Raw genomic sequence first — 57,671 nt, 5'->3', positions numbered from 1 at the left:
CGCACGTTCTATGTGGTATTCGCACATAGAGTAGCATGGCATTCGACGCCGGGCCAGACAAGCGAATTCTCGGAGCGCGGGTCGGCGGGCTTCGCCGTCGAGCGGTCGAAGCGATCCGGAGCGGTCGTGGCTCTCGTGTTGGCGAGGGACATCGGCTTGCAGTACACCGAGATGCAGAGGTTCGACGACCCGATGACGCTGGCCGGTTGGGGCGAGCGATTGCAGACCTCCGAATCGCCCGTCTGAAGCGGGTTTACGTCCCGACGCCGCCGGATTGACGCGATCTCGACTCCCAGGTTAGCGTGGCGACTTCGGCCCCGAGGTGCGGCGGCCTGATCGGCGTAGGGTATCGTGAAACTGGAGGATGTGTTGATGTTGCAGTCTTTGATTTGCGCCTCGGCCTTGATCCTTGCCGGAGCCGCGTCGGGGGAGAAGGACGCGGATTTCATCCCGTTGTTCGACGGGAAGGACCTCTCGCAGTGGATCATCCCCGAGGGGGACAACGGCCACTGGAAGATCCTCGACGGCGTGATCGACTACGACGCCAGGAGCGAGGCCCCCGGCAAGAATAAGAACCTCGTCAGCAAGCGGGAATTCGGGGACTTCGTCCTGAAGATCGACTGGCGGCTCAAGGAGACGCCTTACGAGAACCCGAGGATCCCTTATATCTTGCCCGACGGGACCCACGCGCGAGGCGTCAACGGCAAGCCGCTCACGCTCAGGCTGCCGGACAGCGACTCGGGGGTCTACCTCCGCGACGTGAACGGCAAGAGCCAGATCAATATGTGGTGCTGGCCGATCGGATCCGGCGAGGTCTACGGCTACCGCATGGACAAGAGCATGCCGGCCAAGGTCCGGGCGGGCGTCACCCCCAAGACCCAGGCGGACAAGCCGGTCGGCGAGTGGAACGAGTTCGAGATCACGCTCGTGGGGGATCGCCTCACCGTGGTCCTGAACGGGACGACCGTGATCGAGGACGCACAGCTTCCCGGCATCCCGCAGCGCGGGCCCCTCTCCTTGCAGCATCACGGCGGCTTCAAGGACGGCAAGTACACCGGGCCCCCCAGCCTCGTCCAATTCCGGAATATCCGGATCAAAACCCTCAACGAGACCTCGGCCGGCAAGCCCGCGGAAGGGATTTTCCTCGACGGCAAGAGGGCTCGCTGAGAAACCTTCCCGTAAACCTGTCTTTTCCTTAAAGACGGGAAACCGGTTCCTGACGCCGTCACCATCGGCAACCCCTCAAAGGATGTCGCCGTCTGGTCCCCCAGAGACCCGCTTTCAAGAATAAAACAGATTTCGGGAGAGATGCCAAGCTCGACGGCGCCGACGACCGTTTCCGAACCGCCTCTCACCGCCTATAACTGGAAGAGAGACTCAGCCGATCATGTCAGGCGATAAGGAGGCGACGGATGCGGCGGAGACACCAACTCGCGTGCGGGCTCGCCGGCCTGTTCTGGCTCGCGAGCCTGGCCTCGGCCCCGGCCGCCGAGGTGGACCCCTCCATCGAACGGGGACGGGTTGCCTTGACCCTGACCGGCCACCTGAAGCCCGGCTGGGACGCGGCGACTTATCGACGTGTCAGCCAGCTCTGGGGCGAACGTGCCCCGACGCCCGATTCCTCCGCTGAGGATTATGCCAAGGCGTTTAATCAGAGATACGGCCTCCACCCCGCCCCCTACCCCAACGACGGCCTCCCGATGGGCCTCAGGCGCGGGAACGGCCCCGACGGTTCGAAGGTCGGCCTCCAGATCGACTGCATGGTCTGCCACGGGGGGGCGATCGGCGGGACGAGCTACGTCGGACTCGGAAACTCGACCCTCGACCTGACCGCACTCCTGAACGAACTGACCAGGGTCGAAGGGCGACGACTTCCGCCGAGCCTCTTCGTCTTGAACTCGACCCGAGGGACGGTCAACGCCGGGATGATCTCGGCGGTCCTCCTCGCGCTTCGTAACTCGGACCTTTCCCAGAGGACCTTCCCCCTGATCCTGGGAGCACGCCTCCCCGAACTCGACGTCCCGCCCTGGTGGCGGCTGGCCCGCAAGACGACCATGTACTATGACGGCCGGACCGATGCCCGATCCGTCCGCACGAACATGCAATTCCTCCTGGGAGAGAAGTCCCTCCAGCAGTTCCGCGAGCTCGAGCCGACCTTCCGTGACATCCAGGCCTACCTCAAGAGCCTGACTCCCCCGAAGTATCCGTTCCCGATCGATCCGGCCAGGTCCGCCCGCGGGAAGGCCGTTTTCGAGGACCACTGTACGAAGTGTCACGGGACTTACGGACCCGACGGGGTCTACCCGAATAAGATCGTCGAGCTGAAGGTCATCGGGACCGACCCCGCGCGGGCCTTCGGACTCTCCGACCGACTGGTCGCCCACTACAACACCACCTGGTTCGCCGAAGATCATCCCTCGGACCAGAAGATGGTCGGATATCAGGCCCCTCCCCTCGACGGGATCTGGGCGACGGCCCCGTTCCTTCACAACGGGTCCGTCCCGACCCTCGCCGCGCTCCTGAAGTCCCCCGAACGTCCCTCGAAATTCCGGCGTCCCCCGTCGACCGACTTCGAATACTACGACCCCGTTCGCGTCGGTTGGAAGGCCGAGGAGATCTCGGGATCACCCCCCTCCCCTCTCCCGCCTTCCGAAGCGCGATACCTCTATGATTCCCGTCGCTACGGCCTTGGTAACGGCGGTCACACCTTCGGCGACGCGCTCGAGGACGACGAACGCCTCGATCTCATCGAGTACCTCAAGACCCTCTAAACGAGGTTCTCCTGGGTCAACTCCAAGCCCGAAGCGCAAGCGAGTGAATCTCTTCGATTACTCATGAAGAGATTCACTCGCTTGCGCTTCGGTCTTGTATCGATGAAAGGCAACTCGAACGTTAACCGCAAGATGCCCGTGAAACCCGGTTTGCTTTTGAAACCGGGTTCCGAGCCGGCCGGGTCAGGGAGTCTTGTGCTGGTCGACCTCGGGCGAGGTCGTCTTCTGGAGCCGCTCGGCAACCTTGCCAGCCTCGCGGAAGGCGCGGATGACGTTCCCGCCGAGGATCTTGGGGATGTCGGTGTCCGAGTAGCCCCGACGGATCAACTCCTCGGTCAGGAGCGGGTAGCACGACACGTCCTCGAGGCCGACGGGCCAAGAGGTGATGCCGTCGAAGTCGGAGCCGATGCCGACGTGGTCGATCCCGGCGACTTTGACGATGTGGTCGATGTGATCGACGAGGTCCGGGATGGTCCCGCGCGGGGATTTGTTGAGCTTCGCCCACTCCTCGTAGGCCTTCTTGTAGTCGTCCGGATTCGGGAACTTCTCCTTGAGGGCCTTCTCCTCGACCGCGAGCCTTGGCGATTCGTGCTTGATGAACTCGGTGTAGAAGTTCACCATGACGACGCCGCCGTTCCTCGGCAGTTCCTTGAGGATGTTGTCCGGGACGTTGCGGGGGCTCGGGGTGATCGCGAACGCGCTCGAGTGGCTGGCGATGACCGGGGCCTGGGAGATCCGCAGCACGTCTTCCATCGTCTCGGGCGAGACGTGCGAGATGTCGACGAACATGCCGAGTCGGTTCATCTCGCGGACGACGCGCTCGCCGAACGGCGAGAGGCCGTGGTTGTCATGAGTGCCGAAGGCGGCGTCGACCCAGTCGAGCGACTTGTTGTGCGTCAGGGTCATGTATCGCGCACCCAGGCGATGGAACGCGCGGAGCTGGGCGAGGTTGTTCTCGATCGCCACGCCCCCTTCGATCCCGACCAGAGACGCGATTTTGCCCGCCTTGACGATCCTCTCGACGTCGTCGGCCGTGTTGGCGAACTCGAGGTCGTTGGGGTAGCGCTCGACCATCCGATGGACGAGGTCGATCTGCTCGGTGACCGTTTGGGCCGGGTTGGGGTGCTCGCTCGGGATGAAGACCGACCAGAACTGCGCCTTGAGGCCCCCCTGGCGGATTCGGGGGATGTCGGTCTGGCCGCTCTTCATCCTCTGGCTGATGTCAAACTTCTCGAATTTGACGTCGCCGTGCTCGCGCATCATCCAGGGGAGGTCGTTGTGGCCGTCGAAGAGGATCGAGGCGTCGTGGACCCGTCGGGCCCGTTCCGAGACCTCGGGAGGCGCCCCGACGGCGGTCGTCGCGGCGGAAAGGCAGCCGAACGCGATCGCGACCAGCCGTCGGCATTTCCCAACCATTGTTCAGTTCCTTACGTCACAGATCGTTCCCGGGTCGAATCGCCCGGATCAATTCGGGGTGACGACCATTCTGAGTCCGAAATCCCGGGGCGGCAAGGGGTGGGGCCGCCGAACGAGGCGTCGGGGCGTGTCGACTCGTCGAGGCGATTCGGGGGCTTTCGGCTGTCGACCGTGAGATCTTCACGCTCAGTGGCGCAGACCTACCGGGAAGCCTGTCCCGCCAGTCCCGAGGACGCTCCTCGTCCGTCGTAGATCATCCCGACGGGTCAGGTACCATCCGAAAAAGCGCGAGACGTCTGGCAGGATCACGTTCGGTTCGATACAATTTTCCTCCTGTCGCCGGCTTCTTTCGGTCGGCTGAAGTTCTCTTGAGAAGACCGTGAGGTGTTCCGTGCCGTTCCGACCCCGCAAGAAGGCGAAGCGTCAGGCGAAGTACCACCGCTGCAAGCGTTGCGGTGGGCAGGTCCGCCGCGACATCGCGCGCTGCAAGAAGTGCTCCGAGAGTCAGTAATTCCTCGCGAGCCGAAGGAATTCGAACGCCCACGCGAAACGCCCCGGTATTGGCCGGGGCGTTTCGCGTGGGCGTTCTGCGTTGTTGATCCAACTCGTCCGGCCACCGTCCTCAATCCAGGGGGCGAGGACCGGCGACCGCTCCGAGTACGGAGGCTCGGTTGAGGACCCGGATCGTCAGGTCGCTCTCCACACGGACCTGGCACGAGAGCCGGATGTCGGGCCCGAAGCTCGCTTCGCGGACGAGTCGGGCTTGCTCGAGTTCCTCCAACGGCCCTGCGTCTCCCGAGACGACCTGGACCCGGCACGTGGTGCAGCGGGCGTTTCCGCCGCACTTGTGCATGATGTCGACCCCGGCGTCCTCGATGGCGAGAACCAGTTTCGTCCCCGACGGGACGTCGAACGTCTTTTCTTCTTCGATCGTGACTTGAGGCATGTTGCAAAAGCTCCGGTATCGCGTTTCGATCGCGGGGATCGATTAGCCTAATGGCCGACGCGAAACTCGGCAAGCGGCGACAACATCGGGCGGTCGGGTGAGGTCGGCTCATTCCACCCGGAGTCCGGTCCGGGGCGGGCTGAAAGAGGAACGCCCGGCCACTCGTCGTGGGACGAATGCCGGGCGTATTACATCCGAGGGACGCGTGCCAACGAACTGTCCGCTGGGTCGCTCAGACCGACTCGACCTTCACGCTCCGCTGGTCGCGTTCGGCGCGGGCGTGGTGCCAGATCAGGTCCATGACAACCTTCGGATCCTCGACACCGGCCAGGTAGTAGGTCGGCATGTCGTGGTCGGAGGAGACGACGACCACCGTCCCAAGGGAAAGCCACCGGTCCAGGAACGATTGACGAGTAAACACGTCTTTGACGCGGAGCAACTCCATCATGTCACGCCGGCGCCTCGTGAAGCCGGTGGAGACGAAGAGCCGACGGGTCGTCAGCCGATAGGAGTGGCCATATCGGGCGACCAGGATCCGGTAGCCCATCGAGAGCCAAAACCCGGCCAGGACGACGCCCGCGATCGCCGTCAGCGGCCCAATCCGACCGTCGCTGAATCCCCAGGTGTAGGCGGCCAGGGCCACCCAGCCGACACCTAGGGCGGAGAGGATGGCAAGCCTCCCCAGGAAATTCCTCATCGCATAGCAACCTTCCCAAACAACCTCCTCGCCCTCGATGCCGATTCCTTCGACCGGATCCGTCGATGCGCCAGGGACCGCCCCTTTCTGGTCGTCGTGCAAGGCGATCGCGGAATCCTGGGTGGTTCCGGTGAAGGTGGGAGGCCCAGTGAAGTTCGTGATGACTTGGGAAGTGGTCATGGTCGGGGTGATTTCGTTCGTGGCCATAAGTGACATCTCCCAATGGGTTGGGTCCCAGGAAGGCCCGGGTATCCCGGTCATTCGTCGGTCGCCGAACCTGATGGGCTACTCATTCCGCAAATCTCGGACCAAACACGATGGGCTGTCGGAGCCGTGCCTCAGGCTGCATGCGCGTGTGAGGACATGCGCGGAGACTGAGGGTTGATGGTCGCTTATGCCGGGGCGAATGAACTCGAGGATTGGGCCGGAATTGGGCGTCCTCGACGACATGCGGAGCTCGATCGAGAGGCCTCTCGAAAAAAAAGGTCCAGAAGCAGGGGATGACTTGAACTGGCCCAGGTGACGCTTTAGAGTACACCTAAGATATCAAAAAGGGATCGACCTCCTGGGTTTTCCAGGGTGTTCGGTTTCAGCATATCCGGTGAATGGTGCGAGCCGCCCGACACGATGCGAGGTGTCGGGCTAACCCCCTCGCCCTTCGCTCTACACCTGAGAGGGGGGTACGGTGAATTACCGGTCGGTGTTCTCCAAGGTCATGGCCCCGTTGATCCTCGGGGTTGCGTGCCTTTCGTTCTCGGGCTGCGGCGATTCCGAATCCGAGGATACCGCCGCGACGGAAGAGCCCAACGTGGGGCCGGGCGGCCCTGCGGGGGGCAAGGTGGATCCGAAGCAATTCAGCAAGGTCACCAAGACCGGCGGTGCTTCCTCGTCGAAGTCGTCAGCCGGCAAGTGATCGTTTCAAAGAAACGGTGGAGGCCATTCCCCCCTTCGAAGTTAGGTGTCGACCCGAAAACCCTCGCCAGGGCCTGAACTCAAGTCGATTGCCGTCGGAGCCCAGGACCCTGTTGCTCGACCCTGCGGCGTAGTCTTCCTGGTTCGCGTCATCACTGCGGAATTTGGGGAGGAATCCGGCATGCGTCACGTTCGATCTCGGGCATTCACGCTGATCGAGTTACTGGTCGTGATCGCGATCATCGGAGTCCTGGTTGCACTCTTACTCCCGGCGGTCCAGGCGGCCCGCGACGCGGCCCGCCGATCCAGTTGTTCCAACAACCTGAAACAACTCGGCCTGGCCGTTCACAACTACGAACAGATCAATCAGTGCCTGCCGGCCTCGTCGCTCTACCCCTGCCCCGCGGTGGCCCCGGGCACCGGGAGCCAACTCTGCTGGGGATTCGGCGTCTCCCCCCTCGTCGCCCTGCTCCAGTTCATCGAACAAGGGACGATCTACAACGCCTATAACGCCGGATTGGGCGTTTACGGGTCGTATCCCCCGAGCACTTCGGGTCCGATCACCTGGTGGGCCAACACGTCCGTCTTCAACATGCAAGTGAACCTCTTCCTCTGCCCGGCCGACTCCCCTCGCCAGCTCAAGCAACCGATCACCAATTACGTGGCGAACATCGGCGGTCCATTCATCATGTATGGATATAGCGGCCCGTTCGTCCCCACCAATGGCGCCACGATCGACAACGGGAATGGGACGTACACGGCGCTGAATTACCCGAACTCCCAGACCACCGCGACCGTCGGCTTCGCCTCGATCACGGACGGGACGAGCAACACGGCGCTCTGGAGCGAAGGGGTTTCGGGGACGAACAGCCAGGTGATCGCGGGCACGGGACAGGTCGCGGAGATGCGCGGGTTCTTCAACACGAACTTCACCAACAACCCCAACACGCTTTTCCGCACCGAGACGCAGGTGTATCAGTTCCTCGCGGCCTGCCGATCGCTGGCATCGGGCACGCTCGCCTCGGCGGCGGACGGGAGCGGGACCGGCTCGCGAGGTCTGAGCTGGCAGATCTCCTTCCCGTACTACGCCAACTTCGGCATGTATAACCACGTGGGCGGGCCGAACTCACGGCAATGTGCCTGCGCCCCGACCGACGCGGTCGGCCTCGACATCTTCGGAAGCTCGAGCGCCACGAGTCTGCACCCGGGAGGAGTGAACGTCGGCATGTGCGACGGATCTGTCAAATTCGTCCGTGAACAAATTAGCCTTCGGACCTGGTGGGCGCTGGGGACCCGGAGCGGGAACGAGGCGATCGACGGCAACAAGCTTTGAGCTCGTCTCGTTTCGGATGAAACTTCGGGGCTAATGGTTCGAGGGTCGCTGGGGATCGTCGCCAGGCTCCCCACCGTCTCCCCCATCTCATGACAACCCGACCCCGCCGCGACTCGACAACTCGTCGAGTGCGGGCCGGGGTCGTGTTCTGCGCCGGCCGTTCCGAGCCTTGTTCGGATCGCGCCCGGCGTCGGGTGCCGAGTCCTCGAGATCCCGGATCCGGATCCTGACCGACATCCGGGAGCACTTCCGGCGGATCTCGGCTCAGTGCTTGGCTTTTCATGACCGATCGGCCATACTATCGCCCGCATCCGACGGTACCGTTCGTACCGATCGGGGTTCGTCGTTTTCCCATCGAAAAGTTGGGGGGGACCATGGTCGGTCAGACGCAACGGATCGACAAGCTCAGGGAACTGGCACGGAATCTCTGGTGGACCTGGCAGCCGAACGTGATCAGCTTGTTCCGCGAGCTCGATCCGCAACTCTGGCGCGAGCTCGACCACAATCCGGTCGAAGTCCTCAAGCGACTCCCCGCCGACGTCCTGTCGCGTCGCGCGGCCGAGATGGCGCTCGATTCCCGGATCGATTACGCGTTCCGCAGGCTCTCGGAATATCTCAAGAACACCGACTCCTGGGGCTCGATCTACGCGGCCAGCCTGCGGTCGAGGCCGGTCGCCTACTTCTCGGCGGAGTTCGGGCTCCACGAGAGTTTGCCGATCTACTCCGGCGGCCTCGGCGTCCTCGCGGGCGACCACCTGAAGAGCGCCAGCGACCTCGGGATCCCGCTCATCGGGATCGGTCTTTTATATGATCAGGGTTATTTCCGCCAGTCGCTCGACGCCGAGGGCTGGCAGAAGGAAGATTATCTCAACGCCGACCCTGACCTCCTCCCGATCGAGAAGGTCGAGGGGCCCGACGGCAAGCCGCTCCAGATCGCGGTCGAGACCAACAACGGCGTGTTGCACGCGAGGGTCTGGCGCGTCGAGGTCGGCCGGACGACGCTCCTGCTGCTCGACTCCAACGTGTCGGAGAACACCGAGAGCGACCGCGCCTTGACGGCCCGCCTGTACGGCGGCGACGCCCGAATCCGGATCCGTCAGGAGCTGCTCCTGGGCGTGGGCGGGGTCCGTGCCCTGCACGCCCTGGGGATCCATCCCTCCGTCCTCCACCTGAACGAAGGCCACAGCGCCTTCGCGGGGCTCGAGCTGATCCGGTCGCAGATGGAGTCGAACGCCATGCCGTTCGGCGAAGCCGTCCGGGACGTCTCGCAGATGACGGTCTTCACGACCCATACGCCGGTCGCGGCGGGTCACGACCGCTTCTGGGCGGCCCTCGTCGAGGAGAATCTCGGCAAGATCCGCGAGGGTCTTCACCTCTCGTACGATGATTTCATGGGGCTGGGCCGGGTCTTCCCCAGCGACACCAACGAGCCGTTCTGCATGACGGTGTTGGCCCTGAAGCTCTCGAGGCACGCGAACGGCGTGAGCGCCCTGCACGGGCTCGTCTCGAGGCGGATGTGGCAACCGCTCTACCCGAACCGGACCGAAGAAGCCGTCCCGATCGGGCACATCACCAACGGCGTCCACGTGCCGAGCTGGGTTGCGCCTCAGATGCACCTCCTCTTCGACCGCCACCTCGGGCCCGACTGGCGGAAGAAGATGCGCCACGCCGACGCCTGGGAAGGGATCGAATCGGTCGAGGACGCCGAGCTCTGGGAAACCCAGCAGGTCCTCAAAGCCCGCCTGATCGACTTCGTCCGTCGTCGGCTCGTGGCCCAGGCCCGCCGCCGCAACGAAGGCGACGCCGCGATCCAGCGTGCCCAGTCCGTGCTCGACCTGAACGCCCTGACGATCGGGTTCGCCCGTCGGTTCGCCACGTATAAGCGAGCCGGCCTGGTGCTCCAGGACGTCGAGCGGATCGCCGAGATGATCAACTCGAGCGATCGCCCGATCCAGTTCATCTTCGCGGGCAAGGCCCACCCCGAGGACCAACTGGGCAAGGAGCTGATCCAGAACATCGTCAGGCTGACGAAGCAGGATTCGCTCGCCCATCGCCTCGTCTTCGTCGAAGACTACGACATGAACGTCGCCCGGCAGCTCGTGCAGGGGGTCGACGTTTGGTTGAACAACCCGAGGCGGCCGCAAGAGGCGAGCGGCACGTCGGGTGAGAAGGCCCTCCTGAACGGGGCGCTCAACTTCTCGATCCTCGACGGGTGGTGGGCCGAGGCGTACAACGGGACGAACGGCTTCGCGATCGGCATCGGCCAGACGCACTCCGCCCCCTCGGTGCAGGACGAGCGCGATCACAAGGCCTTGGTCGAGACGTTGACGACCCAGGTCATCCCCCTCTTCTACACCCGAGATTCGACCGGCCTCCCCCGAGGCTGGACGACCCGGCAGAAGAACGCCCTGCGCTCGTTGGGCTGGCGGTTCAACGCCGACCGAATGGTCATGGACTACGTCCAGAACTGCTACCTGCCGGCGGCCGGCGGCGTATCCTGCGCCATGCCGCAGTCCTGAACCCGGCCCAAGACGGGCCGGATCGCGTGCCTTTGAAACGTTCAGGATGTCGGCGCGACGGTTGATCGCGGCCGGTTTGTTCTGCTAACGTTTGAGAGGCACTTCGATACGGTTCCGTCTCCTCAGGGCTTGGGCATGATCGGCGAAAATCTCGGCTCGTTCCGGATCGAGGCCGTCCTCGGCACCGGGGCTATGGGCGTCGTCTACAAGGCGGTCAGCGATACGACCGGTCGCCCCGCCGCGGTGAAAGTTATCAGCGGCGAGGCGAACCCTCGGGGCAAGACCTACGAGCGATTCCGCCGCGAGGCCGAGATCCTCCAGCAATTCCGCCACCCGAATATCGTCCGGTTCCTGGCCCTGGGACGCTACCAGGGCACCTCTTACTTCGCGATGGAATACGTCGCGGGGGACACCCTCGAGCAGGTGCTCCGCGACCAGGGGGCTCTCCCCTGGAACGAGGTCGTCGACCTCGGGATCCAGATCTGCGAGGCCCTCCACTACGCGCACGAACATGGCGTGGTCCATCGCGACCTGAAGCCCTCGAACCTGATGCTCTCGCAGAAGGGTCAGATCAAGCTGACCGACTTCGGGATCGCCAAGGACCTCGACGCGACCGCCCTGACCGCCACCGGCCGGACCCTCGGCACGGCCGCCTACATGGCCCCCGAGCAGATCCGCGGCACGCCCGCGGTCAGCCACAAGACCGACCTGTACGCCCTCGGGGTCGTCCTCTACCAGATGCTCACCGGTCGACCCGCGTTCGAAGGGACCTCGGCCGTCGTCCTGATGCATTGCCACTTGAACCAGCCGGCACCCCGCCCCAGCGCGAAGCTGTCGGAGATCCCCGTCGCCCTGGACAAGCTGATCGTCCAGCTCATGGCGAAGGACCCGACCGATCGCCCTTGGGATGCCGCGGCCGTCGCCGTCTCCCTAACGGAGATTCGCGAGAAGGCGAGTCGGGGCGAGACGCTGGCCATGGTCTGGCCGGGAGGTGCCGTCCCCCCTGGAGAAACGATCGCGACGGGCCTCGAGACGACCAGGACCACGCCCTCAAAGAAGAAGAAGGGGAAGGCCAACCACAGGTTCTTCGAGGTCCCCGATCGCTCGAAAGTCGAGCTGATCCTTCTCCTCATCGGGCTCGTTTCGATCGGCGGATTCCTCGGCTATATGCTCTGGCCCCCGAGCGAGGAATACCTCTTCCGCCAGGCCGAGGTCCTGATGGAGAAGGACAAGCTCCACGACTGGATCACCGCTCGCGAGAAATACCTCGACCCGCTCGACCACCGCTTCGAAACCAATCCCTATCGCAAGACCACGAAGGGTTGGCGCGACCGGATCGCCCTGACCGAGGCCGGTACACGCGCCGAGATCCTCGAAGGGCATCTGACGCGCCTGAACAAGCCGAACGGTCGTGCCGAGGAGATGTATCGCGCCTTCTTCGAGTTGGCCGACAAGTCTTCGCGAGAGTTCGACGACGAGTCGGCCGTCCACCACTGGAGGGAGCTGGCCGAGAAGTTGGAAGGTGCCCCCGAGGATCGGGGATGGATGCTGCTCGCGCAGAAACGTGCCGCCGACCTCTCGCGATCGATCGAACAACGCGGACAACTCGTCCGCGAGTTGCTCGCCAGCGCGGCGAAGGCCGACCAAACGAACCATCCGCTCGAGGCGGCACGGATTCGCCAGACCGTCCTTGAAAAATATAAAAAATATACCGACATGGTTTCGGTTTTCGAGGAAGCGGGGCTGTCGTTGAATCCGCCCGACTCCCAGGTCCCCGGGCGCGAACCCGCGCCGTCCCCCGCGCCCAAACCGGAAGGCTCGAACGCGACACCGAGCGTGGAATCCAAAACATCGACGGGCACGAAGCCTCGCGATTGACGCTAAATTCCAGGGGCTTCGGCCGCGTCTCCGACTTTTCGAGGGCCGCGGGTGGGTCTCTCGTTCTTGATGAGTGGAATCTCGCGTTCTCGCTCGTTTCGGCCCATCCCGAAGCGTTCCCGGCCGTTTCGGAGCCGGTGATTCGTGTGGTTTGCACCTCGCGAGAGCCTCGGCTGTCGTCGCCGTGAAGGCATGGAGTCGCGGGATGACATTCATAGACGTTGAAGAATTGAAGAAGAGTGTTCGTTAGGCCGAAGAAATTGGGCGAAATCGTCCGTGCGTGGGTTAAAGCGATTGACGAGAGGTTCAACGTCGGTTAATCTCTTACTCACCTATCAAAACTCGAGACGGGTGTGTCTACTCGTCTCACAATCCCCAAGCATTTGGCCATACACGGCCCCGAGGATGGAGATGCCTCAGTCCCGCGTCCGCTTTATCGGCAGCAGGGAACTTCACCGCGATCTTCCCAAAGTCCTGGACTCGCTGGAAAATCCCGACGCCCGCTTCGTCCTGACGATCCACAGCAAGCCGAAGGCTGTGCTGATCGGCGCCGAGGCGTTCCTCAAGTTGCTACGCGGCTACAGCACGGACGATCGTCTGCTCGCACTCCAGTTGGGTGCTTTGGTCCAAGGCCTCGAGTCCTCGAACAGCCCGGAAGAGACGTCGGACGCCGAAGTGGTTCGGGAAGAACTCGTCGGTGTTTGATTGGCGATACGACATGTCTTGATGTGCGAACCGGCGTCCCGGGACGATCTCGAGTGGCGCCGGTACTCGGCCTTTCCCCCTTCGAAGGCCGGTCTCCCCGTCCGGAACGCGAACACTCTCGAAGATCGATCCCGAGGCCCGTCCGGACCTCCGGGTCGGTCTTTTCTTTTGGATGTTCCTCGCTTATCTCCACCGAGCTCTCACTGCGCGGGGATTTGACCCCATTAAGGACACAAAGAAGAGGAGCCGAGAGAACCCATCCTCTACGGGCCTGCTTCGAGGGTCCTTTGAGCCTTTGTGGTGAAGCCTTCCTTTCGGCAAGGCCTCGGCGGTGTTCGCCGAGGAATCATTTTTTGTCGGCCCTACCGATCCAGCCTGCCCGTTCGCTCGTCCGTCGTAGAATCGTGAAACGAAGGGCGCCAGGACGGCCGTCGAACTGGCCGATAATCCCAGGACGGAACCGACGGCCCATTGCGTCGAGATGCCTCCGTCTTGGTAGAATCATCCTGATCGAAAGTTCAGCGGATTCGGCCTCAAAGGGCCGGCCGCCGAATCGCCCGCCGAGGTGACCGATGTCGAACCAGCCGTTCGCCCATCTCCATTGCCACAGCCACTACAGCCTGCTGGACGGGGCGAGCAAGGTGCCGGCGCTCGTCGCCCGCGCCAAAAGCCTGGGCATGGACTCCCTGGCGATCACCGACCACGGCAACCTCTACGGTGCCGTCGAGTTCCTCCGCGAAGCCAAGGCGGCCCACTTCAAGCCGATCATCGGGCTGGAAGCTTACGTCGCGCCTCGGCACCGCACCGAGCGTGCGATGGGGGGCTCGTCGGGTCATGATTACGCCTTCCACCTCACCCTGCTGGCGAGGAATGGCGAGGGCGTGCGCAACTTGATGCGGCTCTCATCCGCCTCGTTCCTCGAAGGCTTCTACTACAAGCCTCGGATCGACAAAGAAATCCTCGAGCGGCACTCCGAGGGGCTGATCTGCCTCTCCGGTTGCGCCTCCGCCGAGATCTCGGATTACATCCTCCACGGCAAGACCGCCGAGGCCGAGAAACTCTGCGCCTGGTATCAGCGCGTCTTCGGCGAAGAGAACTTCTACGTCGAGATCCAGGACAACGGGGTCCAGATCCAACGCGACTGTGCGGCGGGCGCCCTCGATATCGCGAAACGGATGGGGCTGCCGGTCGTCGCCACCAGCGACGCCCACTACCTGACGCAGGAAGACTCGCAGGCACACGACATCCTGCTTTGCATCAACACCGGGAAGACGGTCGATGACGCGAACCGGATGAAGTTCGAGAACGACCAGTTCCACGTCCGCAGCCCGCAGGAGATGTACGCCGCGATGCCCGGCCACGAGGAGGCGCTCGCCACCTCGGTCCGGATCGCCGAGCTCGTCGAGGAGAACTACAAGAGCCTCAACCTGGGGAAGCGGCAGTTCCCGTCGTTCCAGCCTCCCGGCGAGAAGACCCCCGAAGACTACCTCGGCGAGCTCTGCCAGCAAGGGATGATGGATCGATACGGCGAGAACCCTCCGGCCGAGGCCGTCCAGCGCCTCGAGCACGAGCTGGGCATCATCAACCGGATGGGCTTCGCCTCGTATTTCCTCATCGTCTGGGATTTCGTCCGCTTCGCCCGAGAGGCCGGGATCGCCAACTCGGCGAGAGGCTCGGCCTGCGGAGCCCTCGTCAGCTATCTCCTCTACCTGAGCCACGTCGATCCACTCAAGTATGATTTGCTGTTCGAGCGATTCCTCGACCCGAACCGCTCCGAGGCGCCCGATATCGACATCGACCTCTGCAAAGAGCGTCGCTACGAGGTCATCGAGTACGTCCGGCGGAAGTACGGAGCGGCGAACGTCGCCCAGATCGGCACGTTCGGGACGATGGCCGCCAAGGCCGCGCTCAAGGACGTCGGCCGGGCCCTGAACATCCCGCTCTCGCGGGTCGATCAGGTGACGAAGCTCATCCCGACGCGACTCAACATCACCCTCGACGAGGCCATCAAGGAAGAGCCGGCACTGAAGCGCCTCGCCGACGAGGATCCGGAGATCGAACGGCTCCTCGACTTCGCCAGGAGGCTCGAGGGCACGGCCCGCAACGTCGGTACGCACGCCGCAGGGGTGGTCATCGCCGACCGCCCTCTCTGCGACATGGTCCCGCTCCAGCGGCTCCCGAATAAGGACAAGGATAAGGAGGTTGTCAGCACCCAGTGGGAAATGGGTGACGTCGAGAAGGCCGGCCTCCTCAAGATGGACTTCCTCGGCCTCCGGAACCTGACGAGCCTCGCCGCGGCCACCAAGCTCCTCGAGCGGAAGCTCGGCCATCCGTTCGACCTCTTCGGCCTTCCTCTCGACGACGAGGCGACCTACAAACTCCTCCAGCGCGGCGACGCCAAAGGGGTCTTCCAGCTAGACGGTGCGGGGATCCGCGACCTCCTCGTCAAGATGAAGCCCGACCGCTTCGCGGACCTCATCGCCATCCTGGCGCTCTACCGTCCCGGCCCGCTCAACGGCGGTATGGTCGACGAATATGTCGACGTCAAGCACGGGCGCAAGGAACCGAGCTACCCGCACCCGGTCATGAAGGAAGTCCTGGAAGAGACCTATGGCGTCATGGTCTACCAGGAACAGGTCATGCGGATCCTCAACCGGCTCGGGGGGATCGAGCTCTCCAAAGCGTATGCCTGCATCAAGGCGATCTCCAAGAAGAAGATGGAGACCATCGCGGAAGGCCGGTTGCAATTCGTCCAAGGAGCCGTCGAGCGAGGGCTCGACAAGAACCAGGCCGACAAGATCTTCGCGCTCATCGAGTTCTTCGGCGGCTACGGCTTCAATAAGTCTCACACGACCGCCTACGCGCTCGTGGCCTACCAGACGGCGTACCTCAAGGCCCACCACCCCACGGAGTTCATGGCGGCCCTCCTCTCCTCCGAGATGGACGGGGCCGAGCGCGAGAAGTATTTCGTCGAACACATCGACGATTGCCGCAAGATGGGCGTGGAGGTCGTCCCCCCGAACATCAATGAAGGCGATGCCACCTTCAAGGTCGCCGCCGAAGGGCGGATCCACTTCGGCCTCGGCGCGATCAAAGGGGTGGGCCAGAAAGCCATCGACGCGATCGTTTCGGCCCGTGACCAGGGCAAGCCGTTCACCGGACTCGACGACCTCTTCGAACGGGTTTCCCTCAGCGTCGTCGGCCAGGCCTGCGTCGAAGCCCTGATCAAAGCCGGGGCCTTCGATGCCCTCGGGGGGCGGCGGAGCCAGTGGCTCGCCGTCCTGCCCAGGGCCGCACAGGCCGGCCAGGCGGTCCAGGAGGACCGCAAACGTGGCCAACGAAGTCTGTTCGACGCGTTTGCCGACGCCCCCGCCAACGGAAACGGCGCCGGCCAGGCGACCGGTAACAGTAACGGCAATGGGAACGGCAGCGGCAAGCCGACCCTGCTCGCGAGCCTGCCCGACATCCCCGAACTCCCCGACGTCGAGCGGCTCGCCGAAGAGAAGAAGGTCCTCGGCTTCTACATGTCGAGCCACCCTCTTACCCGACATGCCTCGCTGTTGCAGGCCCTGGCCACGCACAAAGTCTCGGATCTCGGCACCGTCCCGGAAAAGTCCGAGGTCGTCCTCGGAGGGATGATCACCGGAGTGCAGGTGAAGAACGTGCAGAAGAGCCGGTCCGGATTGACTCGGATGGCCAAACTCACGTTTGAAGACCTGACCGGATCGGTCCCTTCGATGCTGTGGCCCGAGGAATTCGCCAAGTCGGAAGAGCTGGTCAAGAATGACCTCATCTGCTTCATCCGTGGGACGCTCGATCGCCGCCGAGACCCGGCCGAGCTGATCATCTCGCGGATCATCCCGCTCGAGCGAGGGCCGGCTGAGCTCTCGCGAGGCGTGGTGATCACGCTCCGCAAGGGCGTCACCGAGGAGGAGCAGATGCAGCGCCTGCTCCGACAGGTCCGGATCCGCCCCGGCAACCTCGACGTCTACTTCGAGATCCTCGGCCTAAACGGGTTCCGACGCGCGATCTACAAGGCGGGCTCCGCGCACAAGATCCGCCACGACGACCGCCTCTTCTCGGACCTCGAAGCCGCCGTCGGCTCGGGCAATGTCCGGCTCCTCGGCCAGCGAGGTGCCACCGCCCGGGTCGAGGTGGCCGCTCCCGCCGCGGTCAAGGCGGGCGCCGAGATTGACGGCGAGCCCGGATACACCGAGGCGCCCTCCGACGATCAGGACGACTGATCGCCGCGACCCCATCGAGTGGTCGGGCGGGCGGTTGACGACGATTCGGCCGCCCCGATACGATCGTCGCGCAGCCCGCGGCGATCGGTTCGTCTCGGGAGATGCTCGTCTTTAAAGAGCGAACCGATCTCGATGGATGACCTGCGAGGAGGGGAGGCACCCGCCTCCTCGTCCCAAAAGGGTGGAGAAGCTCCGGAGACCACGCGCACGACTTGGGCCCGGAATCCTTGGTGGTTGGCCGTCCCCCTGGTCCTGATCGTCGCGCTTGCGTTCTGGCCCGTCCTGGACAACGGCTTCGTCCGTTGGGACGACGACGAGAACTTCTTCGAGAACGTCGAGTACCGCGGGCTGGGTTTGTCCCAGATCGGCTGGGCCTGGTCGACGTTCTTGCTGGGCGTCTATCAACCCTTCGCCTGGTTGATCCTCGAAGCCGAATACGTCGTGTGGGGGCTCGACCCGCGGGGTTACCACGCGACCAGCCTCGTCATGCACGCGGCCAACGGGGTTGTCCTCTACTGGTTGATCGTCGCCCTACTCGACCGCGCCCGCTCCGTCGCCGACCGTGAACCGCGATGGGCCGTCCACCTCGGGGCCGCCCTCGGCGCCTTGCAATTCGCGATCCATCCGCTGCGGGTCGAGGTCGTCGCCTGGGCCTCCTGCCAGCCTTACCTCCCATGCGTCTTTTTCGCGATGCTCAGCCTCCTCGCCTACCTGAGGGCCAGCCGCCCGGACACGATCCATCGATGGCGGGACCTGGCGACCTCTTGCCTCTTGTTCGCCTCGGCGCTTCTCTGCAAGGCGGTCGCGGTCAGCCTGCCCTTCGTCCTGGTCGTACTCGACGTGTACCCGCTCCGACGCCTCGGGCCGGGACGTTGGTTCGGGGATAAAGAATTCGAGGTCTGGAAGGAGAAGGTCCCCTACCTTGCACTTTCGACGACATTCATGGTCGTCGCGGTGCTGGCCAAGCGCTCGAACCAGTCGCTTCGCTCGGTCGCGGATTATGGAGTGTTCGCCCGCCTCGCGCAGTCGTGTTACGGGATCTGGTTCTATCTCGTGAAGACACTCCTGCCGGTCGACCTGGTCGCGTACTATCCGCTGCCCAAGCCCGAGACGTTCGCGACTCTGCCATACGTCCTGGGCATGTTGGCGACGGTTGGCGTTTCCGCGGTGTTCTTCTCCGTTCGACGCCGATGGCCGGGGTGGCTTGCGGCCTGGGTCGTCTACCTGGTCGTGCTCGCCCCGAACATGGGGATCGTCCAGATCGGGAATCAGGTCGCGGCCGATCGCTATAGCTACGCCGCCTCGATCGCGTGGGCCGTCCTGCTGGCCTGCGGACTGTCCCGCCTCGCGCGAAGGGTCAAGGCGCGACCGAGCCTGACTCCGATCGTGTGCGTTGCGGGCCTACTCCTGTCGGCCACGCTGGGCTTCCTTACCTGGCAGCAATGCTCCACCTGGCGGACCACGGAGTCACTCTGGCTCCAGGTCCTGGAGCACGGGGATCGCCGCAACGCGGCCGTGCATTTCAACCTCGGGGCGGATCTGGCCCGTCGTGGAAAGTATGCCGAGGCCATGAAGCGGTACGCCGAGGCGCTGCGCCTCGATCCTCGATCGCCGGATGCCCATAATCTGATGGGAGCGGCGCTGGATCATGAAGGGAGGGGGGCCGAGGCCTACGCGTCCTATCTCAAGGCCATTCGGCTCGACCCCGAATACCCCGACGCCGAGAACAACGTGGGTTCCGCCCTGGCCCGCCAGGGCCGTCGCCGCGAGGCCATCATCCATTTCGCCGCCGCGGTCCGCCTCAAGCCGATCTTCCCGCTCGCCCGGCGCAATCTGGGACTCGCCCTGTCTCGGGAAGGAAGACTCCGTGAGGCGATCCCTCATCTCGCCGAGGCCGCCCGGCTCGCCCCGGACGACGTCGAGGCCTGGCATTCGCTCGGCGTCTCCCTGGCCAGATCGGATCGGTTCGGCGAGGCGAGAGACGCCCTTTCCCAGGCCGTTCGCCTCAGTCCTTCCTCCGCCCCGCTTAGGATCAACCTGGGGATGAGCCTCGAGAGCCTCGACCGTCTCGACGAGGCCATCGGCCAGTACGTCGAGGCCGTACGCCTCGACCCAGTTCGTATCGAGACCCATCTTCTCCTGGGAGAAGCCCTCGCCCGTCGAGGACGCATCGATTCGGCGGCGTCCGAATTCTCCGAGGTCCTGCGCATCGAACCCGAGAATGTCGAAGCGCGGCGGCTACTCGAGAAACTTCCTCGCAACAAAACAAATTGATGTCAAAGTGCGGGTTGAATTCCCAGTCACCCGCTCGACCTCGAATCGAATTCGTCACTTGGCTTGCCGATTCGTCGATCGCGGCGTGACGTTGACGGGATTGAGGCCGGGGTCGCCCGTTAATGGATTGGCAACAAGACTTTCACGAAACATTCATTAGGGGCTGGCGGTGTCGCCGTATATAGTTCAACTCCACGGGCGAGCTGCGCCCCAAAGACTCACCCGCCCGCTAGGGTTGCGAGGTCCTTCCGGGGAGGGTGATTTAATAGAGAGTCGCCCTACTACTCCGTGTTTCGGGGGTTTGTGACGGGCGAAAGTGGGCCGGCTCCGGATTTTTTCCCGAGCTCTTGCGAAGATTAATGTTAATAAGATAGAACTTGTCGATAAATATCATCTTCATAGATTATTAACTTGTAATCTTTTCCGCCCTCCCTATACTGGGTAAGACGAGTCGGGTTCTCGCGGGTCGGGCCGATCGCCGGGCATGGCTCCCGCGGTCCGATATTCGCAGGGCGGCTGGATGATGGGCCTCGTTGAATTGTCCTCTTGTTCAGTACGCCGGACGTCGGTCCAACCTCGGCGATTTGTGACCTCTGAGAGATCCCTGATGCGTCTCCGATTCGTGCCTCGCTTGCCCGCCTCCTGGACGAACTTTTGTTGGTCGATCGGCGCGATGACGGTGCTGTCCCTCGCGCTCCCGGGATGCGGTTCGGGCGAAGGCAGTCTCCCCAAGCTGGAGGGTGAGACCCAGCCCGTGAAGGGCAAGATCCTGCTGAGTGATGGCAAACCCTTGGTCGGTGCGACCGTCCACTTCATCCCGACTCAGGAGAAGGGGGCGGGGGCCCGCGGGACGACGGGCGCCGACGGCGGCTTCGAGTTGACCACGAGAGAGCCTGGTGACGGTGCGTTGGCGGGCGACTACAAAGTGCGGCTCGACCCCCCTCCGGCTCCCTCGGGCGTGAAGAAGATCCCCCCTCCTCCCTTCCCGGTCGCTTATACCGACGAAGACCTCACGGACCTGACCGCAACGGTCAATCCCGGTGCCAATGACCTCCGGCCCATCCAGCTCCAAAACAAAGTCAAGACAGCCCAACGACACCGCACTCGATGATCGTTGGGGGGTCGCACTGCCGCGACGTCGCCGAGTATTGATGACAACATTCCGTGTTCACACCTCGGCGACGACTCCGGACGGGCTCGACGACGCGAACAACCCCTCCCTGACGGGGGTTTGATGAGATTCTCAGGAGAACGCACGACGTGGTGCGTGTCGGGATGCCCGGGCGATCGAATTCGGAGTGTTTCTCCGAGATTGCCGGGATTCGGAATGGTATTTCTCTTGTTGTGAAAGGTTTTTCAGATGAAGGTTTCGATGCCCGGAACTCGGGGGCGAATCGCGGGATTCACCCTCATCGAACTGCTCGTGGTGATCGCGATCATCGCGGTCCTCATCGCGCTGCTCCTCCCCGCCGTCCAGGCTGCTCGCGAGGCCGCTCGCCGCACGCAGTGCGTCAACAACCTCAAGCAGCTCGGCCTGGGTCTTTACAACTACGAAAACAGCAACGGCGCCTTCCCCCCCGGTGGTGAGTCGACCAACTTCACCACGACCCCCGCCTCGCCCACGACCCAGTTCGTCGACGGCGGCTGGAGCACCCTCGCCCGCCTTCTCCCCTACATGGAAGGCACGGCCTCGTTCAACGCCATGAACTTCGCCACGGCGTACAACGAAGCCTCCGGCATGAACTACACCGGTGCGTCGACCGTGATGCGGGTCTTCATCTGCCCCTCGTCGAACCGTAGCGGCACCGATCGCGATTCGATCGACCCGAATGATCCCATCACCACCACCTACGGCCGTGGCTACGGCTATGGTGATTACGGCCCGACCGTCTACACCGACATCAACCCGCTCGGCGTGGCCACGACCGCGAACAGCGCGGTCCCCTACCGCCTCAAGGCCTCCCGTGCGAACGGCCTCCTGAAGCAGGGCAAGACGACCGTCGCCGAAGCGACCGACGGCACCAGCAACACGATCGCGATCGGCGAAGACGCCGGCCGTGACGAGACCTACCTGAGTCCGTACACCGAGATCGACACCGTTGCCGGTGGCGACACTCGTGGTTCAGGCCCCGCGGGTGGTGCGACCGCCGCCCGCCGCTACTGGCGCTGGGCCGAGCCCGACGCCGGCTATGGCGTCTCCGGTGCCCCCAACAACAAGTATCGCCCCTCCCACGAAGTTACCCCCTGGCAGGCCTCGACCGGCTCGGGCTCGGGTGCCCTGGCGACCGCCGGCAACAACGCCGGTGCGAACGACGAGCTCTTCTCGTTCCACCCCGGTGGCGTGAACGTCCTCTTCGGCGACGGCAGCGTCCGCTTCCTCAAGGACACGATCAACGTCGTGACCCTCCGCAACCTCGTCACCCCGAACGGTGGCGAAGTCGTCTCGGCGGACTCGTTCTAATCCGCCGAACGACCTGAGCTTCTACGAACTTGGCGGCCCGGGGACTCTCGAAGGTTCCCGGGCCGCTTCGCATTTCGAACTGGCGATCGCGCTCGTATCTCGACGAATGATCAACGGGCAAGATTTCCCGTGAAGAATCTCGGGGATCGGGTTAAATTATCGAGGGGCCTCTCGCCTGACGGGTCCGCTGCTCCGCGACGAGGGAGGAACTTGGCCATGCAGGTCAGTTGTCCGGTCCGCGTTTTCGCGATGGTGGTAGGGGCGACGCTCGGGCTCCCGAGTGCTTGGACCTGGGCGGGCTCGCCCGAGCCGACCTGGACGGCCGAGCAACGGCAGCACTGGTCGTTCGTCCCGCCGAAGCGGCCGGATAATCCCGTCGTGAAACGAGTTGATTGGGTCAAGAACCCGATCGACGGTTTCATCCTCGCCGATCTCGAATCCTTCGGGCTGGAACCAGCCGCGGAAGCCGCCAAGGCGGTACTGATTCGACGCCTCTCGTTCGACCTGACGGGAGTCCCTCCGACTCCCGAAGAGGTCGACGCCTTCCTCGCCGATTCGGCCGATGACGCCTATGAGCGCCTTGTCGACCGCCTCCTCGCGAGCCCCCGATACGGCGAGCGCTGGGCGAGGAGTTGGCTCGACCTGGCCCGATTCGCCGAGAGCGACGGGTTCAAAAGCGATGTGACCCGCCCGAATGCCTGGCGCTATCGCGACTGGGTGATCCGGGCCTTCAACAGCGACCTGCCCTATGACCAGTTCGTGAAGCAGCAATTGGCCGGCGACGAGCTGGCGCCGAACGACGCCAGGGCCTTCATCGCGACCGGTTTCAATCGCAACTGGCCGTTCGAGGACAACAACAAGGTCCCCGGCATGTCCCGGCAACTGATGCTCGAGGACATGACCGACACGACGGCCTCGGTCTTCCTCGGCCTCACGGTGGCGTGCGCCCGATGCCACGACCACAAGTACGACGCGATCAGCCAGAAGGACTATTACCGGTTCCAGGCTCTGTTCGCGGCGAGTGTACCGAAGGACGACATGTCGCTCCTCGGCCCCTTCGAGCAGTCGCTCAACGCCGCCGTCGAGGCCGAACACCTCGCTCGGGCCGATGTCCTGCGGGGCGAACGGGAGACGATCGAGAAGTCTTACCGGACCTCCCTCGTCAATGAGAAGCTCGCTGCACTCCCGGCAGAAGTCCGGAAGGCGTATGAGACCGACCCCGAGGCCCGCACGGCGCTCCAGGAAGATCTCCTGATCCGTTACGCGAAGGACATGAAGGTCGCCCCCGAGGCCATCGAGAAGGCGATGACTTCTGACGATCGGCGAGCCTGGTCGGCGTGCGGTCGGGTCATGGAGCAACTCGCCAAGTTCGCGCCCAAGTCTCCCGACCGGGCCAGCGGCATGACCGACACCGGTCGAAACGCTCCCCCCGTCTACCTGCTGAACAAGGGAAACTTTGCCAGCCCCGGTGACGAGGTCGGTCCGGGATTTCCGTCGGTGCTCGGGCCAACGTCCTTGGGTGATGTCGCCCTCGCCTCTTCCCCGACGTCTGGGAGGCGCGCGGCCCTGGCGGAATGGCTCACGCGGCCCGATCATCCGCTGACCGCTCGCGTGATGGTCAACCGCGTCTGGCAGAACCATTTCGGGCGAGGGATCGTCGCCACCCCGAGCGACTTCGGGACCCAGGGGACCGAACCGACTCATCCGGAACTGCTCGACTGGTTGGCCACCGAGTTCGTTGCGAAAGGATGGAGCCTCAAGGCGATTCATCGCCTGATGGTGACGAGCGCCACCTACCGCCAGTCGAGCGTCGCCGCGGAGAAGACCCTGGCCGAAGATCCGGACAACACCCTATTCAGTCGGATGTCGCGACGCCGGCTCGAGGGGGAAGCGGTCCGAGACTCCCTCCTCGCCGTCTCCGGCCAGCTCGAGCCTCGCGTCGGTGGCCCGAGCGTATTCCCCGACCTGCCCCCCGGCGTCGAGACCCGAGGCGGCTGGAACCGTTCCGCTTCGGCCGGCGATCGGAACCGTCGGAGCGTTTATGTGTTCGTCCGACGTAACCTCAAATATCCCCTCTTCGATGCGTTCGACGCCCCCGACTCGAACGTGACCTGCCCCGAGCGGAACGTCTCGGTCAACGCCCCCCAGGCCCTGATGCTCCTCAACTCGGGGCTGATCGTCGATCAGGCTCGACACCTGGCCGGTCGGATCCTCGCGAACTCGGCCGACCGCTCCGACCTTGCGACCCTCGTCAAGGATTCGTATCGCCTGGCGTTCAGCAGACTCCCCGACGAGTCCGAGACGAAGCGCGGCGTCGCTTTCCTGGAAGACGAGCCGGCACTCCTCAGCTCCCGAGCCGAGGGCTCCGGTGCGCTGGACATGCCGATCCCCGCGCCGGACGACTACGACCCGGTGCAGGCCGCGGCCCTGGTCGACTACTGCCATGCGCTCCTGAATCTCAACGAATTCGTCTTTGTCGATTGATCCGTCGCTCGCGGCGACGTCCTTGGGGGGCCGCAACGATGAGCTCGAGTCATGTGGAATGGGTCCGCACGCGTCGAGAGTTTCTCGCGAAGGCGGGCCTCGGGTTCGGCGGCCTGGCCCTCTCGGCGATGCTCGCCGACGATGCGCTGATCGGCCGAGCGGCGGCGGAGGCCCCTTTGGTCGACCCGCTTCGGCCCCTGGCACCCCGCGTCGGGCATTTCGCGGCGAAGGCCAAACGCTGCATCTTCCTGTTCATGGAGGGGGGGCCGAGCCACATCGACCTCTTCGACCCCAAGCCCGAGCTGACGAGGCGGCATGGGGAAACCCTCCCCGCGAGCTTCGGCAAGGTGTTTACGCCGATGGGGGTCGGCGGGAATACCTTGCTGGGGAGCCGGCGCAAGTTCGCCCAGCACGGCGAGAGCGGGATGTGGGTCTCCGACTGGTATCCGCACGTCGCCAAGGTCGTCGACGACATCGCCCTGATCCGCTCCTGCTGGGCCGACGGGGTGAATCATGTCGGTAGCGTCTGCCAGATGAACACGGGGAGCATCCTGGCGGGGCGACCCAGCCTCGGGGCGTGGGTGACTTACGGGCTCGGGACGATCAACCAGGACCTGCCGGCGTTCGTCGTCATGAGCGACGCCGCGGAGCCGATCGGCGGGCCGAAGAATTGGGGGAACGCCTGGCTCCCCGCGACCTTCCAGGGAACTCCGTTCCGCAAAGACGGGGCGCCGATCTTACACCTCGCCCCCCCCGGATCCATCACCGACCGCCAGCAACGCGCCAAGCTCGACCTGATCGCCGACCTGGACCGTCACCACTCGGAAGCGAGGGCCGACGACACGAGGCTCTCGGCTCGGATCGCCTCGTATGAGCTCGCCTACCGGATGCAGGCCGAGGCTCCCGAGGCCATCGACCTCTCTTCCGAGACCCCCGAGACGAAGTCGCTCTACGGGTTCGATGACAAACGTTGCCGGGACTTCGGCGCGATGTGCCTTCGCGCCCGACGCTTAGTCGAGCGAGGCGTGCGCTTCGTGCAGATCTACTGCGGGTCGGGGAGCCAGTGGGATGCTCACCGCGACCTCGAGGGGAATCACGGGCGGCTGTGTGCCCGGAGCGACCAACCGGTCGCGGCCCTGATCACCGACCTGAAACGGCGAGGCCTGCTCGACGATACGCTGGTGATCTGGGGAGGAGAATTCGGCCGGACGCCGATGAGCGAGAAGAGCGATGGGCGAGACCACAACCCTTACGGATTCAGCATGTTCATGGCGGGCGGCGGCGTCAAAGGGGGCTTGACCCTCGGCACGACCGACGAGTTCGGCCTGAGGGCCATCGAGGATCGCGTGCACGTCCACGACCTGCACGCCACGATCCTCCACATCCTCGGCCTCGACCACCTCAAGCTGACGTTCCTCCGCGAGGGACGCGAGGAACGCCTGACGGTCAACGGAGGTAAGGTCGTCCGGTCCCTCCTCGCCTGAGGATGTGAGTCGAGTTGGACCGCGCGTCGAAGCCGCGAGGCGCGACGTCTGACAGGCCCGAAACGCCAGCGAGTGAATCGGCTCCAAGAGATTGAAGGCGATTCACTCGCTCGCGCTTTCAGGTTCATCGTCGTACGCTGGACTGTTCCGCGGCGACCTTGGCAATTCTCGACGGCGAGTTCAGGTAGCACGTCAAGGACGCACCCGCGGCCGCGTTCTTCGGCTCGGGGAGTCGCAGGCCTCGGCGGACGGTCCGCTCCGGCTGGCCCGGTTCTCGGATCGTGATCTTGAACGCGCACTCACGATCGAGGCTGTCGGTGCGGACATTCTCCAGCACCAGTTCTTGCTCGCCGGTCGAGGTGACGTGTCGGGTTTCCGGCCGGAATTCGCAGCCGTCGTGGGCCGGCTTGATCTCGACGTCGCAACCACGCCCACCTGGGGTCAATCCGGCGACCTTCAGGATGACATGGACTTTATAACCCACGGGCTTCTCGGCGGCGGAGGCCGAGCAAACGAGGGCCGTCGCGGTTCCCACGGCCAGTGCCAAAGCGGCCATCCGTGACCTGCCTTGCATCGGTTCGACTCCTTTGATTCGGTCGGGGTCCCTCCAGAACCGGTGCATTTTCGACGTTGCTGGGACGGGCGGAAAGGTAACCGGGCTCGATGTTCCACGCAAGGTCAGATCACTCCACTCGCCCGGCGCAGTTTCTCCTTTCGTAATGATCGGCGATCGGGCCCCCGAACTTTGAAAACCGGCTCCCGAAGATCGAAATCAATTTCGGCCGAAGGGCGGGAGGAGTCGGCTGAGGGAGGGGGATTGGAATTCAATCTCGCCACGGATTGAACGCGGATGAAACACGGACAAGATGATGAATAAAAAAATAAATTTACGTAAATTTAATATGCGGCGATTTTCGTGATCTGTTGATTGTGTTTTTATAATATTGGTTCGATCGATTTGTTGCGGAGAAGTCAAGTCGGTGTGAGCGAACCTACAAAAGCGGACTAAACCGAAAAACGTTCGACGGCCGACTCGTTCCAGGCGACGCCGGATCCGACCACGTTTTCGACGGTGGCCATCCCATCCTTGACGACCAGGGAAGATTCAAGGATCGGGTTCCACCAGTCGGCGTATTCGAGCCAGTGGGCGGTCGGCGTCGCGCAGAGGAGCTGCGCGCTGATCTCGGGGAAGATGTGGCTCGAGACTCGGAGCTCGTTCGCCTGGGCGAGTGCCGAGGCACGGAGCCAGCCGGTCACGCCGCCGATCTTCATCACGTCGGGCATGATGAGGTCCGACGCCTGGGCCTCGATGGCATGCCGGACGTCGAGCGTCCCCCACCAGTTTTCGCCGCACTGGATCGGGGTCTTTATGGCGCGGGCGATCCTGGCATGGCCGGCGTAGTCGTGGGCGAGCGTGGGTTCCTCGACCCAAGTGAGGCCCTCGTCGTCCAGCACCCGGAGCCGTGCCTCGGCCTCGACGGGCGAGAGGCACTGGTTGTAGTCGACCATGATCGCGACGTGGTCGCCGACTGCGTGACGGATCGCCCGGATGACCGCGACGTCCTCCTGCACCGAGGGGTAGCCGATCTTGGCTTTCACGCCCGTGAAACCGCGTTCGACCCATTCCGCTGCGGCCTTCGCGGAGCCCTCGGGCCCGTCATATCCGACCGCCCCGTAAGCTGGGATCGGCTTCTCGAGGCCGCCGAGCAAACGGACGAGCGAGGTGTTTTGTCGGCGAGCGAGCGCATCCCAGACGGCCATGTCGATAGCCGAGAGCGCGATGCCGACGAGTCCCTGAGAGCCGAGCAGGCGGAACTTTCGGGAGAGCTTCTGCTCGAGCTCGAGCGGGGCCAGCGGCTCCCCTCGAATGAGGTCTTCGAGGTTCCGAATGAGGTCGGCGGTGGGCTTGAGCGCCGCCGGGGTGTAAGTGAAGACCATGCTGTGACCGACGAAACCGTCATCGACGACCACGTCGGTCAAAATCAGCGGCGACTCCGAGACCACGCCGCCGGCCGTCCGGTGCGGGTGGGACATCGGGACGCGAACCGCCCGCACGTTCAGGCCTCGGATCGTGGACATGAGGGTTCCTCTCCGACCCGAGGGGCCGTCAGATCGTTCGACCACCGTCTGCGACCAGGATTTGCCCGGTCATCAAGGTGGTCTCGCAGGCGAGGAAAAGCGTCACGTCGGCGATGTCCTCGGCGGTCGCGGGTCGTTTCAGGGGGGTCGCTTTCATCGCCTCATCGATCATGTCCTGATGGTCCGCCAGCCAGCGCGTCTGGACGGGGCCCGGGGCGACGGCGTTGACACGGACGGCCGGTGCGAACGCCTTGGCCAGGCTCTTGGTCAGCGTGATGACCGCGCCCTTGCTCGCCGCGTAGGCGATCGAGCTGCCGGAGCCCGCAACCCCCGCGACCGACGCGATGTTGACGATATTGCCCGAGCGCGCCGTGAGGTGCGGCATCGCGGCCCGACTCACGAAGAACGTCCCTTTCAAATTCACATTCAAGATGTCGTCCCAGACTTGCTCCGTGAGCCCATCGAGGTCGATATGGGGGACGAAATACGTCGTCGCCGCGTTGTTGACGACGACGTCCAGGCCGCCGAATTCCTCGACGGTCCGCGCGACCATCGCCTTGACCGCCGAGTCCTCGCCCACATTTGCCTGTTGGAGGAGGACCTTGGCACCTCGTTGGCGCACGCCATCGGCGGTCTCCTCGGCCTCGGCCGCCGACCTCGAATAGTTGACCGTCACGGCGTATCCCCGCTCCGCGAATCGCCAGGCCACCGCCCGCCCGATGCCCGTCGCCGAACCCGTGACTAGCGCGACTCGAAGCTGACTCATGCCCCTAGGCTCCTTTTGTAGAAAATATGAAAACGTGAAAAAATCACTTTGTTTGCTTTTTATGGATTTTCTGGGATAGCCGGTCTGATCATCCGAGCGGTGTCAACCCTTCCGAGCGGATGACCTGGGCGGTCGCTTTTGCGAAAGCCACGGTCGCCCGGGAGCGGCTCGCGGTCTTGCCCCAAAGTAGTCCGACGCCGAGCTTCGTCTTCGATCCTTCGACCGCGATCGGCCGAAGTCCGGGTTGGCCGCGCCCGAGCACCGCCAGCGGCAAGAAAGCGACTCCGATGCCTTGTCTGATTGCCGCGAGGATCGCCTCGACCGTGTCCAACTCGACCGAGCACTTCGGCTCAACCTTCACGAGGTCGAGCGCCTCGTCGGTGTACCACCGCAGCCACGACCCTTTCCGCGGCACCAGGATCAATGACTCCCGAGTCAGTTCGGACAGCCGGACGCTCGGCTTGTCGGCGAGAGGATGTCCGTCCGGGACGATGACCACGAAATCCGTGCTGAGGAGGAGCTCGAACTCCACCCCCGGGGTCCTCGGCGGGTCGAGGCCGATGCCGAGGTCGAGGTCACCGCTCTTGAGCGACGCCTCCATGTCCAGTTGCCAGAGGCGGTCGACCCTGATTCCGATCCCGGGGTGGGCCCGGGTGAAGTGCGAGACCACCCGGGGGACGAGGAGGTGGTCCAGGACCTGCACGACCCCGACCGCGACCTGGCCACGGCTCAGGTTGTCGAGATCGGCGATGGCCGGGATGGCATCGTCGAGGACGCGGATCGCCCGAGAGGCGTGATCTCGCAGGACATTCCCCGCCATCGTCAGCCGGACGCCCCGTCCCGACCGTTCGATCAGCGGGACGCCGACGCGCAGTTCCAGCTCCTTGATGTGGCGGGACAGGTTGGATTGCGACATGTGCATTTTCTTGGCAGCAAGGGTGAAGCTCTCCAGCTCGGCGACGGCCAAGAAGCAGCGAAGGTTGCGGATTTCCATTGTCAGATAATACCGACGAGGGCGAGTTCGATTCCTCGGCCGCCGCTCCTGATTCGACGGCAGGTGCGGGGGCCGGACCAAACCCCTATGAAGGAGGAATTCTCGAAGAATGAATCGAGAATATTGAAATCGTTGATTTGTATTGCTGTTTCTGTGTCATCGGTTGCCGAGATCGGTCATCTCGTCGATGACGCTGCAAGAATAGGCCCTCATCGACATTTTCGATGACCGCGATCGAGGAGTCGCACGATGAAACCCTGGAATCTTGGAGCACTTATTCCGATAATGATACCGAAGCTCACCCCGCATCGAAATAAGTACGCGACATCGATTCACGTTGAAGTCTTCGCGTCTCCGTCGGGGCGTCAACGCGGCGGGTTAAAGTCCTAGGTTGTGGAGGATGGATCCGATGGGTGCACGGAGGGCATCGCTCAGGTATTCCTCCGCACGCCCGTGGGCATCGATCGCCGTCTCGGTGATCGTCACGGGCTGCGTCAATTCGCCATCCAGCCTGCGTGAGTCCATCTCGCGGTCGTTTGAACCTGAAAAAGCGGTGACATCAGGAGAGGCTCCCGCTCGAGTCGGCGGTCCGATGAAGGACCCGATGGTGACGCGAACGGCAAGGACGCGAGATCCCGAAGAGCGCCAGGCAAAACCGGACCCTGCGAGCCTTGATCTGCCGCCGGCCCTCGAAGGGACCTCGCTGAAAGCGAGTGTGACTCGTCACGAGCCGCCCCGTGCCAGTCTGCCCACCAGCCCGGATGATTCCGAGCTCGACGCCGTCCTCGCGGCGGGGCGTCCACTGGGTTTGCCGGAGGCGATCGGCCTGGCGTTCCGCTTGCAGCCAAGGCTCCGCGCCCATCTAGAGACCATCGCCCAGGCGCGGGGCCGTCGGCAGATCGTCGCCTCCACGTTCCTGCCGACGGCGGGGGTGGCCGGCAGTGCCGGCGGTTACGAAGTCAGTGCCGGCGGAATACCGGTCTCGACGGGGCTCAAAGCCCCGCCCGGCTTCACGTTCCTGCCGTCCACGGGCGTCCTTCCGGTCGGCTTCCACGTCGCTTCCGGATACGAGCTCGTCGACTTCAAGCTCCAGTGGCTGATCACCGACTTCGGCCGTCGCCTGGGCCTGCATGAGCAGGCCAGGCTCGCGGTCGACGTCGCCCAACTCCAGACCGACCGCGCCTTCCAGACGGTCTCCAACGAGGTGTCCGTCGCCTATTATGACGTCCTGAAGGCCCAGGCCCTCCGCACGACGGCCCAGGATTCCATCCGGCGTGCCGAGGAACAACTGGTCGACGCCAAGAAGCTGGAAGGCGAAGGGGTCGTCGAGCGAGAGACGGTACTCAGGGCCGAGGTCTTCCGTTCCGAGTCCCGCCAGCTACTGCATGCGGCCGTCGAGGCGGAATTCGTGGCCATGGCGGCGCTGAACCTGGCCATCGGCCTGAAATGCGGAGAACCGATCCGCGTGGCCGAGACCGGCGCCCTACCACCGTTCCACCTGACGCTGGGCGACTGCCTCGAGGCCGCGATCCGGGAGCGGCGGGAATTTCAGGTGGCGAAGAAGACGGTGGAGATCTCCCAGGCCGGGACCCGGATTGCCAAGGCCCAGTTCGCCCCCAAGGTGATGGGCGGTGGCAACCTGATCGACATCCGGCAGAACAGCAACTCGGGACACGGGGATGTCGCGATCGGGTTCATCCGCGTCGAGTGGGAGCTCTTCGAGGGCGGCCGACGCATCGTCGAGCGCCAGGTGGCCGACTCCCGCCTCCGCGAGGCCATGGCCCAGGCCGAGTCCATTGCCGACACCATCGCCTTCCAGGTCAACGAGGCGTATCGGCGGATGGACGCCGCCCGCCTCGGGATCGAGGACGCCCGGCCGGCGATCTCGCAGGCGGGCGAGAATCTCCGACTCGTCCAGCTCAGGGCGAAGGAGGGGAACGCCATCCCGACGGAGATTACGGACGCACAGGCCTCGCTGACCCGGGCCGAGCAGAATTATCAGAATTCTCAGTACGCCTACCTGACGGCGATCGCCAGGCTGGAGTACGCCATGGGGAAGACTCCGACCCCGGCGACCCTGGCCTTCGGCGGTCCTTAACCGAACGAGCGTGAGTGCCATGTCTGAGCCAGCCAGTCCGGCCGTCGACACGACTAAGACGACTCAAGTCCAGGGTGCCGTGGCTCCTTTGATGGGCGATACCCCGGCCGGGCGTGCGAGAGCTCGACTCGTTCGAATGGGAATTGTGCTCGCCTTGGTCGGTGCAGCCGCCCTGGCATTCCCGGCGGCCTGGAGCGGGGCGAGCTACCGTCGTACCCACTCGCTCACTGATGATGCCTTCGTCGAGGCTCACATCATCAACATCGCACCGCAGATGGTTGCCGGGCGCATCGTCAGGTTCTTTGTCGACGAGAACGACCACGTCGAGGCTGGCCAGGTGCTCGCCGAGATCGATCCGACTCCCTACAGCGACAAGGTCGTATTGGCCCGCGCGAAGCTGGAGGCGGCACGGGCGGAGGTCGTCCGCGAGAACGCGGGGCTGGAACGAGCGCGCAAGGAGGTGCCGATCCAGGTCGAGCTCGCACGGCGTACGCTCGAGGCCGCGACCATCGACCGAGGGAAGGCCGAGGAGGGTCTGAAGCTGACCCGGGACGGGGTGGAGAAGGACATCGAGGAGGCCCGCGCGGGCGTCAAGGCGGCGCGGGCCAGCCTCACGCTCGCCGAGCAAGAATTCGGACGATTCTCGAGGCTGGCCCAGCAAGGAGCCAGTACCCAGGAACGCCAGCAACAGACGACGCAGTCCCGCGACGCGGCCCAGGCCCAGGTCGAGCTCGCCGAGGCCAAGCTGGCCAAGGCGCTCGTCTCTCGGACGCAAGTCGACATCGCTCGCCAATCACTCGACGCGGCCCAGTCGGGCACCGCGAAAGCTTCCAAAGGTGTCGATCTCTCGCAGGTCGGCTACGACCAGATCCACGAGTTGGAATTGCTGATCCGGGTGAAGGAGCTGACCGTTGAGGAGGCCGTGAGATCCCTGGAGGCCGCCGAGCACGAGCTGGAATACACCCGGGTGCGGGCACCATCGGCGGGCGTCGTCGTCAAGCGATACCGGCACCTCGGGGACTTCGCCCCGGCGGGCGCGACGATCCTGAGCCTCTACGACCCCGAGTTTCTCTACGTGGAGGCCAACCTGGAGGAGACCCGCCTGCCCGGGGTCGCGCCGGGCAACCCGGTCCGGATCGTGATCGACGCCTTCGATAGGCCGTTCTCCGGTCGTGTGGTGTGGATCAACAAGTCGACGGGGGCGCAGTTCGCGCTCTTGCCGCGCAACGTCGTCTCGGGGGAGTTCACTCGCGTGGTCCAACGCGTCCCCGTCCGCATCCAGGTCGACCGGGACGATCGCTGGCCGATGCTCCGCGCCGGCCTCTCGGCAAGAGTGGCCATCGCCCACGGCAAGGGAGATCCCACCTGGGCGGCCTCGGCCTCCCGGGCCATGGCCGGGTTCGAGGCCCGCTACAACCGCGTGGGCAGGACGTCGCCCCCGAAGGAGCCGCTCCCCTCGGCGGCCGTCGGAGGGTCGCAGAAACCGTGACCTCGAACCCTGCCCCGTCGAACCTCGCATCGCCTTCCCCTCCGGCTCCCCTGGGCCGGGGCCATGTCCGTGCGGCTGCCGCGATTTTCCTCGTGCTGATCACGGTCTACCAGACGCTGGTCTTGACCGCGGTGACCGATGACGTCATCCGCAAGGCGATCGAAGCCGAAGAGTATGACATGATCTGGGCCGACGTGGCCTGGGGCGTCGGGATCATCTATAGCCTGTTCGGGGCCTTCTGGCTCGCGGGCCGGGTCGGGGCGAGGACCGCCCTCGCCTGCGGCCTGGCGTTCTTCGCCGCGGGCAACCTCCTCTGCGGTGCGGCCGTGGGACTCCCGGGGTTCATCGTCGCTCGGTTCGTGGAGGGGATCGGCAAGGGACTCACGATCGCCATCGGCCGGGCGACTCTCTACAAGCAGTTCGAAGCGCGGCTGCTCATCGCCATCGGTTTCTACGGCGTCTGTGCCTACGCCACCAGGCCATTGACACCACTGGTTACGGCTTATGTCAACGAGTGGGCCTCCTGGCGGTGGATCTTCTGGATGAACGTGCCCGTGGCCCTGGCGGGGCTCGTCGCGGTGTTGCGGTACCTCAAGCGCGACCGACCGCCCAGGCCCGTGCAGGTGCCGGTCGATTGGTTGGCCGTCTCGACCTTCGTCGGTTGGGTCGTCTGCCTGCTCTTCGCCTTTAAGTGGTATCGCAAGTGGGGCGGGTGGACGTCGAACGAGTTTGCCGTGGTCGCGATCCTTTGCGCGATCCTCCCCGTCGCGCTGGCGGCCTGGCTAGGCTCGAGATTCAGCCCGGACGAGAACCTCCGGCGTCTGCTTCGCAGCCGGGTCTACGTCTTGGCCATGATGGTCCGGCTCCTCCTGCTCCTCAACCTAGGCGCAGTGCTGGCGATCATCGGCCAGTATCTGACTGAACTTCGAGGCTACCCACGCGTGACCGCGGGATGGGTGCTGGCCCCCCCCGGACTGGCGATGGCCGCTACGACGCTGCTAACGACGGTTTTCCACCGCCGGCCTCTGCGCCACGTCTGGCTGCTCGTCGGCGTGATCGGGTCCTCGGCCTGTCTCTGGTGGCTCTCCTCCCTCGACAACTTCACGGCCAAGGAGCACACGGCCTTCGTGCTGGCGTGCTGGGGAGGTTGCATTGGCCTGTTCCCGCCCGTGTTCCTCTGCGATGAGGTGGAAGGCATTAGCCCGAAGGACATGCTCTATGCAGGATCGCTGGCCGCGGTCGCCCTCGTCGTCCCTCTTCTGATCCTGCCGACGATGACGGGCACGGCCATCAAGGCCTGGTCCGACCGGGCGCTCGACGTCTACCGGGCCAACTTGAGCGAGGGGAGGCCCGCTGTGGCGGAGGCCGCCGCCCGCGTCTCCGATTATTATCGCCAGCGGGGTCTCTCGGGGGCGGAGCTTCAGCAGGAGACATCGACCGTCCTAGGCACCTTCGCCGCAGCAGAGAGCGTTGCCATCGGCTTCCGCCAGGGGATCCGCTTCCTCAGCCTGGTCGTCCTGGGATTGGGCCTGGCCGTCGCGGTTGCCCTGGCGATTGCGGGCCGCGGTTTGCGTGCTCCGCCCGGCGCGGGCTATCGGTAATCACCCTCCCCGGCCCTGCCTAATCCCGGACACACTTACGCCTTCGCCATTGGCGGCAGTGGGGACGATCAGTAGTTGGGGAGGCTCGGGTCGACGTCCTTAATCCACGCGAGGATCCCGCCGGTCATGTTGCGGAGGCGGGTGAAGCCGGCTTCGCGCATCAAGGTGATCGCCTTGGCGCTCCGGGCCCCGCTCTTGCAATGCACGATCATCGGGATCGATCGATCGAGCTCGCCGAGTCGGGCCGGGAGCTCAGGGAGTGGGATCAAAGTCGTGCCGGGTATCCGGCAGATCGCGATCTCTTCGGGGTTGCGGACGTCGAGGATGAAGGGTCGATCGCCGCGGTCGAGGAGGGCTTTCAACTCCTTTGCGGAGATCGTGTCGCCCTCGGGAGCCGTCTCGGCCGGGGCATGGGCTCCGGGGACACCGCAGAACTCCTGGTAGTCGATCAAAGCGGTGATCGTCGGGTTCGGCCCGCAGATCGGGCACTTCGGGTTCTTGCGGACGGTCATCTCGCGGAACGACATGTCGAGGGCGTCGTACAGCAGCAGGCGGCCCGTCAGGGGACGGCCCGAGCCGAGCAGGAGCTTGACGGTCTCGGTCGCCTGGACGACGCCGATCAGGCCGGGCAGGATCCCGAGCACGCCCCCCTCGGCACAGCTCGGGACCAGGTCCGGCGGCGGAGGGACCGGGTAGAGGCACCGGTAACAGGGCCCATGCGGCGGGAAGAAGACCGAGGCCTGGCCGTCGAACCGGAAGATCGACCCGTAGACGTTGGGCTTGCCGAGCAGGACGCAGGCGTCGTTGACGAGGTAGCGGGTGGGGAAGTTGTCGGTCCCGTCCACGATGACGTCGTAGTCGGCGAAGAGTCCCAGCGCATTACTGCTGTCGAGCGGTTGCTCGTGCCGGATGACATTCAGCTCCGGGTTGATCGCCTGGAGCTTCTCCTGGGCGCTCGTCACCTTCGGCCGGCCGACGTCGGCCGTGAAGTGGATGATCTGGCGCTGGAGGTTCGAGACGTCGACGACGTCGAAATCGACGAGCCCGATGGTCCCGACGCCGGCGGCGGCGAGGTAGAGGGACAGCGGAGAGCCAAGGCCTCCGGTGCCGATGCAGAGCACCTTCGAGGCCTTGAGCCGCTTCTGCCCCTCCATCGCCACCTCGGGCATGATGAGGTGGCGGGCGTAGCGCTGGATTTCGGCCGAGGAGAGGGGAGATGTCTCGCCACGCCCCCCCAGGAGGTCAATCGCTGGTGTGTTCATTCGAGGATGGCATCATTTCGGGGAGGCGGGCGACTCGGATCGAGGGCCGGGACCGGCCTCAGCGCGGCCGATAACGGCCGACGATGAGGCTGGCGTTATGGCCGCCGAAGCCGAAGCTGTTGGACATCACGTGGTCGACGCGGGCTTCGCGAGCGACGTTGGGGATATAGTCGAGGTCGCAGCCCTCGTCGGGATGCTCGAGGTTGATGGTGGGCGGAAGGACGTCGGTGTGGATCGCCAAGGTCGAGGCGATCAACTCGACCCCGCCGGAGGCACCGAGGAGGTGCCCGAGCTCGCTCTTGGTGCTCGAGACCTTCAGTTCCTTGGCGTAAGGGCCGAAGACCGACTTCATCGCGATCGTCTCGGCGAGGTCGCCGAGGCCGGTGCTGGTCCCGTGCGCATTGATGTAATCGATGCGTTCGGGGGCCAACTGGGCGTCGGCGAGGCAGAGGGACATGGCTCGGGCCGCCCCTCGACCTTCCTCGTCGGGTGCGGTGATGTGCGAGCCATCGGCCGACATCCCGTATCCGAGCATCTCGGCGTAGATGCGAGCCCCGCGAGCGAGGGCGACTTCTTCGGCTTCGAGGATCAAGATCCCCGCCCCTTCGGAGAGGACGAAACCGTCGCGGTCGCGGTCAAATGGGCGGCTGGCGCGGGTTGGATCGTCATTCCGGGTCGACAGGGCCCGCATGGACGCAAACCCGCCGAGGCCCATGTGCGTGATCGCGGCCTCGCTGCCGCCCGTGATCATCACGTCGGCGTGGCCGAACTGGATGGCCTTGAAGGCGTCGCCGATGGCGTTGGCCGCCGAGGCGCAGGCCGTCGCGATCGCGGTGTTCGGGCCGCGGAGGCCCCAACGGATCGAGACCTGCCCACTGGCGGCGTTGACCATCAGCTTCGGGATCGTGAACGGGCTGATCCGCGACGGACCCTTCGCGATCATGGTCGCGTGTTGGGTCTCGAACTCGTTGAGCCCACCGATCCCCGACCCGATGATCACCCCGCAGCTATGCGGTTGATACTTCGAAAAATCGATACCCGAGTCGGCGACCGCCGAGATGCTGGCGGCCATGGCGAACTGGGCGAAACGGTCGAGGTGGCGTGCTTCCTTGGCGCCGAAACGCGCGACGGGATCCCAGTCGCGCACCTGGCCGCCGAAGTGCACCTTGAAGTCGGTCGTGTCGAAGAGGGTCAACGGCCCGACGCCGCTCCGGCCTTCGCAAAGCGACGACCAGAACCCGTCCAGCGTGTCGCCCAGCGCCGTAACCACCCCCATGCCGGTGATGACGACTCGGCGTGGCATACCCATTTTACTTACTGTGTTCCTCGATGTACTGGATCGCCTGGCCGACGGTCTGGATCTTCTCCGCTTCCTCGTCGGGGATCGTGATGTCGAACTCTTCCTCGAACTCCATCACCAACTCGACGGTGTCGAGGGAGTCGGCACCCAGGTCGTTGACGAACGAGGTTTCGCGGGTCACCTGGTCCTTGGCGACGCCCATTTGCTCGCTCACGATTTCGATCACGCGTTCTTCCACGGACACGGGCGAATCTCCTGATCGTATTCTCGAATTCGAGTCAAGGCCGGCCCTCACACCGTGTCGTAACGGTTCGGGATCCGGCAATGAGGGTCGTTCGTCGGCATGGCACTGAAAAAATCCTCGGCCGAGCCACCGGAAGCCGAGCCACAGCCGGCGCCACGAGGATGTCCCCAACCTTATCGGTCAAACCGCGTCACGACGTCAATCCCAAGGGAGAGAGTGAGCCGTAAGACGTCCGAAGCTAACAACCCCCGACTCAAATGTCCACGGAGTCGTCGAAAGCGAGGACTCACCTCCGACACGCCTTCGACAACTCGGGGCCCCATCGACCCCACGCTCAGGCCGTCATCCCGCCGTCGACCGCGATCACCTGACCGGTCAGATAGCTGGCCCCGGGGCCAGCCAGGTAGCAGACGAGGTCGGCGATGTCCTCGGGATTGCCGAGTCGCCGGACCGGGACGCGCTCCTTGACCTCGGTCTTGATCTTCTCGGGCAGGACGTCCGTCATGTCCGTGGTGATGAATCCCGGGGCGACCGCGTTGACCGTGATGTTTCGCGGGGCGAGTTCCCGGGCGATCGTCCGGGTGAATCCGATGACCCCCGCCTTGCTCGCGGAGTAGTTGGCCTGACCGGGGTTACCCACCAGACCGGAGACGCTGCTCACGTTGATGATGCGGCCGTAACGGCCTCGCATCATAATGGCGCCAACGGCCTTTGAGAAGAGAAACGTCCCTTTCAGGTTGGTGTCGATGACCTCCTGCCAGGCGTCTTCTTCCATCCGCAGCATCAGGCCGTCTCGGGTCACGCCGGCATTATTCACCAAGACATGAATCTTGGAGAATTTCGCTTCGACTTCTTCGACGACTCGATTGACGTCGGCCGAGTCCGCCACGTTGGCGGCGAACCCTTCCGCGACACCGCCGGCATCCCGGATTGCCTGGAGCGTTCCCTCAAGCCCCTGCAACGTCCTCGCGACGCCCGCGACGGTCGCCCCACATGCGGCTAGCCGGATCGCGATCGCCCGTCCGATCCCCCGCGAGGCACCGGTGACGAGTGCCACCTGGCCGTTGAGGTCGACTCGACATCCCTGCACCGTTTCGCCGCTGGCCATGTTCGGAACATCCTCCGCTGCGGGGGGCTCGTTTCGCCGGAATCTTCATCCGGGATGGGGGTTGGACTGGTTATAATCCCCGCTGACTTGGCCGTTCAACCCCAAATCAAGAATGCGCGAAGGGCTTGCCATGCTCCGGAGGCTGGCCGTCGGGACGCCCCCCTGGTTTCAACAAGTGAGCAAAATTCGGTGGACGTCGATTTCACCGGGGCCGACGCTCAGCGGGCCGGCACGCTCGTGCACGGTGTTTTGCGGTCGACCCGCTTCAAGAGGCCGGTCAAGACCCGCCCGGGGCCGATCTCGTAAAAGGTATCGAAGCCATCGGCGAGCATCCGGCGCATCGAGTCTTCCCAGCGGACTTCGCCGACCACCTGCGCGATGAGGGTCCGGCGGATATCATCCGCCTCGGAATGCGGCGAGGCGTCGACGTTCGAGTAGACCGGGACCTTCGGCGGGTTGATCGTGACCCCCGCCAGGGCTTCCGCGAGTTGGCTGTCGGCGGGCTTCATCAGCTCGGAATGGAAGGCCCCGGCGACCTTCAGGGGGATGACCCGAGACGCTCCGAGCTCGGTCGCGACCGCCTCCACCTGGGCCAGGGCCTCGTTCTCGCCCGAGACGACGATGTTGCCCGGCCCGAGAAGGTTGGCCTTCCAGAGCCTCCCCTGGGGGGCGACACGCTTGCAGAGCTCGTCGACGGCAGCCTCGTCAAGACCCAGGACGCTGGTCATACCGCTCGGAGTGGCGAGGGCCGCGGCCTGCATCGCCTCGCCCCGGCGTCGCACAGTCTTCAGCCCGGTCTCGAAGTCGATGGCCCCCGCGAACACGTGGGCGGTGTACTCGCCGAGGCTGAGGCCGGCGGCCCCTTCGCATTTCGCGACGACCTCGGGATCGGTCGCTTTCAACCCTTCGAGGGCGGCGAGGCTGGCGACGAAGATCGCAGGCTGGCTCACGTCGGTCGCCTCGAGGGCGTCGGCCGGTCCTTCCACGCAGACGTTCCACAGGTCGAAGCCAAGGATCTCCGCGGCGCGATCGAAGAGCTTGCGGGCTTCCGCGAACTCGGCCACGAGCTCGCGACCCATGCCGACGGCTTGGGCCCCTTGTCCGGGGAAAAGGAAGGCGATTTTCGGCATCGGGCGCTAACCTCGTGAGGCTGTCCAAAAACAGAACCAACGGCGTCGGCTTCGAGGCCTTTGGCGGGCGAAAGGGAAAGGGTGGGAGCGCGTCTTTTCGAGAGCCTGCGGGGCAACCTCGAAGTCTCCCCGACAGGCCCTTAGTCGGCTCGACTCGACTATTCCGCGACGCCGTGCTCGGCGGCGAGGCGTTCGACGATCAAGGCGTTGACCTTGTCGTCGGCCATGGTCGCGGCGACTCGGAGGGCGTTCTTGATCGCCCTGGAGCCCGACGCACCGTGGCAGATGATGCACGCGCCTCGAATCCCGAGGAGCGGTCCGCCGCCGAACTCCTGGTATTCGAATTGCGTCTTGAGGCCCTTGAGGCTGCCGATGATCGCCTGGCCGGCCTCGGGCGGGAGGCTCGGGAGGAGCTTGGCGAGCTCGCCCTTGAGCGAGGCGAAGAGGAACTCGACGGCCCCCTCACCCGCCTTGAGGAGGACGTTGCCGACGAACCCTTCGCAGACGACCACCCGTGCGTTCCCCTCGTAGATGTCACGCCCTTCGACGTTCCCGATGAACTGGCTCGCGACGGGGCTCGCCTGGTAGAGGGCACGGGTGGCCTTGGTCAGGTCGGTCCCCTTGTCGTCCTCGGTGCCGACGTTCATCAGGGCGATCTTGGGCTCGCTCACGCCGAGGATCGCCTCGGCGTAGATCGCCCCCATGACGCCGTACTGATAGAGGTCTTCGGCCTTCGGGTTCATGTTGGCGCCGACGTCGATGATGACGATCGGGCCTCGATGCGAGGGGAAGATCGCGGCGATCCCCGGGCGTCGGACGCCGGGGAGGAACATCTTGGCGTTGAAGAGGGCCGAGGCGACCATGGCACCGGTGTTGCCGGCCGAGACGACGGCCTTGACGTCGCCGGTGGCCATCAGGCCCCAGCACTTCGAGATCGAGTTGTCCCGCTTCTTCCGGAGCGCCTCGACCGGCTTCTCGTCCATGCCGACGACCTGGCTGGCGTGCTCGATCACCAAGCGGTCGCGGGGCGCGTCGGGGACCTTCTGCAGCTCGGCCTCGATCCGCTCGCGATCGCCGACGAGCACGACGGTCAGGTCCGGCTGATCGTGGACGGCCTCGATGGCGCCGGTGACGATCGGGCCGGGGGCATGATCGCCCCCCATCGCGTCCAAGGCAATCCGCATGCGGGGCTCTCCAATTCGGAAACCACGGGGCCGGAGTTCGGCGAGGCCGGGAGGGTAACGACGACGGGATGCCGGGGACCGGGCCGCTCGCCCCGACGCCCCGCATCCCGAGCAAACCTTCGTGATCGATCGCGCGTCGGTCGTCCGGCGAGAGCCGGCGATCGAACGTTTGAAGGGGAGGTCGGACTCCGGGTTCTTCAACGCTCGCCGGCCCATCCCAAAGGACTGTTCGCCTCCACGAATCCGGTCCAAAAAATGAACGGGCGCGAGGTATCGTAGAGGATTCGCTCGGGGACTGTCAAGCATCGAACGAGCTTCGTCTTCCCCTGGCCCAGCGAGCCCATGAGCTCGAGGAATGGGGTGGATCAAGCCGTTGGCATCGGGGCATTCCACTCGGGCTCCGTCCACGCGCGATCTCGGAGACTTTCGGCGAAGTGGGGTGTTGGCGCGGGGACTTCCTGGCTTATAGGATGCCAGTTGTAAGGGCGAGCTGACTTTGGACGAGAAAGCCCTCGTTCCCCTTCGGGAGATCCGATCTCCCGAGACGCGAACGGCCATCGGCTCACCCGCAACATTCCTCCCGGCTCCTGAGTTTGGCTCTTCCTTCGGCCCGCCACAGGATCCTCGCGAAAGGACCGCCCTCGTGCGACGAAATCCGGTTCGTTGGCGCCTCGTTCGGTCCTCACTCGGCGTCCTGATGCTGACGTTGGTCGTCGGCTCGGCCTCCGCCGCACCACCATCGGCCACGGCGAGCGCGACTCCTCCTCCCCCGCCCGACACTCGGCCCCTCGCCCGCTACATCCCCGGCGAGAACCTCGTCCTCTATCTGGAGTTCAGCGGGCTCGCATCCCACGAGGAGTCCTGGAAGAAGACGGCGGCCTTCCGTCTCCTGAATGAGACGACACTCGGGGCCATGCTCGAGGACCTCGGGGCCCAAGTGTTCGACATGAACAAGGGCGATGGTGCCAATCGCAAGGTGACCGGTGCCGACGTCGTCAAGATGCTCAAACATTTGGCCTACAACGGCTTTGTTTATACGTCGTTCGTCCCCTCCAAGCAGTCCGGGAAGCCCGTCAGCGCCCTCGTGATCCGGTCGGCGGCCCGGAAGGACGCCCGGGCGCTTTTCAGTCGGGTGATGCTTTCCCGCATGCCCGGAAAGGCCGAACTCTCCAAGCGTCCCAGCGGCCGATCCCTCGTCCTGATGACCGGGACGAACGCCGCTCGGAAGTGGACCTGGTGGGCAGAAGGCGAAGACCTGATCGCGGTCGATGACCTCCCCGAAACGGCCGACTTCGTCGGCGAGGTCATCGACGGGAAACATCCGAACGCCGTCGAGCACCCGTCTCGAGTGGAGCTGAGCAAGGCCGAAGACCGGTTCGAACCCGTCGCGTTCGGCTTCGTGGAGCCTCGGATCCTCGAGAGCACCCCGGTGAAGACAGCCCTCTCCGGGGCCCAGAAGCTCGACGTCCGCTGGGGCTTCTCGGACGAGGCGTTGATGAGCGTAGTCCGGATCGGGTCGCCCAAGCCTCGCCAGGGGCTCCTTTCCCTGTTCGATGGGCCGACCTTCGACCGCAAGTCGCTCCCGCCGATGCCCGCGGAGATCGACGCCTTCGTCGTCGTCTCACTGAATCTCGCCAAGGCCTTCGACCTGCTTACGAAAGGAGACGGGGCGCTCCCCCCTCCGATCTTGCGGGCACTGAACCAAGGAGTCGAGACTCTCAAGACCAAGTCGCGTCTCCAACTCCGCAAGGATGTCCTGGCCCACCTCGGCCCCAAGATCGCCTTCTACATCGCGCCCGGTTCCGCCGCCAAGAGCGAGGCCGAGCCGCCGGTCCTGCCCGAGGCGTTCGCGGGGGCGTATGGCGCGATGTCGGCCATGCTGGGCATCATCCAGATACCGCGCTACACCTTCCTCGTGGACGTCGACAATTCCGTCACATTCGGGCCCGCACTCGACGGGTTGATGATCTTCGTCAATCAGCAGCTCCGGGCCAAGTTCACGCCCGCCGAGGACGCCGAGGCGGACGAGCCGGGGCGGGCCGGTCGCCCCGCCTCGAAGACCGCCAGGCGCAAGGGAGACCGCGTGCCGACGCCCGAGTTTCGCCTGATGCCGGGGCAGACACGCTCGTTCGTCTTCAGCCTGCCCAGCGAGCTCGGCAAGCTCCCCCCGGGTATACGCCCGACGGTCCGTCTCGGAGAGAAGGAGATCGCGCTGTCGGTCTCTCCGGAGTCGGCCCGCCAAGCGTTGGAGATCAAGAAGGGTGAGTCCTGGGCCCCCACCGACGAACTGACCACCGCCTTCGACCTGCTGCCGGACGGCCTGAATTTCCTGAGCCTCGGCGATCCTCGCGACACGCTTCCCGAGGAACTGGCTGGGCTCCCGGGGCAGGTCCAGGCGACGATCAACACGCTGATCTTGACGAGGCAGGCCGTCGCCGGTGCCCCAGGGGCGCCCGGCAACGACCCCCGAGGAGGTTCGCGTCCGGGAGCCTCGAGTCCGCCGGGGCAACCCGCGGCCGGCGCCGGCTTCGTTCCTCCCGGCGCCAGCCGGGAGCAACTGATGCGTCGCGATGCCGAGTTCGGCCGACCTGGAGCTCGGCCGCCGGGAGGGCAGGCGCCTCTCAATCAACCGGGCGGGGCTAACAACGCCAAGGCGACGGTGGGGGTCGTGGAGTTCAACATCGACCCGGATAAGCTCCCTTCCGCCGAATCCATCAAGGAACTGCTCTTCCAGAGCACGTTCGCCATCGCGTCGGACGACCAGGGGATCCGGATCGTCATGCGAGAGGCATTCCCCTCGCTCTTCAGCCCGAAAATCCTGAACGCACTGGCCTCGAATCTCCTGCCCAAGTCGCTGCTCGAAGGCGAGCCTGACCCGAAGGCAGGGGACGCGGCGAAGCCCGCCGCGGGGGCACCGGGAACTCCGAAGGGAGTTCCGGGAGCACCGACCCCGCCTCAGGGTGGACGTCGACGTCGAGATCTCGACTGAGAAAACGCAAAGAGCCGGCCGACTTCGGATGGTCCATTCGCGCCGGCTCTGCGTAGAAACCGGAGGTGAGACGATCACCAGCCCGCGGATGTCGGTGGGTCGGTCCCCCCACCGACTGACCTGATGCGGTATCGGACGACGCGCCTGCACACCACGTGGGTCCGCCGGGGCGGCTCGCCTGATCCGGTCGCGCCGATTGGCGGCGACTTCAGGTCGCGGATGAGGGACAGGGAGGAACGGTCTCGAGACGGGTTCGCACGCGTTTGGTCATGATCCTGGTTTTGGGGAGATGATCCGATGGTATTCGTGCAAGAAGTGACGGCCTTCCTGGAAAACAAGCCCGGTCGCCTGGCGAAGATCTGCTCGGCGCTGGCGCACGAGAAGATCGACATCCAGGCGCTGTCCGTGATGGACGCTTCGGAACGCAGCGTCCTCCGGTTCGTCACCGACGACCTGGACCGGACGAAGAAGGTCTTGAACACCCTGGGGGCCGAATTCACGAGCATCGAAGTCCTGGCCGTCTCGATGGACAATCGAGCCGGAGCCCTGTCCCGCATCCTCGAGCGCCTCGCCGAAGAGCACATCAACATCGAGTATGCCTACGCGTCGAGCGCCTCGGCAACGGGCAAGTCGCTCGGGATCTTCCACACGTCGAACCCGAAACGGGCCTTGCAGGTCCTTACCGAGGCGGTGAACACGAACGGCGACCGATCCGCGGGACGTCGCCCGTTGCACGCCCGCTGAGCCCCACCGACTCGGGAGCGGGCCCGTCCCGGTGAGATGGGCCCGCTCCGGACCTGGTCATCCATCCTCGAGCCCTTATGGCCTCTCTTGGGTCGTTTGGATCTCCGCATTCGCGGATGGTCGCGACGAGCCGTTGAAGGGCCGCCGGGGGTCGTCTACCATCGCCGTAGTGATATGCGTCAACGCGAGGCGTTGGGGCTATCCCGAACCGCGTGATTCGTAGGAAGATGATCCCCCCGGTCGGTGGGGCGCTCCTGCCCCGCAAAATTTGTCTCAGCTTCCCCGGTAAGAGCGGAGCACTCCGGACCTGCGGCATTTGCCTCAACTCCCGCAGCAAAAGTGGGGCAAGAGTGCCTCGCCTACCGGGGGAGGAGAGTGAGTCGTTCGCGGCTGAGAATAATGAAAGCGGCCTCGGCATACTCGGAATCAAGTCGTGACGCGACGGTAGGCGGCATTCAGCTCTTCCCAAGGAAAAGGCGGTGTGTGTGTCGAAGAAGAAGAAGGTCCGGGTCGCGTTCAAGAAGAACCGGCAGAAGCGGACGCGGGCCAACGACCTGACCCGGAGCTTCTCCCAGGAAGGGGGTCCGCGCGTCGAGCCCGCGGCCGGCGAGCGAGTCCGTGCCAAGGGGGATCTCTCGCGACATCGGACGATCATCACCGACGCCAGCGACGCCGGGTCCGACTCTCAGTCCCCGGAACGCCGCGCCGTGGACCTCTCGAATTGTGTCCCTGGCCGTGTCGTCCGGGTCCACGGGCTGCTCTCGATCGTCGAGGATGCCGAAGGTCACGCCCACTCCTGTCACGTTCGCGGCATCCTCAAGACCATGGCGATCGATGGGCGGAACGTCATCGCGGCGGGCGACCAGGTCTGGTTCAGGCCGGCCGTGGCCTCGGGCGAGGAGGGCCTTATCGAAAAGATCGAGGCGAGGCGTAGTACGATCACGCGCGGGTATCGACGCCGCGAACACGTGATCGCGGCCAACATCGACCAGGTGCTCATCGTCTCCGCTTTCGAGGAGCCCGGGCTCAAGCTCCCGCTGATCGACCGCTACCTGATCTCCGCCGAGACCGGTGGCGTGCGCCCGGTCATCGTCCTGAACAAGGCCGACCTCGTCGACCTGGCGCCCTACCAGTGGATCATCGGCCTCTACACTCAGCTCGGCTATGAGACGCTCGCCACCTCGGCGGCGACCGGCCTCGGGATCGAACGGCTCCGCTCCATGCTCTCGGAGGGGACGATCGCGTTCTCTGGCCAGAGCGGCGTCGGCAAGAGCTCGCTACTGAACGCGATCCAGCCCGGCTTGAATCTGCGAATCCGCGAGGTCTCCGGCTGGACCGCCAAGGGGAAGCACACGACGACGACCGCGGAGCTCATTCGCCTCGACTCCGGCGCCCACGTCGTCGACACGCCTGGCCTTCGGCAGTTCGAGCTCTGGGGGGTCGACCCGGGGGCGGTCGAGGGGCACTTCGTCGAGTTCCGGCCCTACATCCCGCTCTGCAAGTTCCCAGACTGCTCCCACACCCACGAATCCGAGTGCGCCGTCAAGGATGCCGTGCACTGGGGACAGATCCATTTCGGACGATACGAAAGTTATCTCAAACTCTATTATCAACAATCGATTGATAACGATTGATCGCGAGCATCGCCGCCACGCGGGCCCCGGCGGCTTGACTTGGGGGCCGCAGTGAAATTGGGATCGACGATTAAATTGTTAATTTTGATCATGCGATTTCGTGTTTCTTCCCCCGTCCGACTCAGGATTCGATCCGCGCCACTACCGGCGCGACCGATCTGAGGTATCCGAGCGAGCTGGCCAACCAGTCGAGGTCGCGTTCGGCCCAGGGGACGGCTTCGATGGTCCCGGGCCTGGCGAGGGAGCCTTCGGCAAATCGGCGCTCGCAGGCGGCGGCGTAGCGGACGACTGAGGCGAGGGCGTCGGGGCGGAGTCGGGGGAAGAAGGCGAGCCAGGTCGGATCGTAGATCGGCAGGTCGTAGGTCCTCGGGTGGAGCTCGATCGAGAGCCGAAGCCCCGGATTGGCCCGGATCAAGGGGGCGAGGACGTCGGGGATCGGCACGATCCCGGAGCCGACGGGCCTGGCCTGCCAGCAGAGGCCTCGAGGGGTGAACGCCAGGACGGCGTCCTTGACGTGCGTGGCCAGGACCAGGGGCGCGAGCCGTTCTGCGGCCCTGACGGGCTCCTCGAGCCGCATGAGGAGGTTCCCCGTGTCCAGGGTCACTCCGGCGACGTCCTCGCCGAGCTGGTCGACGACGTCGAGGAGCTCGTCGACGGTGGCGTCGGCGTGGGTCTCGAGCGCGACGCGGACCCCCAACTCGCGGAGCCTGGGGGCGAGGCGACCCAGGACCGCGAGAGACCCCTCGAGCTGCGTTTTCCAGCGGACATCGGTCCGGAATCGATCATGGCGGTCGCCTAGATAGGCGCGGGCGTGGCGGGCCCCGAGTGCGGCCACGGCCTCGATCTGGACGGCGAGCGTCCGCGCGTGCGCCGTTGTGTCGACCTCGCATCCCAACTCGCGCGAACGCCTCACCGGGTTCGGCGAAGGGATCCCCACCTCGAGGTAGAGCCCGAGCGAGTCCGCCAGTCGGCGGTGCTCCTCGAGGGCGTCCGGGGCCAACTCGAGATCGAATGCCGAGGGGTCGAGGAATTGGACCCCGTCGAACCCATGCGCCTTGGCGAACTCGAGCGTCGTCCGGGCCGAATGCGCCCGATGGGCGATCGTATAGTGATCGAAGCCGATGTGGACCGACATCCTCGTGTACTCCTGGATCGGGATCCGCGACAGGTCCGACCATCGCACTCCAAGGCTTCGGCCGCAAGCCCTCGATAGCCCTCGCCGCCTCGGTTTCGCAACTGTATGTGAGTTATGATCTCACGGCCATTCAGGCATTCGCGAACGCGCCGGATCCGGAGAATTCTCGGGAAAAGTCGCGGTGAGAGGGTTGACTGATCGGCGATCTCATCGTATTTTGGCGACCGTCCTGCGAGCACGACACTCTTCGCTTCGCCTCTGAGTCGTGCTCCAATCTTTCGATGTAGATTGATTCTCATCCCACCCTTGTTCTGAACCACGCCTCTCATTCGTCGTGGCGTGGAGTTCGCTAGAAAAAATCAGGCTCGATTCCTGGTCGGCAGGGATGCTATCGCCGGGTTCGATCCTCTACCGTGAGGGAAGGGTCTCGGCCTCGTGTCGAGTCTCCATCTCTCGGGAGAATGGCCACACGGCCCGCGCGCCGTCCTGGCAGGATGCCGAGACGTCGCGGGCCGCGGTTGGCCTTTCACTCGCCCTTCTCCTCCCCTCGGATCAAGTCCTCAAGCCCGCCGAATCCATTTTCATAAGCATTCGATTTCACGAAGTGCTATTTGAAGGCGTTTGCTTTTTGAACGTCTAGGAACCTGAAAACAATCATTCGTAACCGCTAGGCCATCGCCGATCGAAGCCAGCCGGCGGTGATGCATGATTTTTTACAAGGCGTGGTCTCCGGCCGATTGAGATTCGCCGGGACTCCTTTATTAAGGATCGACCGTTGTGCGTACGCCCTTGCCGGTCCGAGGGCGTTGTTGTCGATCTCGACAGCGATTGCCCCCGTCAGGTCGAGGCGTCTCGGGGATGCGATTGATCGTCGCACCGGCGACCCGATGCGTCGTCGGGTGATCGAGCGTGGAACGCGCGCCGATGGCTGTCCTGCCCACACCCTTCGAGGCTCGTGAGCTTCGCCACGGCCTTGTGTCGGCCTGGAGATCATCCATGCGGCTTGCGCAGAGCAGATCATGCGAGAATGGGACGGGCTGGGCGCGGCCGTTGACTTCGCGCTCAGGATCCGTTCCGGGCCGAGGGGAGGGACGGCGCAGGTTCGATCGCTATTGTAAGAACGGCGATATGATTGTTTGAATGCGCATGACCGACGGGGATTCGTCGAAGCGTTTCGAGGACTCGAAGTCGTCGAGAAACCGGTACCTTAAGGGACTGGCGAGTCTCGATAGATCGCGTCGGCTTGGTCTCGGAGCATGACGGAGTCGGGAATCGCACTCTTGGAGAAGTAAGGATTCGAGCCGGGCTCGCTCGGTGGGTCGGTGGGGATGGCGGTCGGGGGCAACGTTCCGAGTCGGACCCCGATCCGATCCATGAGGGCCTTCGAGAGCGGCTCGTCGCCGAACCAGCCGATTCGGACGCTCACGCGGGTCGCGCCCGGATTGGGCCGGACGTGGATCGTCACGCGGCGATTGTCGGCCGTGGTGCCGTGGTGAATCATGGCGCCGGCCTCGGACGTTTGGCTGGTCGACTGCATCCGCAGGTCTTCCATCGCCGTCGTGATCGCCGACTGCACGGTCGGCGCCGGAAGGGCGAAATCCTGGGTTGCGCGGCCTGCGGCGTAGCTGAAGCCCGTGACGCTCAGCGCCGTCCCGGCGACCGGTCCGGTCGTCATGCAGCCAGCGCCCGTCAATCCCGCGAATAGCGCGGTTGCCAGTGCGGTCCGTCGCATCACTTGCCTCGCCTCCAAGGTCGAGCGGGTTCCTCTTACGAAGTTGCGGAAAGCTATCCCGTCGATCCGAATCGGTCAAGGTCGACCAGGTTTACCGACGAGCCCAACTCGCGACCACCAACTTGGGGTTGGAAGTTCCGGCCGGTCCGGCTTTACTCTCCGCCGACAACGGGGAGGACTGGCTGGTCGAGGGGTGGAAGCCGGCTCGAAGCGTGCCCGAGGTTTTAGCCTTCGGGTGATCGAACGGAACGACTCCGGATCTTCTGGGGAGTCTCGCCAAGGGGCAGCGCCGTCGGCCTGTCGAGGAGGATCGGGTCCATGTCACCGACTCAGGAACTGTTGACGAAGTCCCGACCGCACACCGGACCCGTTGAATCCGAGGTCCTGCTCCGACGGTCGAATGAGCTGATGGCGCAGGGCCGACACATCGAGGCGATCCAAGACCTGAGACGCCTTGCGTTCCTCGAACCGAATCGGGTCGAGACGCTAACGAGCCTAGGCATTGCCCTCGTGGTCGTCGGTCGAGCGGGCGATGCCGTCGAATCCTTTCGGCGAGCGGCCGAACTCCGTCCGGAGTCGGCCCGAGTTCAAAGCGACCTCGGCAACGTGCTCCGGATCCTGGGACGAATCGACGAAGCGATTCTCATCGCGGAAACGGCCGTACGCCTCGAAGACGACTGGCCCGAGGCGCATCTCAACCTGGGACTCACGCTCGCGGCTCGATCACGTTGGGCCGAGGCCGAGATGAGTTATCGAAGGGCGTTGGCCCTGCGGCCTGGAGACGCGCCGGCCCTCAATCTCCTCGGCCTGTCGCTCGCGGCCCAGGACAGGTGGGACGACGCGGTCGAAGCCTACGAGCAGGCCCTCGTGTTCGTGCCCGAACAAGCCGAAGTCCTCACGAATCTGGGCCACTCCCTGAGGCAGTCGGGCCGCGCCGACGAAGCTCTCGAGCGATACGGGCAAGCCCTCCGGCTTCGGCCGGACTCGGCGGCCATCCACAATAGTTTGGGGAACGTTCTCCGGCTGCTCGGTCGCGACGAAGACGCCCTGTCGTACTACCGTCGCGCGCTCGTGCTCAGGCCGGACTCCGTCGAGGTCCACAGCAACCTCGCCGACATCTTCGCGGCACTTGGCAAGCGCGAGGAGGCGATGGACTACGCGCGCCAGGTGGAGGAGCTCCGACCCGGCACCGCCGAGACGTACTTCAGCCTGGGTTTGTCCCTTTTGAAATTGTGCGAATATGATGAGGCCATGGTCTGTCTCCACCGCGCCCGGGAACTCCGCCCCGACGATGCCGACATTTGGAACAACCTGGGTAATGCAATCTGGGGCAAAGGAGAGAGCGAGGCGGCCGAACGCTACTATCGCCGTGCCCTTGAACTGCGTCCCGACGACGCCGACATCCTGAATAACATCGGGAATGCCCTCTGGGAGCAGAAGCGGGCCGACGAGGCGGACGATTGCTACCGACGAGCGATCGAACTCCGGCCCGACTCGCCGGACGTCGAGCTGAACCTGGGGATCATGCTCTCGGGCCGAGGACACTATGAGCTCGCGATCGACCGGCTCAGTCGTGTGCTTCAGCTTCGCCCCGATTGGCCGAGTGCCCACAACGGCCTCGGGATGACGTATGCCCGGATGGGGCGGTTCGACGACGCGTTGGCGTGCTACCACGAGGCGTTGCGGCTCGATCCCGACTTCGCGGAGGCGAGGCGGAACCGGTCGGCGGTCTGGCTGGCCCGAGGCGACTTCGCTCGCGGCTGGCCCGAATACGAGTGGCGGTGGAAGTGCCCGGGCCGAGGGATGCCGACGTTCGGGCTGCCCCTCTGGGATGGCCAGGATCTCGCGGGTCGGACGATCCTGCTGCACACCGAGCAGGGATTCGGAGACACTCTCCAGTTCCTCCGTTTCGCCCGGGATGTCAAGCGGAAAGGGGGCATAGTCGCCCTCCTCTGCCCGGAGCCACTGGCGAGCCTCCTCGCGAGTTGCCCTTGGATCGATCGGATCATCCCTCCGGGGATGACCGCGAGCGGATTCTCCTGCCACGCCCCACTGATGAGCCTCCCGGCAATCCTCGGGACGACGCTCGAGACGTTGCCTGCCGAGGTCCCTTACCTCTCTCCCTCGCCCGAACGCGTCGAGAGCTGGGGGCGTCGGCTCGGAGGACGGACGGAATTCAAAGTCGGGATCACCTGGCAAGGGAATCCCAAGCATCGGATGGACCGTCGCCGGTCATTCGCCCTGGCGCACTACGCCGGCCTGGCCGGACTGGAGGGCGTGAGACTGATTAGTCTCCAGAAGGGCTTCGGCGTCGAGCAACTCCTCGAGAATGCGGGCAACTTCTCGGTCGAGGACCTGGAAACCTCGGGGGCCGAGGCGTTGACCGACTTCAATGAGACCGCCGCCGTGATCCGTAACCTCGACCTGGTGGTGACGGCCGACATGTCGGTGGCGCATCTGGCCGGGAGCCTGGGGGCGCCGGTCTGGGTCGCGCTCTCGTCGGTGGCCGAATGGCGGTGGATGGAGCACCGCGAGGATTGCCCTTGGTATCCTTCGATGCGACTGTTCCGACAGTCGATGGAAGGAGACTGGGGAGAAGTCTTCGGCCGAATTGAGCGGGAGTTGTCGGCCCTCGTGCGCTCGAAGGCCGAGGGCCTTTGAGGGATCACCCGGAAAAGACTTCGGCCCGCGAGACTTCGCGGGCCGAGCGGTTCCACCTTTCGTGGGCCGTCAGAAGTGCGACATGACGAGCGAGGCGTTCTGGCCCCCGAAGCCGAAGCTGTTGGAGATGGCGGTCCGCAAGGGCATCTCCCTCGCCGTATTCGGGACGTAGTCGAGGTCGCAGGCGGGGTCGGGTGTCGCCTGGTTGATCGTGGGCGGGATCACGCCACGCTGGAGCGACATGGCGGTCGCGGCCGCTTCGAGTGCGCCCGAGGCCCCAATCAGGTGGCCGACCATCGACTTCTGGGAGCTCATCGGGATCGACGCGGCCCGATGGCCGAAGACCCGCTTCACGGCGACTGTCTCCATCAGGTCGTTCAGCCGAGTGCTCGTGCCGTGAGCGTTGATGTAGTCGATCGCGGAGGCATCGACCCGGGCTTCCTTCAGGGCGGCCTTCATGGCGATCGCCGCCCCCTTGCCTTCCGGCTCAGGGCGAGTGATCCCGTAGGCGTCGAACGAGGAACCATAGCCGGTGACCTCGGCGTAGATCGTCGCCTTCCGCCGCTTGGCCCGTTGCAAGCTCTCGAGGACGAGCACCGCGGCCCCCTCGCCGAGCACGAAGCCATCCCGCTCGCCGTCGAAAGGCCTCGAGACTTCCGAAGGCGTCCGGACCGAGGAACTGACCGTCTTCATCGCGTGGTAGGCCACGAGGAGCTGCGGGTCGAGCCGGCTGTCGCAGCCGCCGGCCAGCATGATGTCGGCATCCCCTCGGGCAATCAGGCGGAAAGCTTCGCCCACGGCCTGGGTCCCCGCGGCGCACGCGGTCACGATCGTGTTGTTCGGGCCCATCGCGTGGTGAAGGATCGAGATGTGAGCCGCCGCCATGTTCGGCAGGTGCTGGAGGAGCCAGAGCGGGAAAATCGTCTCGGCGCGAGCCTGGGTGAACTCGCTCATGTCAAAAGAGCCGTCGGGGCGAATGCCCCGAGAGATCGGGCCGACCAGCTCGGTGACGTCGACGGGCGTGATCCCCGTCCCCATGCAGACGCCGTAACGGGCCGGATCGATCTTAGCCGTGTCCAGTCCGGAGTCGTCGACGGCGAGCGCGGCCGCGCCGACGGCGAAACCCACCGCCCGGCTCATCAGCTTCGCGCTTTTCTTATTCTCGCCGAGGAACGGCATGACGTCGAAGTTCTTGACTTCGGCCGCGATTTTGATTGGCAGCCCCGTCGTGTCGAAGCGTTCGATGACGCCCACGCCGGAACGACCCTCGATGATGGCCTCACTGAAGTCGCGACGCCCAATCCCATTAGGCGAGACGACCCCGATTCCTGTGACCACAACGCGGTGCATGAGTCCCCCCACCCTCAAGTATCGCCAAGTCGTTGGTGTCGTGGGCCAAGCGCCGCCACGTCGATCGCGAGCTCCTCTCGCATTCCCGGACCATAACCGGATGTCAGGGATAGGCTTTCCATTCCAGACCGAGCGTAAACCTCGCGCCTAAGCTTTATGTCTTCAAAGGAGCAACAGTGACTCAATAAGTTCACATTCGAGGATCGGCGTAAATCAGTGAAACCTGGAGTCTCTTCGGTGCCGAATTCCTCGGGAGTTGTTGCCGTGCGATCGTCAAGACTTCTCAGGTCACCACATCTTACCATTCGCCGGCAGCTTGGGCAAAGTTTTTGGCGAATTAGGTAAGCGTGATCCCTTGGGAGGAAAATGTCGTCGGTAGGGTTGGGACGGGTCGGCCGATCGCTCTCGGGCGTGACGGGGGAGGACGTCCGTGATAGGGTGGAGTGGTCGAATCGGATAACAAAGGCGTGCATCCGGCCAGAACGCCGGGAATCTTCGAAAGTTCATTGAGGAGAGAGGGCGCGATGTCTCTGACACTGGCCGAGCGGGAGAAGGCGATTGCACCGTCGGCGACCTTGGCAATGGCGGATGCGGCGAAGCGACTGAAAGCCGAAGGAGTCGCGGTGCTCGACTTCGCGCTCGGGGAACCCGATTTCGACACGCCCGAAAATATTCAGGAAGCGGCCTTGCGTGCGATCCGCTCGGGGAAGACGCATTACACGCCGCCCGCCGGCATCCCCGAATTGAAACGGGCCCTGGCCAAGCTTTACACCGAGACGCACGGCCTCCCCACACAGGACGCGCAGGTCGTCATCTCCAATGGGGCCAAGCACTCGATCCACAACACCCTGATGGCCATCTGCGGCCCCGGCGATGAGGTGATCATCCCCGCGCCGTACTGGGTGAGCTACGCCGACCTCGTGAAGTTGACGGGTGCGACGCCGGTCGTGATCCCGACGACCGAGGCGAGCGGGTTCAAGCTCAGCCCCGAACAGTTCCTGGAAGCGGTCACGCCCAGGACCAAACTCTTGATGCTCAACAGCCCCTCGAACCCGACGGGCGTCGTTTACGAGCGATCGGAGCTCGAGGCCCTGGCGGACGCCGTGCTCCAGTTCCCCAACCTTGGGGTGCTCTCCGACGAAATCTACGAGCAACTGCTCTACGACGGCGCCCAGGCGACCTGCTTCGCGACTCTTCGCCCGGGACTCGCCGAGCGGACGATCACGATTTCCGGGGTGAGCAAGTCTTATGCGATGACCGGCTGGCGGATTGGCTGGTCCATTGCCCCCCTGCCCGTCGCCAAGTTCATGTCCGACGTGCAGAGCCAGGAGACGAGCAACCCGTGCTCGGTCAGCCAGTGGGCGGCCCTCGAGGCGATCACCGGCCCGCAGGACTCGGTCGTCGCGATGAAGGCCCAGTTCGAGAAGCGCCGGTCGTATGTCCTGGAGCGGATTAAGGGGCTCCCGGATGTCACGTGTATTCCCCCCGGCGGCGCGTTTTATGCGTTCATGAACATCTCGGCCCACCTCGGCCGGACTCTCGGCGGCAAGGTGATCACCGACTCCACGGCGTTCTGCCTCACCGCGTTGTCCTCGGCCCACGTGGCGCTCGTGATGGGATCGGCGTTCGGGGCCGAGGGGTACGCCAGGCTCTCGTTCGCCACCGACCTGACGACGCTCGAGAAAGGTTTTGACGCCCTGGGAGAATTTCTCAAGGGTTGATCCGACGTTCCGGCCGATCTTTAGGGAAGTGGTCGGGTCTGCGGCGACGGAGATCGAGCTTGCTCGATCGGGGCGGATGGGATACCTTTCGCCCTCCCGTCGCAAGGCTTTCCCACGATCGACATCCTTTGGCATAGAAGACGTCGCCTTCGCGCCGGTCGAATTCCCGGCCGTGGAGAGTTGTCATGAGGTATGCGCGGCCAGCCCTGTTCCTCCTGCTGGCGACATCCGTCGGCACCGGTTGCCGAACGGCCGGCGTCGACAACCTGGCGCGCCGCGAACCTGTCCTACCTCGGGCCTCGCTGGACGCCCATCAGGTGGTCGCCGCGCACAACCAGAACGCCGAGAAGATCCAGACCCTCGACGCGACGGCGAGGATTACGGTGCGGATCGGGCGTAATCCCCCCTATCCCGTCGACGGCCTGCTTGCGATGGAACGTCCCCGCAACTTCAAGCTCTCGATCATGGCCGGACACCGCAGCGGTGAGGTTGCGGACATCGGCTCGAACGACGAGAAGTTCTGGTTCTGGGTCGCCAGCAACAGCAACGACCCCAAGGAGCGGGTGTCGTATTACGCGAATTACGACGACGCTGGGACGAACTCGCTCGCGGCGGCGCTCCAACCCGACTGGCTCGTGGAGTCCCTCGGCCTCCGAGTCTTCACGGAGGAGGAGATCAACGAGCTCAAGGTCACCCGGGGTACCCAGCCGGATACGGTCGTCCTGACTCAGCGGCCAACTCAGTCCGGTGGGCAAACCGTCATTCGGCAGATGATCGTCAAGGAGTCGACCGGCCAGGTCATTGAGCAGCAGCTCTACTCGGATAAGAAGGAGCTGCTCGCCAAGGCCACGATCGCGAGCTATCAGCCAGTCGCGAGCGGGGAAGGCGAGGCGTCGACCGAGACGGTCATGGTGCCGAAGTCATTGAGGCTCGAGTGGAAACAGCCCAATCGGATGACGATGGACATCGCGATCATCGCGGAGAAGACCACGGCCAACGTCGTTTTCTCCGGGCCGCGTCGTGAGATGTTCGTCGAGAAGCCGCACAAGGGTTACGACAAGGTGAATCTCGCCAATGCGGCCCGGGTCCCCCGCGGCGGCACGACCGAAATCCGTGAAACCCTCCCTGCCCCGCCGACGGGCGGCTCGGGGGAGGGAGCCAACGTCGAGCTCGGAGCCCCCGAGGCCCCTGCGGAGGGACTGGACGGGGCCATGCGGACGGGCGACGATCGAGTCGCCTTGTCGGCGACCCTCGCCTCTCAGAGTGATTCACTCGACGACGCACGAGGGCCGAGCGCACCGGAGACACAGTACGCTCGGCCGGATACGACGAGTTGGCGTCGAAACTTCGCCCCGGACAACGATCGTTGATCCGGGGCTTGAGGGGAAGGGAATCGGACCCGCGACGACGCGAAGGGGCGTGTGAGGTTTGAGATCAACCCGCACGCTGTTCGGCGGTCCTTCGGAGCCGTTTCCGGGCGCTCGCCAGGATCGGGCCGACCGAATTCTCGGGGATCCCGAGCTGCTTGCCGATCTGGCGGTAGTTCAGGTACTTGAGGTGATAGAGCTTGATCACCTCGGCCTCGCGCTCGGGAAGGTTCTCGAGCATGCGCTCGACTTCCTCCGCCGTGGCGATCGACTCGGCCTCGCCTGAGGCCTCCTCGTCGGCCACGATCGCACGATGGGCCTGGGTGTGGCCGAGCTCGGCTTCCCGATGCCGTTTGATGACCTCCTTGACGCAGATCCGACGGGCGACCACCGTGAGATAGGTCGGCAGCGAACTGGTCCCCTTGAAACGTCGCAGGGCTCCGTAGTCGTCGTCGACGATCTCCAGGAAGATCTCGGCGGCGATGTCCTCGATATCGGGCGCGGAAAGAATGCTACTCCGGGCGTGGGACACGTGGTGGATCACGTGGTAAATCAAGCCCATATATCGATCGACGAAGTCATTCCAGGCGCCGGGTTCCTTCCGCAGGCAGCGGTCGAGCAATTGCCGGTCGATTTCGCGCAAGGGCACGGACGAGCCTCCTCGGAGCCGAGAGGGCGTGTGTCGCGTCCCGAAGAGAGCCGTTCTCTACAGGTTGAGCAACGCGTTGATTGATATTCTACCACGCCATTTCCCGCCGGCAAGCGACACTCGTCCTACGTTTGCAAGCATGCGTGCCTCTGGATGTGGGCCGCCTGGGAGAATTCCGATTCCGGCATCTCCGGGATACGGTTAGAATCGTCACGATCGTGTGGCCGTCGCGTAAGCGACGCCACCGTCGCCCGCGAACGCTCTCACGACTCGACCCCCGGGGATTTCGGGCGCTTTCGGCCAGTGAGTC

General features: G+C 64.6%; 40 protein-coding genes. 22 read left to right on the top strand and 18 right to left on the bottom strand.

Annotated elements, in window-relative coordinates; genetic code table 11:
• Positions 1-372: 372 nt before the first annotated feature.
• Positions 373-1,167 carry a 3-keto-disaccharide hydrolase gene (locus ACYOEI_RS16155; protein WP_462850556.1) on the top strand — a complete coding sequence of 265 codons (795 nt, stop codon included), beginning with the start codon at positions 373-375 and terminating at the stop codon, positions 1,165-1,167.
• A 245-nt stretch (positions 1,168-1,412) separates the two neighbouring features.
• Entirely contained in the window at positions 1,413-2,771 is a 1,359-nt protein-coding gene (locus ACYOEI_RS16150; protein WP_462850555.1) for a c-type cytochrome, read from the top strand.
• Between the two features lie 183 nt (positions 2,772-2,954).
• On the opposite strand, the gene ACYOEI_RS16145 is transcribed toward ACYOEI_RS16150, so the two are convergent.
• The 3 genes from ACYOEI_RS16145 to ACYOEI_RS16135 all read right to left on the bottom strand — a co-directional run bounded on the left by ACYOEI_RS16145 (position 2,955) and on the right by ACYOEI_RS16135 (position 6,037).
• Positions 2,955-4,187 (bottom strand): dipeptidase, encoded by a 1,233-nt coding sequence (locus ACYOEI_RS16145; protein WP_462850554.1) that lies wholly within the window; start codon positions 4,185-4,187, stop codon positions 2,955-2,957.
• Positions 4,188-4,809: 622 nt separating this feature from the next.
• On the bottom strand, positions 4,810-5,133 hold the full coding sequence (locus ACYOEI_RS16140; protein ID WP_462850553.1) for a 2Fe-2S iron-sulfur cluster-binding protein: 324 nt from the start codon (positions 5,131-5,133) through the stop codon (positions 4,810-4,812).
• A gap of 232 nt (positions 5,134-5,365) precedes the next feature.
• Positions 5,366-6,037 (bottom strand): PH domain-containing protein, encoded by a 672-nt coding sequence (locus tag ACYOEI_RS16135; RefSeq protein ID WP_462850552.1) that lies wholly within the window; start codon positions 6,035-6,037, stop codon positions 5,366-5,368.
• A 478-nt stretch (positions 6,038-6,515) separates the two neighbouring features.
• On the opposite strand from ACYOEI_RS16135, the gene ACYOEI_RS16130 reads away from it, so the two are divergent.
• From ACYOEI_RS16130 to ACYOEI_RS16080, 11 genes are all read left to right on the top strand, one after another.
• Positions 6,516-6,743 carry a hypothetical protein gene (locus tag ACYOEI_RS16130; protein ID WP_462850551.1) on the top strand — a complete coding sequence of 76 codons (228 nt, stop codon included), beginning with the start codon at positions 6,516-6,518 and terminating at the stop codon, positions 6,741-6,743.
• Between the two features lie 180 nt (positions 6,744-6,923).
• The gene (locus ACYOEI_RS16125) at positions 6,924-8,075 is read left to right on the top strand and encodes a DUF1559 family PulG-like putative transporter (RefSeq protein WP_462850550.1); all 1,152 of its coding nucleotides are present in this window, start codon (positions 6,924-6,926) and stop codon (positions 8,073-8,075) included.
• A gap of 374 nt (positions 8,076-8,449) precedes the next feature.
• Complete coding sequence (glgP, locus tag ACYOEI_RS16120) at positions 8,450-10,594, top strand: alpha-glucan family phosphorylase (protein WP_462850549.1); 2,145 nt, start codon at positions 8,450-8,452, stop codon at positions 10,592-10,594.
• 135 nt (positions 10,595-10,729) lie between these two features.
• Positions 10,730-12,472, top strand: coding sequence for a serine/threonine protein kinase (locus ACYOEI_RS16115; protein ID WP_462850548.1), 1,743 nt, complete (start codon positions 10,730-10,732; stop codon positions 12,470-12,472).
• Positions 12,473-12,883: 411 nt separating this feature from the next.
• Complete coding sequence (locus ACYOEI_RS16110; protein WP_462850547.1) at positions 12,884-13,177, top strand: type II toxin-antitoxin system Phd/YefM family antitoxin; 294 nt, start codon at positions 12,884-12,886, stop codon at positions 13,175-13,177.
• Positions 13,178-13,749: 572 nt separating this feature from the next.
• Positions 13,750-17,421 carry a DNA polymerase III subunit alpha gene (gene dnaE / locus ACYOEI_RS16105; RefSeq protein WP_462850546.1) on the top strand — a complete coding sequence of 1,224 codons (3,672 nt, stop codon included), beginning with the start codon at positions 13,750-13,752 and terminating at the stop codon, positions 17,419-17,421.
• A 234-nt stretch (positions 17,422-17,655) separates the two neighbouring features.
• Positions 17,656-19,695: a tetratricopeptide repeat protein gene (locus ACYOEI_RS16100; protein WP_462850545.1), complete on the top strand. Its 2,040-nt coding sequence runs from the start codon at positions 17,656-17,658 to the stop codon at positions 19,693-19,695.
• A gap of 673 nt (positions 19,696-20,368) precedes the next feature.
• Positions 20,369-20,806 carry a hypothetical protein gene (locus ACYOEI_RS16095; RefSeq protein ID WP_462850544.1) on the top strand — a complete coding sequence of 146 codons (438 nt, stop codon included), beginning with the start codon at positions 20,369-20,371 and terminating at the stop codon, positions 20,804-20,806.
• Between the two features lie 249 nt (positions 20,807-21,055).
• Entirely contained in the window at positions 21,056-22,156 is a 1,101-nt protein-coding gene (locus ACYOEI_RS16090) for a DUF1559 family PulG-like putative transporter (RefSeq protein WP_462850543.1), read from the top strand.
• Between the two features lie 216 nt (positions 22,157-22,372).
• Entirely contained in the window at positions 22,373-24,640 is a 2,268-nt protein-coding gene (locus ACYOEI_RS16085) for a DUF1549 and DUF1553 domain-containing protein (protein WP_462850542.1), read from the top strand.
• 38 nt (positions 24,641-24,678) lie between these two features.
• On the top strand, positions 24,679-26,124 hold the full coding sequence (locus ACYOEI_RS16080; protein WP_462850541.1) for a DUF1501 domain-containing protein: 1,446 nt from the start codon (positions 24,679-24,681) through the stop codon (positions 26,122-26,124).
• A gap of 124 nt (positions 26,125-26,248) precedes the next feature.
• Here ACYOEI_RS16080 and ACYOEI_RS16075 read toward each other — a convergent pair whose 3' ends face one another.
• The 5 genes from ACYOEI_RS16075 to ACYOEI_RS16055 form a co-directional block, all read right to left on the bottom strand.
• Positions 26,249-26,698, bottom strand: a complete 450-nt coding sequence (locus ACYOEI_RS16075) for a hypothetical protein (RefSeq protein ID WP_462850540.1) — start codon at positions 26,696-26,698, stop codon at positions 26,249-26,251.
• Between the two features lie 431 nt (positions 26,699-27,129).
• The gene (locus tag ACYOEI_RS16070; protein WP_462850539.1) at positions 27,130-28,203 is read right to left on the bottom strand and encodes an enolase C-terminal domain-like protein; all 1,074 of its coding nucleotides are present in this window, start codon (positions 28,201-28,203) and stop codon (positions 27,130-27,132) included.
• 28 nt (positions 28,204-28,231) lie between these two features.
• A complete protein-coding gene (locus tag ACYOEI_RS16065; RefSeq protein ID WP_462850538.1) occupies positions 28,232-28,969 on the bottom strand; it encodes an SDR family NAD(P)-dependent oxidoreductase in 738 nt (245 codons plus the stop codon).
• An 88-nt stretch (positions 28,970-29,057) separates the two neighbouring features.
• The gene (locus ACYOEI_RS16060; RefSeq protein WP_462850537.1) at positions 29,058-29,963 is read right to left on the bottom strand and encodes a LysR substrate-binding domain-containing protein; all 906 of its coding nucleotides are present in this window, start codon (positions 29,961-29,963) and stop codon (positions 29,058-29,060) included.
• Between the two features lie 378 nt (positions 29,964-30,341).
• A complete protein-coding gene (locus tag ACYOEI_RS16055) occupies positions 30,342-30,488 on the bottom strand; it encodes a hypothetical protein (protein ID WP_462850536.1) in 147 nt (48 codons plus the stop codon).
• A 79-nt stretch (positions 30,489-30,567) separates the two neighbouring features.
• Here ACYOEI_RS16055 and ACYOEI_RS16050 point away from each other — a divergent pair, with 79 nt between their 5' ends.
• From ACYOEI_RS16050 to ACYOEI_RS16040, 3 genes are all read left to right on the top strand, one after another.
• A complete protein-coding gene (locus ACYOEI_RS16050; RefSeq protein WP_462850535.1) occupies positions 30,568-32,061 on the top strand; it encodes a TolC family protein in 1,494 nt (497 codons plus the stop codon).
• A gap of 136 nt (positions 32,062-32,197) precedes the next feature.
• Complete coding sequence (locus ACYOEI_RS16045; protein WP_462850534.1) at positions 32,198-33,550, top strand: HlyD family secretion protein; 1,353 nt, start codon at positions 32,198-32,200, stop codon at positions 33,548-33,550.
• Entirely contained in the window at positions 33,547-35,151 is a 1,605-nt protein-coding gene (locus ACYOEI_RS16040; protein WP_462850532.1) for an MFS transporter, read from the top strand. The genes ACYOEI_RS16045 and ACYOEI_RS16040 overlap by 4 nt, the downstream gene beginning before the upstream one ends.
• Positions 35,152-35,219: 68 nt before the next feature.
• Here the strand turns inward: ACYOEI_RS16040 and moeB are convergent, their stop codons facing one another.
• The 6 genes from moeB to plsX form a co-directional block, all read right to left on the bottom strand.
• Entirely contained in the window at positions 35,220-36,413 is a 1,194-nt protein-coding gene (moeB, locus tag ACYOEI_RS16035; RefSeq protein ID WP_462850530.1) for a molybdopterin-synthase adenylyltransferase MoeB, read from the bottom strand.
• Between the two features lie 58 nt (positions 36,414-36,471).
• On the bottom strand, positions 36,472-37,722 hold the full coding sequence (gene fabF / locus ACYOEI_RS16030) for a beta-ketoacyl-ACP synthase II (protein ID WP_462850529.1): 1,251 nt from the start codon (positions 37,720-37,722) through the stop codon (positions 36,472-36,474).
• Between the two features lies 1 nt (position 37,723).
• Positions 37,724-37,957: an acyl carrier protein gene (gene acpP / locus ACYOEI_RS16025; protein WP_462850528.1), complete on the bottom strand. Its 234-nt coding sequence runs from the start codon at positions 37,955-37,957 to the stop codon at positions 37,724-37,726.
• Between the two features lie 334 nt (positions 37,958-38,291).
• The gene (gene fabG / locus ACYOEI_RS16020) at positions 38,292-39,065 is read right to left on the bottom strand and encodes a 3-oxoacyl-[acyl-carrier-protein] reductase (protein WP_462850527.1); all 774 of its coding nucleotides are present in this window, start codon (positions 39,063-39,065) and stop codon (positions 38,292-38,294) included.
• A 218-nt stretch (positions 39,066-39,283) separates the two neighbouring features.
• A complete protein-coding gene (gene fabD / locus ACYOEI_RS16015) occupies positions 39,284-40,195 on the bottom strand; it encodes an ACP S-malonyltransferase (RefSeq protein ID WP_462850526.1) in 912 nt (303 codons plus the stop codon).
• A gap of 158 nt (positions 40,196-40,353) precedes the next feature.
• Entirely contained in the window at positions 40,354-41,379 is a 1,026-nt protein-coding gene (plsX, locus tag ACYOEI_RS16010; RefSeq protein ID WP_462850525.1) for a phosphate acyltransferase PlsX, read from the bottom strand.
• 643 nt (positions 41,380-42,022) lie between these two features.
• On the opposite strand from plsX, the gene ACYOEI_RS16005 reads away from it, so the two are divergent.
• From ACYOEI_RS16005 to rsgA, 3 genes are all read left to right on the top strand, one after another.
• Positions 42,023-44,368, top strand: a complete 2,346-nt coding sequence (locus tag ACYOEI_RS16005; RefSeq protein ID WP_462850524.1) for a hypothetical protein — start codon at positions 42,023-42,025, stop codon at positions 44,366-44,368.
• A gap of 297 nt (positions 44,369-44,665) precedes the next feature.
• On the top strand, positions 44,666-45,112 hold the full coding sequence (locus tag ACYOEI_RS16000) for an ACT domain-containing protein (RefSeq protein WP_462850523.1): 447 nt from the start codon (positions 44,666-44,668) through the stop codon (positions 45,110-45,112).
• A gap of 485 nt (positions 45,113-45,597) precedes the next feature.
• A complete protein-coding gene (gene rsgA / locus ACYOEI_RS15995) occupies positions 45,598-46,746 on the top strand; it encodes a ribosome small subunit-dependent GTPase A (protein WP_462850522.1) in 1,149 nt (382 codons plus the stop codon).
• 121 nt (positions 46,747-46,867) lie between these two features.
• Here the strand turns inward: rsgA and ACYOEI_RS15990 are convergent, their stop codons facing one another.
• Together ACYOEI_RS15990 and ACYOEI_RS15985 are read right to left on the bottom strand one after the other, a co-directional pair.
• Entirely contained in the window at positions 46,868-47,881 is a 1,014-nt protein-coding gene (locus tag ACYOEI_RS15990) for a sugar phosphate isomerase/epimerase family protein (RefSeq protein WP_462850521.1), read from the bottom strand.
• A 1,207-nt stretch (positions 47,882-49,088) separates the two neighbouring features.
• A complete protein-coding gene (locus ACYOEI_RS15985; RefSeq protein WP_462850520.1) occupies positions 49,089-49,613 on the bottom strand; it encodes a DUF3568 family protein in 525 nt (174 codons plus the stop codon).
• Positions 49,614-49,931: 318 nt separating this feature from the next.
• Here ACYOEI_RS15985 and ACYOEI_RS15980 point away from each other — a divergent pair, with 318 nt between their 5' ends.
• Positions 49,932-52,274, top strand: coding sequence for a tetratricopeptide repeat protein (locus ACYOEI_RS15980; protein ID WP_462850518.1), 2,343 nt, complete (start codon positions 49,932-49,934; stop codon positions 52,272-52,274).
• A gap of 69 nt (positions 52,275-52,343) precedes the next feature.
• Here the strand turns inward: ACYOEI_RS15980 and ACYOEI_RS15975 are convergent, their stop codons facing one another.
• Positions 52,344-53,624 (bottom strand): beta-ketoacyl-[acyl-carrier-protein] synthase family protein, encoded by a 1,281-nt coding sequence (locus ACYOEI_RS15975; protein ID WP_462850517.1) that lies wholly within the window; start codon positions 53,622-53,624, stop codon positions 52,344-52,346.
• Between the two features lie 524 nt (positions 53,625-54,148).
• Between ACYOEI_RS15975 and ACYOEI_RS15970 the strand changes: the two genes are divergently transcribed.
• A complete protein-coding gene (locus tag ACYOEI_RS15970; protein WP_462850516.1) occupies positions 54,149-55,345 on the top strand; it encodes a pyridoxal phosphate-dependent aminotransferase in 1,197 nt (398 codons plus the stop codon).
• A gap of 185 nt (positions 55,346-55,530) precedes the next feature.
• Positions 55,531-56,715 carry a hypothetical protein gene (locus ACYOEI_RS15965; protein WP_462850515.1) on the top strand — a complete coding sequence of 395 codons (1,185 nt, stop codon included), beginning with the start codon at positions 55,531-55,533 and terminating at the stop codon, positions 56,713-56,715.
• 64 nt (positions 56,716-56,779) lie between these two features.
• Here ACYOEI_RS15965 and ACYOEI_RS15960 read toward each other — a convergent pair whose 3' ends face one another.
• Positions 56,780-57,361 (bottom strand): RNA polymerase sigma factor, encoded by a 582-nt coding sequence (locus ACYOEI_RS15960; protein ID WP_462850514.1) that lies wholly within the window; start codon positions 57,359-57,361, stop codon positions 56,780-56,782.
• Positions 57,362-57,671: the final 310 nt, after the last annotated feature.

This window comes from Singulisphaera rosea (assembly GCF_054877945.1).
Note: the sequence above shows the minus strand (reverse complement) of the source record. Positions and strands in the feature narration are given on the sequence as shown.

Bases quoted from the DNA above. Each gene is read 5' to 3' on its own strand.
- ACYOEI_RS16155 (WP_462850556.1), top strand. From the start codon at position 373: ATGTTGCAGTCTTTGATTTGCGCCTCGGCCTTGATCCTTGCCGGAGCC.
- ACYOEI_RS16150 (WP_462850555.1), top strand. From the start codon at position 1,413: ATGCGGCGGAGACACCAACTCGCGTGCGGGCTCGCCGGCCTGTTCTGG.
- ACYOEI_RS16145 (WP_462850554.1), bottom strand. From the start codon at position 4,187: ATGGTTGGGAAATGCCGACGGCTGGTCGCGATCGCGTTCGGCTGCCTT.
- ACYOEI_RS16140 (WP_462850553.1), bottom strand. From the start codon at position 5,133: ATGCCTCAAGTCACGATCGAAGAAGAAAAGACGTTCGACGTCCCGTCG.
- ACYOEI_RS16135 (WP_462850552.1), bottom strand. From the start codon at position 6,037: ATGGCCACGAACGAAATCACCCCGACCATGACCACTTCCCAAGTCATC.
- ACYOEI_RS16125 (WP_462850550.1), top strand. From the start codon at position 6,924: ATGCGTCACGTTCGATCTCGGGCATTCACGCTGATCGAGTTACTGGTC.
- glgP (WP_462850549.1), top strand. From the start codon at position 8,450: ATGGTCGGTCAGACGCAACGGATCGACAAGCTCAGGGAACTGGCACGG.
- ACYOEI_RS16115 (WP_462850548.1), top strand. From the start codon at position 10,730: ATGATCGGCGAAAATCTCGGCTCGTTCCGGATCGAGGCCGTCCTCGGC.
- ACYOEI_RS16110 (WP_462850547.1), top strand. From the start codon at position 12,884: ATGCCTCAGTCCCGCGTCCGCTTTATCGGCAGCAGGGAACTTCACCGC.
- dnaE (WP_462850546.1), top strand. From the start codon at position 13,750: ATGTCGAACCAGCCGTTCGCCCATCTCCATTGCCACAGCCACTACAGC.
- ACYOEI_RS16095 (WP_462850544.1), top strand. From the start codon at position 20,369: ATGACGGTGCTGTCCCTCGCGCTCCCGGGATGCGGTTCGGGCGAAGGC.
- ACYOEI_RS16090 (WP_462850543.1), top strand. From the start codon at position 21,056: ATGAAGGTTTCGATGCCCGGAACTCGGGGGCGAATCGCGGGATTCACC.
- ACYOEI_RS16085 (WP_462850542.1), top strand. From the start codon at position 22,373: ATGCAGGTCAGTTGTCCGGTCCGCGTTTTCGCGATGGTGGTAGGGGCG.
- ACYOEI_RS16080 (WP_462850541.1), top strand. From the start codon at position 24,679: ATGAGCTCGAGTCATGTGGAATGGGTCCGCACGCGTCGAGAGTTTCTC.
- ACYOEI_RS16075 (WP_462850540.1), bottom strand. From the start codon at position 26,698: ATGCAAGGCAGGTCACGGATGGCCGCTTTGGCACTGGCCGTGGGAACC.
- ACYOEI_RS16070 (WP_462850539.1), bottom strand. From the start codon at position 28,203: ATGTCCACGATCCGAGGCCTGAACGTGCGGGCGGTTCGCGTCCCGATG.
- ACYOEI_RS16065 (WP_462850538.1), bottom strand. From the start codon at position 28,969: ATGAGTCAGCTTCGAGTCGCGCTAGTCACGGGTTCGGCGACGGGCATC.
- ACYOEI_RS16060 (WP_462850537.1), bottom strand. From the start codon at position 29,963: ATGGAAATCCGCAACCTTCGCTGCTTCTTGGCCGTCGCCGAGCTGGAG.
- ACYOEI_RS16055 (WP_462850536.1), bottom strand. From the start codon at position 30,488: ATGGACTCACGCAGGCTGGATGGCGAATTGACGCAGCCCGTGACGATC.
- ACYOEI_RS16050 (WP_462850535.1), top strand. From the start codon at position 30,568: ATGGTGACGCGAACGGCAAGGACGCGAGATCCCGAAGAGCGCCAGGCA.
- ACYOEI_RS16045 (WP_462850534.1), top strand. From the start codon at position 32,198: ATGGGAATTGTGCTCGCCTTGGTCGGTGCAGCCGCCCTGGCATTCCCG.
- moeB (WP_462850530.1), bottom strand. From the start codon at position 36,413: ATGAACACACCAGCGATTGACCTCCTGGGGGGGCGTGGCGAGACATCT.
- fabF (WP_462850529.1), bottom strand. From the start codon at position 37,722: ATGGGTATGCCACGCCGAGTCGTCATCACCGGCATGGGGGTGGTTACG.
- fabG (WP_462850527.1), bottom strand. From the start codon at position 39,065: ATGGCCAGCGGCGAAACGGTGCAGGGATGTCGAGTCGACCTCAACGGC.
- fabD (WP_462850526.1), bottom strand. From the start codon at position 40,195: ATGCCGAAAATCGCCTTCCTTTTCCCCGGACAAGGGGCCCAAGCCGTC.
- plsX (WP_462850525.1), bottom strand. From the start codon at position 41,379: ATGCGGATTGCCTTGGACGCGATGGGGGGCGATCATGCCCCCGGCCCG.
- ACYOEI_RS16000 (WP_462850523.1), top strand. From the start codon at position 44,666: ATGGTATTCGTGCAAGAAGTGACGGCCTTCCTGGAAAACAAGCCCGGT.
- ACYOEI_RS15990 (WP_462850521.1), bottom strand. From the start codon at position 47,881: ATGTCGGTCCACATCGGCTTCGATCACTATACGATCGCCCATCGGGCG.
- ACYOEI_RS15985 (WP_462850520.1), bottom strand. From the start codon at position 49,613: ATGCGACGGACCGCACTGGCAACCGCGCTATTCGCGGGATTGACGGGC.
- ACYOEI_RS15980 (WP_462850518.1), top strand. From the start codon at position 49,932: ATGTCACCGACTCAGGAACTGTTGACGAAGTCCCGACCGCACACCGGA.
- ACYOEI_RS15975 (WP_462850517.1), bottom strand. From the start codon at position 53,624: ATGCACCGCGTTGTGGTCACAGGAATCGGGGTCGTCTCGCCTAATGGG.
- ACYOEI_RS15970 (WP_462850516.1), top strand. From the start codon at position 54,149: ATGTCTCTGACACTGGCCGAGCGGGAGAAGGCGATTGCACCGTCGGCG.
- ACYOEI_RS15965 (WP_462850515.1), top strand. From the start codon at position 55,531: ATGAGGTATGCGCGGCCAGCCCTGTTCCTCCTGCTGGCGACATCCGTC.